Consider the following 57,671-nt stretch of genomic DNA (forward strand, 5'->3'; position numbering starts at 1 on the left):
ATTGATTGTAAGGATGAAAACGGGGGCTTCACGATGCTACGCGAGTGCTCAATTCCCATTTGCACCGGTCGCCAAGGCCGGGTCCGGTCTCCATGTCCATCAGCCCCTCGGGCGGCGCGACCGAGCAGGCGATCGCCGGCTCGTAAATAGTGCGGCCACACCATGCGCATATAGTCGAGCCGAGCCCGCTCGGGCCGGTATTCCAGGGATAATGCGCGGGAGGAGTGGGCCTCCCGCGATCCACCTCAAGCATGTCGCCCCTCTCGATTTTTATTCTGTCCGGAAACAACGCGTCGGCGCGTCAAACGGGCCCAGCACCATCGTAGCCAAAACGGTTCCGACTCTGCCCCGGGTCTCTGGACTTCATCGGCGGCCGATAGGACACGGTGAGCAGCCGTTCACGCATATCGTGAAGGCCTGCAGGGGAGGCATTATGCCGCATATCGAGGGGCGCCAAATCGAGGGTCCGCCCGCGCTCTTGCTGGAGCAGGCCCGGTGAGCGCCACACTGGCACCCGAAGCGCCCCTGTTCGGCTATGCCGACGTCCAGGAGATCCTGCGCGCCGCCGCCGGGGAGAATGGCGGCGTGGGCGCACTCGGCGCTTTCTGGGAATTGCCGCTGCCCGAATTCCTCGGTCTTAGCGTGATGGGTCTCGCGCTGATCGAACCCGCACAGGCTGGCGGGAGCTGCTGCGGCAAAAGCGGTGGCGCCGCTGGGCGTGGCGCGCGGTCGGCGCTGGTGCGTGGCCTGCGCGGTCAATCACCGTTCGACGGTACCCAGTTCCCGCGTCTGCCCTGGGGCGGCACGAAGGTGAGCGATACCGATATCGACCTGATCGAGGCGTGGATCGATGAGGGCTGTCCCGGCGGGCTGCTCGATTCACTGCCGATCGCGGGCGAGATCAGCGTGCCCGGCGAGACTCGCATCGCCGTGACCGGCCTCGCCGGCCCGGTCTTCTCGCCGGCCGACGATCCCGGTGCCTATCGCCACGCCAAGGGCGAGCTGCGCCAGCGCATGGACATTGACGCGATGTCCGAGCCGCAGATCGAACGGCTCCGTTGCGCCTTTCGCGAGCTCTACAATCTCAACAAATGGGTTGGCGACAAGCGCAGCTACAACAACCTCGCGCTGATCCATCAGAATCACTGCCAGCATGGCTGGGAGCGCTTCCTGCCCTGGCACCGCGTCTATCTTTACGAGTTCGAGCAGGCGCTGCAGGACCATTGTCCCGATGTGACCATGCCCTGGTGGGACTTCCCGGCCGAGCGCTATCACCCCGAAGACCCGTCGACCGGCGCGATCCTGCCCGAGGCGTTCAAGGGCTTCCTTACCGAAGCATCGGTGCGCACGCTGCGGGGGCAGGGCTTCCCCGCGAGCATCGCGACGCTGATCGGCAAGCATTACGCCTCGCCGCAATCCTTCTACGCCGCCGTTACCGAGGCGACCAAGGACCCGAAATATGTCACGGGCGACTATCGGAAGCGGCTGATCGACGCGCTGCTCGATGCCAACTCTCTCTGGTATCCGCTTCGCTATCCCGGCGAGTTCGGCAAGGGCAAGACGATCAACACCCGGGTCCATTATCACTACCCGACCCGGGAGGATCTCGACGAGATCCTGGCGCTGCGCACCTTCCGCGATTTCGGCGGCGGCAGCCTCTATGTCGACAGCTTCGGCTTCCTCGACCAGAATCCGCACAATACGATGCATATCTGGACGGGCGGCTATAACACGACCTCGCCCGCCAAGGCCCTGGCGTCCGACGATCCCGCGGACCGCAACAAGATGGTCAGCGTCTCGCGCCGCAAATTCCACCAGCGTGAGGATCTCTATTCCGAGCCGCCGAACGGCGACATGTTCAGCAACCTGACCGCGTCCTATGATCCGATCTTCTGGCCGGTGCATGCCAATATCGATCGGCTGTGGTGGAAATGGCAGCAGGACCATCCCGATGGCCTGCCCGCCGATCTCGATGCGCCCTTGTCGCCATGGAGCTATGCCACCCGCGATACGCTCGACATGTATCGGTTCGGCTATGAATATGTGCGGGGCGGCTGCATCATTCCGGTCGGGCTCTCCAATCCGGTCGGGCGTTTCGTCTCGGCGCCGATTCCGGTGCCGGAGGCAGTGCAGAAGGGTTATCGCTCAGCCGAAGTGCGGCTGCACCGTGTGCCGCAACTGCCGCGCTCCTGCTTCATCCGGGTGTTCCTCAACACCCCCGACGCCGATGCGTCGACGCCGCTGACTGCCGAGGGCTATGCCGGTTATGCTGCGGTGTTCGGACATGGTGATTGCTACGGCGGGCCGGGGCATTGCGACCTGCCGCCGGCGGTGAACCGCAAGTTCGACTTGCGCGAGCGCAGCATGAACACACCGCGCAACCACCGGATCGACGTGACCCGCTGTGTCCGCAAATTGCTTGCGGCCGGAGCGAAGACGCTCACCGTCAGCCTGGTGGTCATCGGCGCCTCCTATGAGGAGGATCGCGAACTGCTGCGGCTGGACGGGGTTTCGCTCAACTTTCTCGATTGAACACAAAGATCGCGTCCGTCGGGCGCGGTAGGGGAGATTCGCATGGCGCCGCCACCGGTTTACCGCATCCATCCGGCGATCGGCATCGCGCGCCTCGGCGACAGCCCGGACGAGTTCTGCATCTCGCCCGAAGGCCCGGCGCAATTGCCGATCGACTGCGATGTGAAGGGCAACCCCTATAAGGGCGACAAGCGCGTCACCAAGTTCAAGGATGGCCAGGGCCGGATCAAGCGCCAGGCAGCGCGCTTCCATATCTATGTCTATGACGACGATCATCCCGACGGCCGCGCGCTGAAGGTCGGCGACCCGATCGAAGGCGGCGGCAATCAGGGCACGCTGGTCGACATCCAATGGCGGGTCCAGCTCGCGAACAAAAAGGCCGCCTGGTACACATTCGATGGGCTGCGCGGCGAGGTCGGCTATCCCGACGATACGCCACTGCGCAATCCGACCATCACGGACGAGGGCGCGCGGCAGAAGCTGATCATCGATCCCGGCCCGCAGGCAGTCGACCTGACCCAGCGCCGGGCGAGCTTCTCGCGCGACGGCAACCCGATGTACGCGGTGAATTTCCCGCCCACCGGCATGCAGCCGCACGACATCGACACGCTCGGCGAGATCATGACCGACGACAAGGGCCGGCTGCTGGTGCTGGGCGGCCATGGCCGCAGCGGCACCTTCAACACCGGCTTCGGCTATCCGCGCATCGAGAGCTACGCCAATACCGATGGCTGGTTCGATGATATCTCCGACGGGCCCGTCATGGCGCGGCTGGTGATGATGGAAAGCCGGGTCAATCAGCTTCGTTATATCGATGTCGAATATCCCGCCTGGGTGCTGGTCGGCTATCCGCGCTACGCGCCCGAAGTGCTCGATATGATCACGCTCGAGGATGTGATCGAGGACATGTCGATCCGCGAATTCGCCTATCGCACCGATATGTACGGCACGCGCGGCACCTTCGCCGAGCCGCAGAAAATCGATCCGCTCGATACGCCGGCTTTGCTGCACTGGAAGGCGGGGCCGGTGCAGTGGAATCCGGATTACCGGCCCTGGTTCTGGCGCGATATCTGGCCGATCCTGTTCCGTGCCGACGAATTCTCCTATTTCAGCAACATCCTCCAGCAGTCGAATTATCCGCACAACCAGTCGGATCGCGGCACCTTCGATCCCAACAAGCTGTCGGTACCGCCCCGGATTGCGCCGCGCTCGCTCGAGCGCAAGCTGCGCCGGGCGGTCGATGAGCATGTCTCCGGGCGTTTGCTCGAAGCAGCGGTCGAGCCGAGCCTGATGCTCCTCGATGCGACACGGGCGCCTGGCGCGGCGGGTGCGATCGATGAGGCGGGCGAGCCGCTAAAGGTCGCCGCAGCCGCCTTCACTGTTGCGGTCTGCCCGCCCGAAGCGGGGGAGGATCCCCAGGCGTATGCGACGCGCTGGCAGCGCCTGTTCGCCGAGAACGAGGAGGTGCCGGTCCCGGACTATGCCGAGGCGAAGGCGGGACTCGATGCTGCAGTCGAGGCGGCGATCGTGGCCATTGCCGCAGCGGTCGCGCCGGAACCGGCGAAGGCGAACCTGCTGATGGCGCGTCGGACCTCGCGGCAGGAGCCGACCGGCCCAGATCGCACCCAGAATCCGGACGAGCCGATTGCCGCCGTGCTGCACCGTCTGGCGTTCGAATATCGCTCGGGCATGCTGCTCGCCCGCGCCTTCGAGACCGCGGCGCGCGATGCGACCACCGATCCCGACCGCGCCGCGCGCCAATATCTATTCGATCTCCTGCGCAAGCCGGGCGAGGAGAATCTGTTCCGGCTCGATGCCAATCCGGCGACCCGCACTTATCTCCAGCCGCTGATGCCGTTGCTCGCGGGCGACAATCCGATCACCAACAAGACGGTCAACAAGTTCCTGCGGCTGACTGACACCCAGCTCTTCCTGCTTCGGCAATGGGCGGCAGGGCATTTCATCAACGAGGTCGGTGCCGGTTTCGCGCCGCAGCCCGACCCGTGGGAGCCCTATAAGGGCTGGACCGCCACCACCGGGCGCGAGCTCGATCGCGGCGTGCTCTCTAACCTGCTCGGTGGCGCCTTCTGCCCCGGCGGTGAGGTCACCTGGATCATCCGCAACCCGGCGATATGGCGCGAGCCCTATCGGCTGAAGGCCGATCCCGCATGGTACACGTTCCAGCTCACCGCCGCGCAGCAGAACCAGAATCGCTGGGGCGCCGATCTCGCCGAGGAGGGCTATATCGCCTATGCCGGCGATCCACTGTCGCTGAAGAGCAATTTCTCGATCGGCCTTCAGCCTGGCGACGTCACCAAGCTTTCGGGGCTGCCCTGGCAGGCCGATTTCAACGAATGCTCGACCCAGACGATCGACATCACCTATGAGGACTGGAACAAGCTCAGCCCCGACAGCGTCGGCGACACGATGATGGTGAAGGAGCAGCAGGTCTGGGAGACTCTGTGGTGGCCCGCGCACCGGCCGATGCAGGTCTATTATGATCTCGGCGACCAGAATTACCAGTTCCGCAACTGGGCACGCGGCATCCCGCAAACCTATGCGGGCGATCTCAAGATGGTGACTGAGTGGTCGAAGCTCGGCTTCGTCGTCCGCAATCCGACAGTGCCCGAGTCGAGCCTCAATGCACCCTCGCCTCAGGTCAAATATGTCTGTGTCGAAGATTCCGGCGTCGACAGCTGATCTCGCCATCGTCGGCGGTGGGCCGGCGGGTGCCGCCGCGGCGCTGACGCTGCGGCGCCATGCGCCGGGGCTTGCGGTGGAGATTCTCGAGGCGGGCGACTATAGTTCGGCTCGGCCCGGCGAGGTCCTCCCCGCCCTGGCGCGCAGCCTGCTCGATCAGCTCGGGGTGCTGCCCGCCTTCGAGGCGGCGGGCTTCGTCGTCGGGCGGTCGGTCGCCGCGGCATGGACCGACGAAGAGCTCGAGGAGCGGCACAGCATCTTCTCTGCGCGAGGCCCGGGCTGGCATCTCGACCGCGCCCGTTTCGACCGTCTGCTCGCCGACGCTGCGATTGCAGCCGGGGCGAGGGTACAGACTGGCAGGGCAGTGCGGTCAGCGGTGCCCGATGGGGAAGGCTGGCGCCTGATACTTGCGAATGGTGACCAGGTGATCGCCCGCGCGGTGATATGGGCGACCGGGCGGAACTGGCGGCTGGCGCGGCCGCTCGATGCGCGGGTGGGCGTCCATGACAACCTTGTGGCGCTTGGCCGTTTCTTCGAAGGGGTGGAGGGCGATAACCGAACCATCATCGAGGCGCGGCCGGAAGGGTGGTGGTACAGCGCCGACCTTCCGGGCGGGCGCCGCATCGTCTGCTGCATGACTGACCCGGAGGTAGCCCGCACGCTCGGCCTGAGGGGCGACGAGGGATGGTGGCATGCGCTCGAAGCCACGCGACATATGAGAGTGCTGGTTCCCGAGACGGCGCGAGCGGGGGTGGTCGCGGTGCGGTCCGCCGGCACCGTCACGCTACAGCCGGCTGCCGGCAGGCGCTGGGTCGCAGCCGGCGATACGCTGTTCGCGGCAGATCCGCTTTCGTCGCGCGGCCTGATCCATGCGCTGCGCTCGGGTATTCTCGCTGCCTATGCGGCGATGGACATGCTCGATGGATGTGAGGCGGAAAGCCGGCGGCGGTTTGCGATGATGAGCGAACATGGCTTTACCGGCTATGCCCGCTCGCTTGCCGACCATTATGCCGCGGCCGCGCGGTGGCCGGATGCGCCATTCTGGCAGCGCCGCACCGGCGATGCCACGGGCAAGGCCCGGATCGGGAACGGGTCGTGACGATCGGCCCAATCCCGTGGCGCCAGATCGGGGTGCTGGCCCCGAGCGCGCTGGCCTGGATAGTGTTGTCCGGCAGCGCCATTCCCGGTCTGCCGGATTTCTGTGGTCCTGGCGGACATTCGGCCGCTGCTGCCCTTGCGGGCGCGGCGATTGCGCTGCGTCTGAACCCGATCGGCCCCCTGCTGATATCGTGGCTGCTGATGCTGTGCGCGATGATGCTGCCGGTGTTGAGCAGGCCGATTGCGGAGGTTGGCGCGCTAGGCAGTTCACGCTTTCGCAGCACCTTGGCGGCCCTGGCGTTCCTGAGTTCCTATGCTGCTGTCTGGCTGGCGGTGCTGATGCTGCTCGCGGCCGCGACAGCTGGTCTTCGCCTTGCAACCGTGGCGGCACCCCTGATCGCGATCGGCATCGCCGTCGCGTGGCAGGCGACGCCCGCCAAGGCGCGGTGCCGCCGTCTGTGTCGCGACGCAACGATCGCCTGGCCCAGTCGCGCTCCAGAGCTCAGGGGCCTTTGCCACGGCGTGGCAACCGCGCGTGCCTGTGCGGGATCGGGCTGGGCGCTGATGGCGTTGCCATTCCTGTTCGAAGCGGGGCATCTCGTCGTAATGGCGGTGGCGACTTTCGCCATGGCTTGGGAGCGCCTCGGCCCAGCGCAGAACCGTGGCAGTTTCGGATTGGGTCGCGCGGCCGTGGGATGATGGGCCTGTCCCGCGCCGAAACGATCAGATACAAAGACACTACCCCGCAGAAGCTTCCGTTTCTTGCGGCCGGCCTAGGCATTGGCGCAAAGAGCCGCATTCGGCTGCACGAGGATCGCAAGTGAGTCTGGGCGACATCAACCTGCTATATTCACTTGCCGGGCTCGCGGTCGGTATCCTGGTCGGCCTAACAGGCGTCGGCGGCGGGTCGCTGATGACGCCGTTGCTCGTCCTTGCGTTCGGTTTTCACCCGGTGACTGCGGTCGGCACCGACCTGCTCTATGCTTCGGCGACCAAGACGGTCGGTGCGGGCGTACATGGCATGCACGGCACCGTGGACTGGAAAGTGGTGCGTCGCCTCGCCCTGGGCAGCGTGCCCGCGACGATCCTGACGCTGCTGGTCCTCGCTTATGCCGGCAGGCGATTTGAAGGGACCGAGCATGTCATCACCGTCATGCTTGGCGTCGGCCTGATCGCAACCGCGATCGCCATGCTGTTCCGTCGCCAGATCCTTGCCTATTTCGCTGACGGTATCGAGGAGATGAGCTCGGGCGGGATCGGGCGGCTGACGACCACGCTGGGCGCCATCCTTGGTGTGCTCGTGTCGCTGTCTTCGGTCGGCGCCGGGGCGGTCGGTATGACCGCCTTGCTGGTGCTGTATCCGAAGCTGCCGGTGAACCGTCTGGTTGGGTCCGACATCGCCCATGCGGTGCCGCTGACGCTGATTGCCGGCACTGGCCATTGGGTGATGGGCTCGGTCGATTTCCATCTGCTGCTGTCGCTGCTCGTCGGCTCGGTTCCGGGCATCATCATCGGCAGCCTCATCTCGACTCGGATCTCAGACCGGTTTCTGCGTCCGATCCTCGCCGGAACGCTCGCGATCGTCGGCGGCAAACTGATTTTCTGAGCGCAGCGCCAGGGGCCGATTGCTGCTCAGAAATTTCTGATTGACGAACTCATAACTCCACGGTTATTGGATTGATCAATAGCCAGCGAGTTATGTGTTCCGATGTCACCCACGCACGAAATGCTCTTCAAGGCGCTTGGCGATCCGACTCGCCGGGCCATTTTCGAGCGGCTCTGCCGTGGGGGCGAGCAGACGGTCGGAGCGCTGACGGCGCAGGCGGGGATATCGCAACCGGCAGTCTCCAAACATCTCGGTGCCCTGAAACAGGCCGGGCTGGTGCTCGACCGCCACGAAGGTCGCCAGACGCATTACAGTGCGCTGCCCCGCGCCCTGGCGCCGCTGGTCGACTGGACCGGCGAGATGACCGGCTTCTGGGAAAGCAGGTTCGACGATCTCGAAAATTTGCTCAAAAGGATGGATCAATGAGCGATACCACTGCCGAAACGCGCACTGTCACTGTCGAGCGCGAGATAGCCTATCCGCCGGAGAAGATCTGGCGCGCGCTCACCCAGCCGCATCTGCTCGCCGAGTGGCTCATGAAGAATGATTTCATGCCGGTCATGGGCCATCGTTTCGAGTTTAGTGGCGACTGGGGCTCGGTCGGCTGCGAGGTCCTGGAACTCGAGCCGAACAGGTCGCTGGCCTATAGCTGGGGTGGCATGGGCCTCGAGAGCGTCGTCACCTGGACGCTCACGCCGTCGGGCACCGGCACTCATCTTCGCATGGAGCAGGCGGGTTTCCGGGCCGATCAGCAACAGGCCTATCACGGCGCCAAGTTCGGCTGGGCGAAGTTCTTCGCCAACCTGGAGCAGGTGCTGGCGCGCGAGGCGTGAGAGGCGGCGCCACATCCAACATCTCTTCGACAAGGAGGTCTCAATGAACATGAACCTTTGGATTCGGCAGACCCATCGCTGGCTGTCGATTATCTTCACAGCGACCGTGATCGCCAATTTCGCCTGCATGGCGGTGGGGACTCCGCCAGCCTATGTCGTCTATTCGCCCCTGCTGCCGCTTTTCCTGCTGCTGTTCAGCGGCCTGTACATGTTCGTGATGCCCTATGCGGCCAAGTGGCGTAGCGCGCAGGAGCAGGTGCAATGAGCGAACTCTCTCCATCCGAAAAGATCGACGAGCGGATCCGGGAGCTGGGTGACTGGCGGGGCGAGATGCTCTCGCGGCTCCGCGGGCTGATCAAGCAGGCCATTCCCGATGTGGTCGAGGAGTGGAAGTGGCGGGGTGTTCCGACCTGGTATCGCGACGGAATGCTCTTCACCGGCGAAACCTACAAGAAGGTCGTGAAGATGACCTTCGCCAAGGGCGCTGCGCTCGACGACCCGTCAGGCCTGTTCAATTCGAGCCTCGACGGCAATGTCAGGCGCGCGATCGATTTCCAGGAGGGCGAGGAGATCGATGAGGCGGCGTTGAAGGCGCTGTTTCGCGCGGCCGCAGCACTCAATTCGGGCAGTTAGCCCGGCTGATCGCTCAGCGCGTAGATGCGTTCCGTCGTCACCCACTTCACCCCCTCGGGGGCGAAGGGCAGGCGGCGCTGGAAGCGGTCCATCAGGCGCTCCCAAGCCTGGATTTCAGGATCAGTCGCGTCGCGCATGGCCTTGGCAGCTGGATCGAAAGCGGGTCCGGTTTCCATCACCATGACCAGTCGGTCGCCTGCCTGCCAGATTTCCATATCCTCGATGCCGCTCTCGCGCAGCGATCGCGTGATGGCCTCGGGCGGGCCGCCGGGACGGTGCCAGTCGCGATAGGCCGCGATAGCATCCGGATCGTCCTGAAGGTCCAGGATCAGTATGTGGCGCATGGCGGCATTCTCGTTCTGGCTCGCGCAGCATCGCGCGGTGTGGCTGGTACGCGAATCGCAGCACTACTCAAGGGCAACCGATGTCGCCGAGCCCGTGGATACCGCCACGTTGGCCCCACTTCATCTCGACAATTTGACTTGAAGTAAGCACTTGTGCAATCTGGCTTTCATAAATGAAATCGATTGCGTGAGGCCGGAGAGGCTGGATGTTTGATACGCCCGTTTCCCTCCTGGGCCGCCGACTGATGGTCGGCGGCCTCTTTTTTGTCCGCAAAACATGTGCTTGCTCGCCTGTTTCGTGGCGATGACCGACAATCCGATTATCTTGGCGATGGGAAAAACAGAAATGGGCAAAGGCCAGCGCTTCACAAGGCGGGCAGTGATGGAAGGGTCGGCCGCGGCGGCTGTCGGGCTCACCGTATCCGGTCCCTTGATCGCCGCCGAGACAGTCGCGCCCCACCGCAACCGCCTCTGGTATCGTCAGCCGGCGCATGAATGGACCGAGGCATTGCCGATCGGCAACGGCCGGCTCGGCGCGATGGTGTTCGGCGGGACTGCGCATGAACGTCTGCAGCTGAACGAGGATACGCTCTGGGCGGGCGGGCCCTATGATCCGGTCAATCCGGAGGCGCATGCGACGCTGCCCGAAGTGCGGCGGCTGATCTTCGCCGGCCGCTATGTCGAGGCGCAGGCGCTGGCCAATGCGAAGGTGATGGCCAAGCCGCTGACTCAGATGCCCTATCAGACGGTCGGCGACCTGCTGATCGATATGCCGAATGTCGATGCCGGATCAGTGACCGGCTATGAGCGGGAGCTCGATATCGACGATGCGATCGCTACGACGCGTTTCGTTTCGAACGGCGTCACGTACCGTCGATCAGTCATCGCATCGCCCATATTGCAGGTCATCGCAGTCCATATCGAGGCTGACCGGCGCGGCGCGATCGATCTGGATCTGGGCCTCACCTCGCCGCAGGATTCCGCGCTCACGATATTGGGCGATACGATGCTGCAGTCCGGCCGCAACCGCGCCGATCATGACGTCGCGGCCGCGCTTCGATTCGAGGCACGCGTCCGTGTCCTGGCGAAGGGCGGCGCGTTGCGCGCTGGTGAAGCCGGGCTTGCCCTGCGCGGCGCCGATGCTGTGACCCTGTTGATCGCCATGGCAACCAGCTATCGCCGATTCGATGATACGGGGGGCGATCCGTCGGCCGTGACGCGCGATCAGATCGCGCGCGCGAGCAAATTCCCGTTCGTCCGCATCGCGGCGGAGACGGCAGCTGAGCACCGTCGCCTGTTCCATGGCGTTTCGTTCGACCTGGGGCGGACGCCGGCCGCCGACCTGCCGACGGACGAGCGCATCCGGACATCCGAGACCTCGGACGATCCGGCGCTCGCGGCGCTCTATTTCCACTATGGCCGCTATCTGCTGATCTGTTCTTCGCGGCCCGGTAGCCAGCCGGCGAACCTTCAGGGCATCTGGAACGAGAGTACCAAACCGCCCTGGGGTTCCAAATACACGATCAACATCAATACCGAGATGAATTACTGGCCGGCTGAGCCGACCGGGCTTGCCGAATGTACCACGCCACTGATCGCGCTGGTCCGCGATTTGGCCGAGACAGGCGCGAGGACAGCGCGTGAGATGTACGGCGCGCGCGGCTGGGTCGCGCATCACAATAGCGATCTCTGGCGTGCCACCGCGCCGATCGATGGCGCGCAATGGGGGCTGTGGCCGATGGGCGGTGCCTGGCTCTGCACCCATTTATGGGAGCGCTATGATTATGGCCGCGACCTGGCCTATCTGCGGTCGGTCTATCCGCTGATCCGCGGGGCTGCCCTGTTCTTCCTCGACGTGCTGCAGCCCGATCCGGAGAGCGGCGAACTCGTCACCAACCCGTCGGTATCGCCCGAGAACATCCATCCCAAAGGCGCCTCGCTGTGCGCCGGGCCGGCAATGGATATGCAGATCCTTCGGGACCTGTTCGATCAGGTCGCCACCGCCGCAGGCCTCCTGAAGGTCGATGCGGAGCTCGCCGCGCAATTGCGGGCGACACGTGCTCGCCTGGCGAAAGACCGGATCGGCGCCCAGGGCCAGTTGCAGGAGTGGCGGGCGGACTGGGACGCGGACGTACCGGAGCCGCATCATCGGCATGTCTCCCATCTCTACGGCCTCTATCCGAGCCATCAGATCAATCTCGACGACACGCCTGATCTCGCGCGTGCGGCGCAGCGGTCGCTCGAGCTGCGGGGTGACGAATCGACCGGATGGGCCACGGCCTGGCGGGTCAATCTATGGGCGCGGCTGCGCGACGGCGAGCACGCGCACCGCATCCTGCGCTTCCTGCTCGGCCCGGGGCGCACCTATCCGAACATGTTCGATGCGCACCCGCCATTCCAGATCGACGGCAATTTCGGCGGGGCGGCGGCGATGGCCGAGATGCTGATGCAGAGCCGTGGCGACGAGATTTTGTTGCTGCCGGCGCTGCCCTCCGCCTGGAAGGCGGGTTCGATCACCGGCCTGCGCGCGCGCGGACAATGCCGGGTGGATCTGTCCTGGAGGGACGGCAAGCTGGCGGCCGTGACATTGACCGGCGGCATCGCCTCGGCGCGTGTCGTGCGGCTGGGCGACCGCCGGATCGAGATCAAGCTCGCGCCTGGGCGCCCGGTCCGGTTGCTGGGGCCGGCATTGTCGCGCTCGACTTAGGAGCGCGATGCGCCGCTGACTGCCATTCGCGAGGGCGTCGTCGCGGGGATGAAATTCCCTGTTATTTGCGCGGAACAGGGAATTTTTTTCTTTTTTTCGGCGCCGTTCGCAGCTGAATTCTAAAATTATCAATATATTACAAGTGATTATTGAATTTTGCGTTCGCCCTGCTCTCGCCGGAACAGGGAATAACAGGGAAATTAACAGGGAATTTGCCGCGCAGGCGCCGTCCTTGGCGCCGCGCGCAGCATTCGAAGAGCCAGACGATAAGAAAGAGCGGTTCAGGCTTCTGAGACGTCCCGTGCGCATCTTATGGCCGATCCGGGGATGCGGTTGAATCATGGCTCCGCTCTGGGCGCGCTGTGATGGTGCCGATTTATCGTCATCGGGCTTAGCCTGGTCGTCATTCCGGACTTGTTCCGGCATCCACGTTGCCGCGCAACCATCGGCACTTTGGCTTGCGGCGCATTGGACCCCGGAACAAGTCCGGGGTGACGATGGGGCGTGGTCGCAACCGATGTCAGGACTCAGCATCCCAGGACAGCGGACTCACCAGCCGAATGTCACACTCGCCGCTTTCCCGGCATAAACGAGCTGCCTTTTGACCGGCACCGCACCCATCAGCGCGAAGTCCAGGCGACGCCGCGTCACCATGCCCGGGAAGGCGCCACGTCGTGCACCGATCGTCAGCGTGTGCGCCTTGTCGTTCCAGACGAGATCATAGGTTGCGCGCTGGCCCTTCTCATAGGCGTAGGTTTCGTTGTCGTCTTCATAGACGGTGAAGCGCGCATCAGCGCCCGGATAGATCCGCACTTCATAAGGCGCGTCGGGCCGCTCGGTCGCATATTGCAGGTCTGGGCCCATCGGCACGATCGACCCGGCACGGGCATAGAGCGGAACCACGTCGAGCGGCGCTTCGCGTGATACGGTCTCGCCGCCCGCAAAGCGTTCGTTGGTCCAGAAATCATACCAGCTACTGCCTTTCGGCAGATAGGTTCGCATGGTCAGGTCGCGCTGCGCATTCACCGCCGCGGTAGCCGAACGCAAGTCCGAGGGCCGGCGCCAGGCGAGGCGCAGAACACGGTTGCCGTCGATCTGGTAATAATCGATGCGGACAGGCAGCCGCTCGCCCTTTTTCAGGACGCGCCTGACGCTGCGATAGCGCTCGGCACCAGCCGCCCAGTCCTCCGTCGCCTTCTCGCCCGCAAGGAACAGACGGAAACCGTCATTGCCGGCGACGCCGATCTCATACTCGCCGTCCTCCGGCGCGATGATCTCGCCCTCCCAGCGCGCAGAAAAATGCCGGAGGCTCGAGAGGCCGCCCGGGATTTCCGCCAAAGGCGGATCAGGCCAGTTGTGATCGACCTTCTGATCGACCAGCTTGGCCTTGGGCGTCTCGAAATTCTCGCCCTCAAAATATTGCAGCGCCAGGCCGGACTGTCCGTCCGGCGTGCGCAAATACTCTGTCGGGATGGTCGCCGCAGGCGGGGGCAAAATATTGTACATTGCGCGCGTGACAGGGTGAACGAGGAGCGCGGGCCCGAACATGAAGCTGTCGTCGATGGTGTCGGTCGCCCGGTCGTCTGGGAAGTCCATCATCAGCGGGCGCATCATCGTGTAGCCCGCCGAGGTCACCTGCCAGCTCAGCCCGTAGATATAGGGCAGCAGGCGATAGCGCAGGGCAACGCTGCCGCGCAGCGAGGCATAGACATCCGGATCGAGCGTCTTGAACCGGTAAGGCTCGCGCTCGACGTCAGTGCCGTGGATGCGCATGATCGGGTTGAATGTGGAGAATTGCAGCCAGCGGGCAAAGAGTTCCCGCCATGCCGGATTTTTCTCGCCGCCGGGGAAGTCAGGGACGAAGAAGCCGCCGGTGTCCTGAGTCCAATAGGGATTGCCGGTCACCGTCACATCCACGCCGCCCGCGACCTGTTGCTTCAGGGTCTTCCAGCTGGAGACGATATCGCCGCTCCACGATGCTGCCGCGGTGCGTTGCGCGCCTGCCCATGCCGAGCGGGTGAGGGTGAGGACCCGTTTGTCCGATGTCGCGCGCTGGCCGTCATAGGTGCCTTGCGTCGTCATCAGCGAATAGGGATTCAGATAGCGGGCGAAATCGCCCAGCGCGTTCGAGCCGAGCGCCTTGGTGTCGCGGATATTGTCCTGCGCGTTCCACATCGCGCTGCTCACCTCGATCTCGGTGCCGTCCATCCACAGCGCATCGACGCCCTTGTCGAGCAGGCCTGATTTGACGTGCTTGAAATAGATCTGGCGCCCGACCGGGCTATAGGCGTCGTAGACGCGCGCATGCTTGGAGATCCAGTGCAGCGGCTCGAACCGCAGACCCTTGGCGTCGAGCTCATGGGCGAGGGCGGTGTCGTTGCCGATCGAGGGCCAGATCGACACCATCAGCTTCATGTTCAGGCCGTGGATATCGCGCGCCATGCCGGCGGGGTCGGGATAGCGGACCGGATCCCAGGTCATCCCGCTCCAGCTGCCGTCCTTGTCCGATCCCCAATATTGCCAATCCTGGACGATGTAATCGAGCGGGAACTGCTCCTTGCGGAAGGTGCGTGCGATATCGACCAGCTGCGCCTGGGTCTTGTAGCGCTCCTTGCTCATGAACAGCCCGAAGGCCTGTTTGGGGTACATCGGCGCCTGGCCGGTCAGCGCGCGATAGGCGCCCACCACGGCGTCAGGCGTGTCGCCGCCCATGAAGTAATAATCCACGCCGCCCGGCGCGCTCTCGGCCCAGAGCGAGGCGCCGTTCGCATCGTCCTTGAAGCGCATCTGGGAATAGGTGTCCCACATCACGCCGTAACGACGCGACGACATGATGACCGGGATGATGATGCCCATATTGGTCTGGACCAGCAGCACCTCCTTGCCGCGCCTGTTGCTGGTGTCGTCCCCGGTGAAGCCGAGGCCGTAGATCGCCTCGTCGGGGCGCAGCGTGAAGCTGTTGCTGGCCTCATAGGTGGGCGCGCCGGAAATGGTCGCGACCTTCAGGGTCTGCGGGTTGGCGGCTTGTTCCTCAGTGTAGAGTTTGCCGCTGCGGTCGAGAAAGCGAAGGGCGCCCGTCGCCTTGTCGATCTCGATGCGCAGCTTCGCGCTCGTCAGGGTGAGAGCGCTGGCCGTTTCGCTGAGCGTGAAGGCCACCGGCCGGGGCCCGGCGGTTACGACGATGCTGCGCGCAGTCCAGTAATTGCGGCCGAGATTGGCATTCACCCGCACCGTATCCGGCGCATAGAAGATCACGTTCTTGGTGACCTCGCCCACGCGCACCTGCACGCCATCGGCCAGCCGGGCATAGGCGAAGCCCTGCGCGGCCGGCAGTGGAACGGCCTTCAGATGCCCGTTCGCATCCAGCCCGGTTGCTGCACGCGCATGCGCGGCGTGAGGCCGCGTTGCGGCAATCGAGGGAGCCATGCCAAGGCTGATCAACCCGATCACCAGCGCGCTTTTGAGTCTCATCTGGTACCCCGGCTTGAACAATGTTCGATTGGTTAGCGTGGCAGCGCAAAAGGTTTCAGGCCAGCTAGATCAAAGCTTGCCGTAGCGGAACCCCTCGATAGGTCACCCCAAGCCCCGCGCCCGGTCGCAGGGGCGTGTCGCCCGGCCCGACGAGGTGGAGGTTGAACCGGCGCCGCGACAGCATGCCTTTGAAGCTACCGCGCGGGCTGCCGATGCTGAGCTCGCGTTTGCGATCGTCCCAATGTATCGGAATGATCGACCAGGCGCCGCGCTCATAAGCGTTGCTCAGCCCGTCATCCTCGTAAAAGTCGAACGCGCCATTGGCTCCGGGGACCACGAACAGGTCGATCGTCTCGCCGGTTGCGTCAGCGGTCGACTGCAGCACCGGGCCCATCGGCAGGATGCTGCCCGCGCGGCCGTGGAGCGGCAGCTGTTCGATCGGAACGGCGACGTCGTGCCGACGACCGCCGTCGCGGTGGTCGCCGGTCCAGAGGTCGGTCCAGCCGCCTTCGGACTGTGGGAGATAGACCGGCCAGGTGGCCGCATCGGCCGCGAGCACGGGTGCGACATGGATCGCGCGCCCGAACATATAGCTGTGCTTCTCCGCGAGCGCGGTGGCGTCGTGGGGAAAGTCGAACACGAAGGGGCGCATCAGCGGCACGCCGGTGCGCATCGTCTCGCCCGCCATGCTGTAGAGATAGGGGAGCATGCGATAGCGGAGTTCGAGATACTGGCGCGCGACCGTTTCCAGCTTCTCGCCATAGCGCCAGAACTCAGTGTCGGTCTGATAGCCATGGACGCGCTGGAGCGGCAGGAAGGTCGCATATTGGAACCAGCGCAGGAAGCGCTCGTGATAGACGGGATCGGTATATTGCCCCTTGCCGGGCCTGAAGAACCCGCCGGCATCGACCGTCCAATAGGCATGGCCTGCGGCGGCCATGTTGAGCCCGGCTGCGATCTGCCGGGCCAGCGTATCCCAGCCATTGCCGATATCGCCTGACCAGGTCGCGGCGCCGTAGCGCTGCTGCCCAAGGAACGCGCAGCGGGTGAGGATCATCGGCCGCACGTTCGGTTCGGCACGGCGGCGCTCTTCATAGACCGCGCGCGCCACCTGGAGCGGATAAGCGAGGCGGACATGTTCGCCCTTGCCGGCAGCCGTCATCCGACCGGTGAGGTCGTCATTCTCCGGCTCGGTCGCGTCCTGCCACCAGGCATCGATGCCCAGCTTGCCGAGCCGCTGGTCATGCTGCGCGCAATAAAAGGCGGTAGCCTCGGGATTGAAGAAGTCGATCCACTCGGTGTCGGGAATATAATAGCCGTGCGCGGCGACCTGTTTGCCGAGCTCGGTATCCTTGCCGACCTTGGACCAGACCGACAGCATGAAGCGTGCTTTGCGCTCGTGCAGCTTCTGAACCAGTCCGGCAGGGTCGGGATAATGCGCCTCGTCGAAGCGCATCGCGTTCCAGCCATATTTGCCCCAATATTGCCAGTCCTGGACCATCACATCGACTGGCAGCTTGCGGCGGCGGAACTCGTCGAGATTTTCGAGAATCTCGTCCGACGAATGGAAGCGCTCGCGGCAATGGATATAGCCATAGGCCCAGCGCGGCAGCATTGCCGTCGGGCCGAGCAGATCGCGATAGCCGGCCATGATCTGGTCGGCGGCTGGGCCGGCAATCACGACATAGTCGATTGCCTCGGCCACCGGCGCGCGCCACACCGTTTGCGCCTCGGCCGGGCCATGATGGAGCACCGGCTTGTCGGCGTCGTTCGCCAGCACCTTCACCTTGTGCTTGCCGGCCGGGAGATCGGCGAAGAAGCTCGTGGTGGGCGGCAGCCATTGATTGGCGAAGTCGACGATCACCTTGCCGTCGATCTCGACATGGTGGATCGAGGCCATCTTCTGGCCGATGTCGAGCAGAAAGGCCTGCCGGCCCGCCCGATCGACCTGGATTTCCCCCTCGAATGGGGTGAGTCGGCGCGACACGCGGGCATTGCCGGTGGTGGTCGTGACGTCGGTCGTTTGCGCTTCGCCCGCCGCGCCTTTTTCGAGCACCAGCTGATGCGCAGGCGGATTGAGCTCGGCCATGCCGCGATTGTGCCAGAGCAGGCCGTAGCCCTTGCTGGAGAGGATGAAAGGCAGGCTGATCTGCGTATTGACCTGAGTCAGGCGGCGCGGAAGGCTGCGCAGATCGAGCGCGCCGTCCTGGAAACAGCCGGTGCCGAAAAGGCGCTCATCCGCTGGCGCCTCGAAAGCCTGCTCAGCGATCTGGACGGTTTCGTCGCCGAGCCGGACTGGCGCGAGCCGCCGGGGGCCTGGCGTTTCAGCCAGCAGCTGCTGGCCCTGTGCGTCGAAGAAGCGGATCGTGGACGCCGCGTCGATCTCGCATTTGATGTGCGGCAAGGTGAGGCGGGTGACATCGCCGCGACGCGTGCGCACGGGCCGCGGGCCCCGGGTTTTGAGCATGATGTCGCTCGGCGGCAGCGAGCGCGGCGCACCCTTCGGCACGAACCTCACGCGGAAAGACCGGTCCGTCAGCGCGATGATCTGCAGCGTGCCTTCAGGCAGGATGGCGGTGAAATCGGGCTCGCGCCCTTTCGCCGCGGCACCCCAGATCGGCGCCGCTGCTGAGGCGGCCAGAGCGGCGCTTCCCAGAAGGAAGGAGCGGCGGCTTGCGTGGGCGATCATTTCGGCAAATCTGCAGCGTCATCGATGCTGAACGGAGCCGACTGAACCGCCACGCCCGTATCCGGCTGGCCCGAGCCGATACTCACCCGGTACCGCCCCTTGAGAACGCGACGCGTGCCGTCGAGCGCGACGGCGCTGAGGTCGCGCGGACTGAGGTCGAAGCTGATTTTCCGCGCTTCGCCGGGCCGGAGGTTTACGCGCTGGAAGCCGCGCAAGGCGATGCGCGGCGTGCCGGGCTCATTGGGGAAGTTGAGGTAGAGCTGCGCGACCTCCTGGCCGGCGCGGCTGCCGGCGTTCCGCACTTCGGTGGTGACGCGAATGCCCTTTTCAGCGCCGCCGCGTGGGCTGTCGACCTTGACCGGCGCATAGGCGAAGCTGGTGTAGCTCAGGCCATAGCCGAACGGATAGACCGGCGTGCCCGTGAAATAGCGATAAGTCCTTCCCTTCATGTCATAATCGCCGAACGGCGGCAGCTCGTCGATGCTGCGATAAAAGGTGAGGGGCAGGCGTCCGCTCGGATTGGTGCGGCCGGACAGCACATTGGCGATGGCGAGCCCGCCCGACTGGCCCGGATACCAGGCTTCGATGACGGCAGCGGCATTGTCCTTCGCCCAGGACAGGTTGATCGGGCTGCCGTTCATCGCGATCACGATGAGCGGCTTGCCGGTGGCTTTCGCCTTTTCGAGCAAGGCGATCTGATCGGCGGGGATGTCGAGCGTGGTCTTGTCGCCGCCCTTGAAGCCGGGGACCTGGACGGGCGATTCCTCGGCCTCGAGATCGGATGTCAGGCCGACGACCGCGACGAGCACATCGGCTTTGGCGGCGGCAGCGGCAAGCGTCGCGTCGGGCGTGTTGGAAACGCGCTTCCAGACCAGGCCCGCGCCGGACGACCCATGGCCGGTCGCCCTGATCTCGATCGGATAGCGATGGCCCTTGACCAGCTCGATCTGCTTCATCGTCGGAAGGCTGTTCCACTGCGATTTGCTGAGATCGACAAAGGGCTTGCCGTTGAGGGTCATCTCGCCATCGGTGCCGTTCATGCCGAGGCGATAGGTGCCGGTTTCCGGCGGCACGATGAAGCCGGTCCAGACCACGCGGTGATATTCGGTGACCTCCTTCAGCGACAATCCACGGCCGCCGACCTCGGCCTCGCGCCGGGTGAGGACCGGCGTCGCGGAATATTTCAGATCGGCCACGCTCTTGCGCGAAGCGCCGGGCAGGAAGAAGCGCGGCGGGGTCGTGGTGGCGTTGTAATAGCGTGCCAGCAGGCCGGGCGATCCGTCGGGTGCGCGGAGCGCCGTGGTCGGGATCCGGTCGCCGTCGGTGAAGCCGGGCGCGGCTGGCGCATAGGTGATGCTGGCGCCGGGCATTGCCTGGCGCAAGCCGTCGAGCACGGACACCGGCGGGGCCGACATCGGCGCTGAGTAATTGCCGCGCAGCACGCGGGTCGCGTCGCCGAGCGGGCCGATTACAGCCACCCGTAGATTGGGGCGCAGCGGAAGGATGCCGTCATTCTTGAGCAGCACAAGGCTCTTCTCGGCCGCGTCGAGGGCGAGCTTGTCATGACCCGGTGCGCCGACAGCCGATGGTGGCACATCGTTGGTGCGGATGCCGGGGAGGTCGCCGTTGCGCAGGCGAGCCGAGAAGAGCCGGGTCAGCGCCCGGTCGATGTCGCCGATCGAGATCAGCCCGCGATCGAGCGCCTCGCGGTAGCGTTCGCCAAGGCCGCCAACGTCGCCCAGCGTCGCGCCGTTGCACTCGCTGTCGACGCCCGCGCGCATCGCCGCGGCTACCGCCGAAGCAGCGTCGGGGGCGTATTTGTGATTCTCGTTGATGTCCTTCACGGCATCGCAGTCGGACACGACATAGCCCTTGAAGCCCCAGGCGCCGCGCAGATGCTCCTTGAGCAACAGGTCACTCGCACAGGCCGGCTGACCGTCGATCCGGTTATAGGCACACATGATTGATCCGGCCTTCGCGTCGACCACGGCCGCGCGGAAGGCAGGGAGATAGGTGTCCTCGAGATCATGGGCTGAGACGAACACATTCGCCCCGTGGCGCGTGGATTCGGGGCCGCTATGGACGGCGAAATGCTTGGGCGTGGCAATCACGTCGGGCAGATCCGGGTTCGGTCCCTGCATGCCCTGGACGAAGGCGACGCCGAGCCGCGCGGCGAGATAGGGATCCTCGCCATAGGTTTCCTGGCCGCGGCCCCAGCGCGGATCGCGGAAGATGTTGATGTTGGGGGACCAGGTGTCGAGGCCGGTGCCGATGCGGCCGGTCTTGCCGGTCTGGCGTGCCAATGTGTGCAGGCCGCGCACTTCAGTGCTGATCACGCCGGCGACATCATGGACCAGCGGCGCATCGAAAGTCGCGGCCAGCGCGATCGGTTCCGGGAAGTTGGTCGTGGGCACTGATCCGAGCGCCCCGTGGAGCGATTCAGTCCACCAATTATAATCCGGGACATTCAGGCGCGGGATGGCGGGGGCGACGTTGACGAGCTGGTCGAGCTTCTCGTCCAGGCTCAGCCCGGCGACAAGCTTTGCGGCCATGCGATCGGCGCTGGCGCGCGGGTCGCTCTGGCTCGACTGCGACGCGGCGGGCGCGGCCGCAAGAACCAAACCGGCGAGCAACACACCGCGCAATTTTCCGAACCGCCTTGTCGTCACGTATCTTCTCCTGTTTCTATTTATTACCGCCCAAAGGCAGGTCGTAGAATTCCGCCGCCGCACCCGCGAAGAGGCGCGTTTTCGCTGCACCGCTGAGCCCGATCAGCCGCTCTGCGGTCGTGACCCAGTCGCTGTAGCTGTCGCCCGAAAGCCGCAGCACCGGCCAGTCGCTGCCCCACATGAGCCGCTCGCCAAAACTCTCCAGCAGATGTTCGACATAGGGGGCCAGGACCGATGCCGGCTGTCCCTCGGCCTGTTCGGTGCGCAGGCCCGAAAGCTTGCACCATAGGCCGCGCGCGGCGAGCGCCGCGATTTCGGCTCGCCACGGGTCGAGCTGGCTGGTTGCGATGAAAGGCTTGGCCGCGTGATCGATGACGATCGGCAGATCGGGCCAGCGATCGGCAAAGCGCGCGAGCATCGGCAGGTGGCGTGGCTGGATCAGCGCGTCGAACCTCAGGCCGTGATCGAGCATCGCGGCAATGGCGGGGGCGACGTTATCCTGAAGCAGCCAGTCGGTATCGTCGATCGACTGCAGCATGGGACGGAGGCCGCGCAATTTCGGTGCACCGGCCAGCGCTGAAATCCGTGTGGGCGCGTCCGGTGCGGCGAGATCCACCCAGCCAACCACCGCGCCGACCAAAGGCGTGCACGCCGCGAGCTCCAACAGCCAGTCGGTATCCACATCGCTGGGCTGGGACTGCACCAGCACGGTGCTTTCGAGCGCGAGCCCGCTCGCCTCCGCCGTCAGATCCGCCGGACCGAAATCGCGGTGGATCGCCGCCTCGGCCGGCGTCGGCCATTCATGGCCCGGGTTGGTCAGGGACCAGAAATGCTGATGCGCGTCGATCATTGGTCGCGTAGCCCAAGCTTTACAGCAGGGGCCTGTGCGATGCATCTGGCGACACAGACGCGCGAAAGAGGTCCATGGTCCGTACCACCCCCAAAGGCTCCTATTCGGCGCCGGCGATCGAGAAGACGTTCGAAATCATCGAGCTGCTGGCCGATCGGCCCGACGGCGCACTGGTGAGCGAGATGGCGAGCGAACTCGGCCGCTCGATCGGCGAGCTGTTCCGGATCGTGATCGTGCTCGAGCGGCTCGGCTATCTCCGCAAATCGGCGCGGTCGGATCGCTACACCGTTGCCTATAAGCTGCTCGAAATGGCCTTTCGCGCGACCCCGGCGCAGGATTTGGTGCGCGCGGCGCTGCCGGAAATGCAGAGCCTTGCGCTGGAAACGGGCCAATCCTGTCACCTCGTCGTGCCCAATGGCGGGCGGGGGCTGGTGATCGCGCGCGAGGAGCAGCCGGGCATGCGCGGCTTCTCGCTCAAGGTCGGCAGCAACGTCGATATCATCCGCAGCTGCTCCGGGCAGGTCATCCTTGGCTTCTCGACGCCGCAGCGTGCCGAGTCGATCATCGCGGCGGCCAGGGACGAGCATGATGCGGTCTTCGATGCGGACGATCTCGCTGCGCATCTGGCGGTGATCCGCGAGCGTGGATTCGACCGTAAGCAAAGCCCGATCACGCACGGCGTCACCGACATCAGCTGCCCGGTATTCGGCTTCGACGGCAGCGTCATGGCCGCGCTGACCATCCCGTTTCTCGAGCTGATCGACGGCTCGCAAAAGGTCGGCCTCGACGCGGCGCGCGAAATGTTGGGCCGGGCCGCGACCCGGATTTCCGACACTCTGGGGCATAATCCGGAGCACGCGCTGCCCTCCGCCGCCTAAAGCTGATCGCCGGCCTTGCGCACCCGTTGCGCATAGGCCGCGATCACGACGAAACACCCCAGCGGCAACGCCAATGCCAGGGGCAAGCTGCCCATATACACTGAGACCAGCCCCATCAGTGGCGGGAAGATCGCCCCGCCGATGATCGACATGATGATCAGGGACGAACCGAGCGGCCGCGCCGTCTCCAGCCCGTCAACCCCGAGCGCGAAAATGGTCGGGAACATGATCGACATGAAGAAGCTCGTCAGCATGAGAGCGCCGAGCGCGGCCCAGCCGACTCCGGTCATGGCGATCGCGCAGAGCAGAATGTTGGCGATCGCATAGACGCCAAGCAGCGTTGCCGGACGTATCCACGTCATGACCAGGGCGCCGCTGAAACGGCCGACCATGAACATGAAAAGGCTGGTCGAGAGCAGGTTGGCCGCGTTGCGCTCGCTGATCTGGGGCAGCACGTCCTTCACGAAATCGATGAAGAAGCTCCAGATGCCGACCTGCGCGCCCACATAGAAGAACTGGGCGATGACCGCGCCGACCAGTGCGCGGCGGCGCAGCAAACCGGCGAACTGGGTTCGAAGCGGCGCATCCACGCCCAGACGGCCCTCCGGCATCCGCGCCAGTGCAACCGCTGTCGCGACCGTCAGAGCGGCGGCGGCGAGGAGGAAATAGGGAAGCTGAACCGTCGTCGCCTCGCTCGCGCGATAGGCCGCGAGCTGGGCCGGAGTCATCGCGGCGATCACCGCTTTGGAGTGTTCGACGCCCGAAAAGATCAGAAGGCCGCCGATATACGGTGTTATACAGCCCCCCAGCCCGTTGAAGGCCTGGGCCAGGTTGAGCCGCTGCACTGCGGTTTTGGCGTCCCCGAATGTTCCGATATAGGGGTTGGCCGTGGTCTCCAGGAACGCGGCGCCGGCCGCGATGACGAACAGGGCGAACAGGAACATCCCGAAATTGAGCATCAGGGACGCGGGAAAGAAGAGCAGCGCGCCCACTGCATAAAGGCCGAGCCCGACCAGGATGCCGGCTCTGTAGCCGAAGCGCCGCATGAACAGCCCAGCGGGCAAGGCCACCACGAAGTAACCGATATAGAAGGCGAACTGGATCAACCCGGCTTCGGCGCGGTTGAGGCCAAGCGATTTCTGGAATTGTCGGATGAGGATGTCGTTGAAATTATTGGCCATTGCCCACAGAAAAAAGAGGCTGACCACCAGGACGAACCCCCAGCGATAGCCAGGCGTGACGAACGCGCGTCGTTCTCCGTCGGCCGCTGCATCCTGCGGCGCTGCACTCGCGATTATCCCCAACTCCTGCTCCCTCTCTTTTTTATCGTGGTCCCGAATGGCGTGTTGTCAGGCGAAGGCGTGTATCTCCGCCGGGATCAATCCGGCGCACCGTAGCGCATTCCAAAGCTCGGGCGGAACCTCATGCTGCGCTGAATCCGCTGCGGCCTCAACCTCCGCGACATTGCTGACGCCGACGATCGGTAATGTGACACCGGGATGGCTCGCTGCGAACTGCAACGCGACGGTCGGTAGCGCCACGCCGAACTCGCGGCATATCGCCTCGATCGCAGCGGTCTTCGCACGCACCGCGTCGGACGCCGGTGCATAGTCGTGATAGGCGTTCGCGCCTGAGGGGCCGGCTGCGAGAATGCCCGAGCTGAACACACCTGCCGCCACGATGCCGATACCGCGCTGGTGGCAGCTATCGAAGAATTCGGCCGCGCTATGGTCGAGAAGGGTGAAGCGGCCGGCGATCAGGAACAGGTCGAAATCGGCATGTGCCATGCTTTCAGTACAAATTTCGACTTCGTTGACGCCAAGGCCAATCGCCCCAACGGCGCCTTGCTCGCGCAAGGCGTTCAGTGCTCGGAAGCCCCCGCCAATGGCCTGCTGAAACATATATTGGTGATTGGCGCCGTGCGTGGCGCTGCCGAGATCGTGCAGATACAGAATGTCGACGCGGGCCAGTCCAAGCCGGTGGAGGCTCGCCTCGAACGATCGCATCACGCCGTCATAGCTATAGTCGAATACCGCGCTGAACGGCATCGGCGAGCGGAAGCCATCCCGATCGCGCGCGTCCGCGGGAAAAAGCAGGCGACCCGCCTTGGTCGACAGCAGATAGTCATCCGGATCATGTCCGCGCAGCGCGTCGCCGAGCCGGCACTCGCTGAGGCCCGAGCCGTAAAAAGGTGCCGTATCGAAGTAGCGGACACCGCGATTCCAGGCTGCATTTACCGTCGCATGCGCGTCGTCGTCGCTGATTTCGCGATACAGGTTTCCGAGCGACGAGGCGCCGAATCCGAACGGCCCGGATTCCGCAAGCCGGGTCAGCAACGCGGGGCGGGTGCTGGCGTCAGAAGTGGGCAATAGCCTTAAGGACATTGTCAGCCTCCGCGATCAACAGGGGGATTTGTTGCGGCAGGTCCTCCGCCTCGACACTATGGGTTTGTAGCGCGGCGGAAGGGATCTGTCCGCTGCGCATCGCGCCGATGACACGCTCGAAATCGGCCGCGAGCGCGTTGCGGCTGGCGAGCAGGGTCGTCTCGCGCTTGTGGAATTCAGGGTCGTCGAACACGAGATCGCCTTTCGTGACGCCGACGAGAATCAGCGAACCGCCATTGGCGACGAAGGACAGGCTCTGCGCCATTGCCGAGAGCACGCCGGTCGCGTCGAACACCGCGTCGAACATCTCACCGTCGGTCCGTTCCGCCAGCGTCGCAGCCAAATCCGGCCCCGCCAGCACCGTCCGGCCCAGCCCGAGATTGCTGCGTGCATAGTCCAGCCGTGCCTGCCGCCTGTCGACCAATGTCACCGTCGCGCCGTCCAATTGGGCAAAGAGGGCGGTGGCGATACCGATCGGTCCGGCGCCGACCACGAGCACCCGGTCACCCGCTCTCAGCCGCGCTCGCGATACAGCGTGCGCGCCGATTGCCAGGAACTCGAGCATCGCCGCCTGGTCGAGCGTCAGCCCGGTCGCGTCGATTACAGCGCGTTCCGGCACGGCGATCATCTCGCACATACCGCCATCGACATGCACGCCCAGCACGCGGATATTGGCGCAGGCGTTGGGCTTGCCACGGCGGCAGGCGATACATGTACCGCAGTTGAGATAGGGGTTGATCGCGACGACCTGCCCCTTGCGGAAAGTCGACCCTTCAGGAGCGCTCTCGATCTCCCCGGCCAGTTCATGGCCCATCACGCGCGGGTAGGTCAGGAAGGGCTGGCGCCCCGCAAAGATATGATAGTCGGTGCCGCACAGCCCGACCCGACGGATGCGTACCAGCACTTCGCCTTCGCTCGCGACCGGCTCAGGAGCGGTGGCGATTCCGACGTCGAACGGCGCGTGACATACAATGATTCTCATGCGCTAACGCATACCGACTGATCGCATATATGCAATCCTGATTGCATATATGCGATCATGTGCAAGTCTGCTGTGGGGGACGGTCCGCTCCCCACTATTTTCCCTGAAGCAACTCGACGCCGTACGGCGCGAGATCGATCGTCCCATTATAGATTTTGTGACTGAGGACCCCGGTCCGCATGCCGGCGAAATCAACCGTCACGGGCGCATTGTTCGTGTTCACCAGCATCAGCCGCCCTTCGACAGTCCGCGCGACGACGCCTGCCGGTGTGATCGGCCCGCGTTCGATGCCCACGCTACCATAAAGCGAGCGGATGAGTGGCGCGATGAACGACGGCTGGGCGGCTGTGGCAAGGTAGATTGCGCGCCCTTTGCCGAACATGTTGATTGTGATCGCCGGGCTCTTTTGTGGCGTGTTGTCGAACGTCGCCAGCGCCTTGGCCGTGCTCGGCTCGAGCACCTCATAATAGGTATCGGTGCCGGTGCGCATCTCGCCATTGAACATGAACTTGAGCGGCTGTTCGGATCGGTAGAACTGGTTGGTGCGCAGCCCGAACACATCCGACAGCCGGCCCGGCAGCGACGATTCGAACCATTTTCCGGTCTCGTCGACCTTCGCTGAATAGCCGGTCATGATCACCGTGCCGCCGTTCGCGACATAGTTGCGGACAGCGTCGGCGGTTGCCTTGTCCATGAGATAGGCGCTCGAGAGGACGACCAGCTTATAGGCGCTGATCGGATCATGCCCCACGTCGATCACCGCAGCATCGACATTGTCCTGGAACAGCGGCTCGAAAGCGGTCTTCACCAGGTTGGAATAATTGGCTTTGAAATATTCCTGCATCGTGTTGGGGCCTGACGGAGGGCTCGTCAGCCAGTTGGTGTCGAACGAGAAATGGATGGCCACCTTCGGCTTCTCGTAGCGCGGGAAGCCCATGGTGCGGAGCGCCCTGAACTCCCTCGCGATCTGGCCGAACTCATCGACTTTCCAGGACGGGCGGCCATCATGATCGACCAGGCCGAACAGCGCCTGCTCCTCGCCGCCGATATGGGAATTGAAGGTCCAGGCCAGGAAGGTCTGCGAATAATGGAGCAGCCCGAAATAGGCCCACATCCGCGAGCGTCCCGGCGTGCCGTAATAGCCCCCACCGCCGGCGGTGAACTCATTGAACCAGACCGGCGTTTCATGCGCCGCCCTGTTCATCATGACTTCGAAGCCCGCACCCGTCGCGTCGCCAGGGTAGAAGCCCTGGGCACCATAGGTCGAAATCTCGTCCCATGAGCGGAGATAGTCGAAGCCCTTGGTCGACGCGGTCGGCCAGAAATTGGAGGCGACCGGGAGGTTCGGTGCATAGTGCTTGCGCACCGCTTCCAGATCCTTGAGCGCGCCGATCGTGTCGTCGGACCAATAGCGGCGCAGGTCCAGGTTGCGTTCGTTCGGCCCGGGACCATAGAAATAGGGCAGGTCGACCTGATCCCAGTTGTTGATCCGCCGCGACCAGCGCTGCGTCGCCCACGCCTTGTTGAGCGCTTCGATCGAGCCGTACTTCTTCTGCAGCCACGCGACGAAGCGCGTGCGGTCAGCGGGGGAATAGGAGACCTGGCCGTTGCCGATCTCGTTATCGTAGCCGATCGCGATCACCGCCGGGTTTTTGGCGTAGCGCTGCAGCATCTTTTCGGCGAGCCGCCGGGCGAGGCGCCGGTATTCGGGGTCGCTGATATTGTCCCAATAGCGTGATGCCTGGTTCTTGCGGACGCCGTCCTGTGTGACGATGTCGACCCCGGGATATTCCTTGTGCAGCCAGATCGGTGCGGGCAGGCCGGGGATGTCGACGATCACCCTGATTCCGGCGGCGTGCATCTGCTCCAGCACGTCGTCGAACCATTCGAAGGTGAAGCGGCCATTCTCGGGCTCGAACGAGTCCCAGGAGAGATCTCCCATCCGCACCATGTTGAAGCCGGCGGACTTCATGATCGCGATGTCCTGCCGGATCTGCTCCGGACTGCGATCGACCGGTTGATAGCAGGCGCCGACGAAGAGCTGCCCCTTGCCTGGCCACTCCGGATGCCCGGCAGCGCTCTGCGCACGGGCTTCGGATAGCGACGCGATACCTGTGAATCCGATGCCGAGCATCAGCGCCAGGGCAAGACCGGATGCCCGAATAATGCGGTCGTTCATGCGTTCAAATCCCTGTCCCCGTAAAAGCTAAACCACCACCCTTGCCCGGCGCCATGCGCTGTTGCGGACGGGGCCGGGCAGTACGTTCAGCCAAACAGGATCTTGAATGCGCTGGCGTGTCGCGTCGGCATGTTCGCGGGCAGGTCGATCACCAGCGCCTGGTCGGTTTGCCGAAAGCGGATCTTGTCCCGGTGGCCGAGCAGCCGGACCTCGCGAACGCGCCGCCGCTCATGCGGACTTTGCAGACCAAGCGATTCGATCGCGGTGGTGCCCCGCGGTTCCGCCAGCGTGATCGCATACAGCGCCTCGCCTTTCGTCGTGAAGCGAATGTCGCGCGCGCTATATCCGGTCGCCTCGCTAAAGGCGCCCGGCGCTGTCTTGGTCGGCCCCTCGCCGAAGATCTTCCACGGACGGGTGCCGTGGATCGCCTCGGCATTGACCTTCATCCACGGCGCGAGCTCGGCCAGCAAGAGTTCGGACTCCGGCGGAAGGCTGCCATCGGCGTAGAGAACGATATTGAGCAGCAAATTGCCGTTCTTGCTGACGATATCGGCCATCATGGACACGACGTCGTCGGTGGTCTTGTAACGATAATTGTCGCTGTAGAACCAGTCGCCGTTCGATGTGTCGGTCTGCCAGGGCAAAGGATTGATTCCGTCGAGCACGCCCCGCTCGACATCCTGCACCGCCCATTCTTTATGGAACTCGCCCGAGCCCAGAGCCTTGCAATTATAGACCGCCTCGAGCTTGCCGCTGCGCGCAATGCTGCTGTTGTACAGGTGCGCAACCAGCGTCCGCCCGATTTCGCCGAACGGCAATCCGCCATCCGAATAGAGCAGATCCGGCTGATAGGAATCGACGAGATCGGAAATGCGGTCGAACCAGTGGCGCTGGAATTTGGGATTGTTGGTGTACCAGGTGCCGGGCTTGTTCAGGAACGGCTCGTCGCGATTGTCATGGTAGAGGTCGGCGTAGCGCGGGTTCGCGCCGTCATAGTCGATGCCAAGCTTGGGCCAGAACTGATCGTAGAGATGGTTCGGATACCACCAGCAATAGCTGGCGCCGAGATGCTCCGACACGCCGAAGCGCAGGCCTCGCCGCTTCGCCGCCACCTTCCAGGAACCGACGATATCGCGCTTCGGCCCGATGGCGGCCGCGTTCCAGCGGTGGTGCTTCGAATTCCACAGATCGAAATTGTCGTGATGCACGCCCATCGAAACGAAATATTTGGCGCCCGCCGCGGCATATTTGTCCATCAGCGCTTCGGGATCGAACTTCTCGCCCTTCCAGAGCGGGATGAGGTCCTTGTATCCGAATTCGGAGGGATGGCCGTAGGTCTTCAAATGATGGTCATAGTGCGGGTGGCCCGGCACATACATGAAGCGCGCGTACCAGTCGCCCTGACGCGGCACCGCCTGCACGCCCCAGTGCGCCCAGATGCCGAACTTCGCGTCCCGGAACCAATCGGGCGCGCGGTAGGTCTTGAGCGATTCAACGCTTGAATTGAAGGGGCCCGAAGCCGCGTCGAGCTCCCGGCCAGCTTTCGCAGGCTCTATCGCCCGTGCCGCGGATGGGAGGCCGAGCGCGGCTGCGACTGGCGCGAGCAGTATCTCGCGCTTGCTGAAGTTAACCATGTACCTCTCCCTTGAATCCTGATCCTGCTTTCGTCAGCGCCCGATCCGGTCGAGCCGAACCAGCAGGACATCGTTCGTTTGCATGCGCGCATCGACTTTCAGGACGCCGCTCTTCGGAACGGTCACCACCTCGTTGCGCTCGGGCAAGTCGCCGGTCAGCCCTTGTAGCTGATCCACCTGCGCGGCGGAAAGCGTACGGGGCAGCTTCATGTCGATATAGGCCGAATAGGCATCATTATGCCGGTAGCCGGTGCGATAGGTGCGCAGGCGATAACGCCCCGGCTGGACATGGGCGAAGCGCGCGCTGACCGGAGCGGCCACGGGCGCTTCCACCAATTGCCTGTAAAAGGGGCGATTGCTCACCTTCTGCTCAGGCTGATGCCAGTCCCACACCAGCAGCGCGAGGCTGGATCGGTCGATCGCTGCCATGCTGTACTGGTCTTTGACGTGGATCGCCTTGCCCTGCAGCGCATGCAGATATTTGTACGCGAACCAGGCCGGCTTGCGGATGCCCTGTGGGTTCATCAGCCCGAAGCCGCCTTCAAAGGCTGCCGTGGGCGGACCCGGCTCCTCGAACAGGTCGCTATAGGTCCAGTAGCTCATGCCCTGGACTGAACCCTGGACCGCCCTCAGCTTGGTGAGGATATAGGGAGCGCTCACATAGCTGTCGTGCACGGCGTCGCGCGGGGTGTAGCTGGTGCTCCACTCAGTGAAATAGAGCGGCAGATTGGGGAATTTGGACGCCTGGATCTGCGCCCGCACTCTGAGCACGTCGCCAATGATCGCATCGGGCGACGGCGAGAGCTTGGTGTCTCCCTTGCCCTCCTCATCGAGGAAACCACCGTCCACACCATAAGTATGGGTGGTGACGAAATCGACCGGGACGCCGCGCGCCGCGACATGATCGAGGAATTCGGGCACCCAGGCCGCGCCGGCCGTCGACGGACCGCCAACGCGCAACGCCGGATCAACCGCCTTCAGCGCGCGCGCGGTTACGTCGTAGAGCTCGAAATAGGCGTCGCGATCGGCCTTTTCCCAGAAGCCGTCGAGATTGGGCTCGTTCCAGACCTCGAAATACCAGCTCCGCACTTCCTCGGCGCCGTAGCGTTGTTGAATGTGCCGGGCAAAGGCATCGATCAGTTTCGCCCATCCATCGAGCTTCGGATGCGACGTGTTGCCCTTCCAATAGAAGATCGAGCTGTCCGACGTCTTGAACGCCTCGGGGGTGAAGCCGAGCTCGACGAAGGGCTTGATGTTGCGCGCGAGCAACTTGTCATAGAGCTCGTCGAGTTTGGTCCAGTCATAGACGATTTGGCCGTCCTTCACCTGCACCGTCTTCAGCACATCGTGAAAGATTGCGTGGAAGCGGATGTAGCGGAATCCCAGCTCGCCCGTCGTGGTCTTGAGTTGCGCCATGCTGTCATCGCGGATCAGCGTTCCGGGATAATCCGATCCCACCGAGAGGTCGAAGAACCGATCGACCGGCGTTGCCGCTGTCGTCGCATCCACCTGCACAACGCGCACCGGCGCCGTCGCGGGCTGGGCAAGCGCCACTGAAGGCGCAATTCCGGCAAGAATCAGTCCCGAAACGAGCGGTACGACCAGGCATTTTCTCACGGCATTCCCCTCCGAGGGTGGCTTGTCATCTCTGCCGGCGCTTCGTGGCGGCGCCGTGCGTTATGCACCGAACGCTGCTTCCCGTCCTTACCGCAGCTGCAGTTTTGTGGGCCTCGACCCGCTACAGGCAAAAAAGGGGCCGGGAACATTGTCCCGGCCTAGGGAGGCTCGTGGGAACTGGAACAATTCGTCCAGCTCAATATCGCGGATCAACATTCACGTTCGACTGCAGGATCCGAGTACGGGACCACAAGCTTCTGGAGCTTTTGTTCCTGTACAAACATATTGTTCAACATGGTCTGTGAAACCGTTGACAGTAAACCTGGCGCGCTGGTCACGAATATTGATCAAGGCACTTGTTGCAGGAAACTATAGCGAGCCAAATCCCGCTGTGTAAGAATTGTTCCGGACCGGCAAATCGGCGCGGTGAGGCGGTCGAGGCGGCGATGAGCCGGAATCCAGGCCCCTGAGGGCTAGCGAATCGGGGTGTTTCGGACGCTGCTGTCAGGCGCTATGTCGCGAAAGCGGAAACCCGCTGGTCAGAGCGATTGCCCAAGCATGTTTTCAACCTCCGCGCGATAGCTCCGGCTGAGCATCAGCCGTGTGCCGTCCTTCAGCACCACCTCGAACTCGCCGTGAGAGCGGCGCTCGAGGAATGCGATCGATCTGAGGTTTACGACGCTCGAGCGATGGATACGTACGAACTTGAAAGGGTCCAGCCGGCTTGCCACGGTGGCGAGGCCGGCGCGGTACAGGAATTCCTCGTCGCCGGCATGCAGCGTGACATATACCCCGGCGGCTTCGATCCAGTCGATGTCCTGAGTCATCAGGAAGTGGGTGGCGTCCTTCTTCTTGACGACCATCCAGTTCCAGATTTCACCCGGCTTGGCACGACTCGCGGCCAGCTTGAGCAGTTCCGGACCAAAGGCATTCGCGTCGCCCTCGCTGTCAGGATGGATCTCCTCCAGACGCTTTTTGACCCGCTCCATCATCTTTTCGTAGCGAGAGTCGCCAAAGGGCTTGAGCAGATAATCGACCGCCTCCGCCTCGAAAGCCTTGAGGGCGAAGCTGTCATAGGCAGTTACGAACACCGTCAGCGGCATGTTTTCGGCGCCCAGGGCATCGATCACGCCAAAGCCATCCACGCCAGGCATCTGCACGTCGAGGAACACAATATCGGGATTCGCCTCCTGGATCAGCGCAACCGCATCGACGCCGTTCCTTGCCTCGAGGATCTGGCCGACATCACGATCCTGGGAGAGCAGGTCCATCAGACGCTTGCGGGCCGGAGCCTCGTCGTCGACCACCAGCACACGGAGCGGTTCGGGCGCCGCTTTCATGCTTCGTCACTTTCGACGCGGTATACGGGCACGCTCATTGCCACTTCGGTGCCGCCTCCGTCGCGGCGGCGGATCACGAAACCATGCTCGCCCAAATCAGGGTAGAGCGCCGCCAGCCGTTCCCGCGCGAGGCGCACGCCGAGTCCAGTCGATGCATCCATGCGCCAGTTCGGCGGCAGGCCGACGCCATCGTCAAGCACGCGGATCTGCAATTCGTCGCCCGCACGCCACGCGGAAATCATGACCTTTCCGCCTGCCAGCCGACCCTCGATTCCATGGCGGATCGCGTTTTCCACGATCGGCTGCAGCAGCATCGAAGGCACCAGGATAGACAGCGTCTCGGGCTCGATATCGATGCCGATTTCCATCCTGTCCCCGAAGCGAATGCGCTGGATGGAGAGATAATGCTCGAGAAGCGACAGCTCCTGCGCCAGCGTTATTTCAGTCCTGTCCTTGCAGTCGAGCGACTGCCGCAGCAACGCGCCAAGGTCCCCGATCATGTCGCGTGCAAGATTGGGGTTGGCTGTGACTTCAGACGAAATCGTATTGAGCGCATTGAAGAGGAAATGCGGCTCAAGCTGGAGGCGCAGCGCGTTCAGCCGCGACGCGAGCAAGCTCTTTTCCACACGCTCCAGCTGAAGTCGGCTGGTCAGGAAACGGTTATAATATTTGAACGCATATACGATGCCGACCAATGCGGAAAATGTCTGCCAGCCACCCAGGAAATAGTAGACGGCGAAATCGGGTCTCAGCAACGGATTCCACCATAGCTGAGGGATCGCTAGCAGCAGCAGACCGCACAAATAGGTATGGATGAGACTGAAAGGGACGCTCAGGAAAAGGAACAGAAGCGCCAGGCGGCCGATGCTCTGCTCGGTCGACGCGAATTTGCGGTCGATCAGCAGCAGGGCTGGCGTCAACATAGCCCATGCCCAGGAATCAACGAGCTTGTCGATGAGGTTGAGCCAACGGAAGCCCGTGAACGTCTCCGGCACTGCAAGGAACAGGCCGAGACACGTCCAGGCGAGGAAAATGAGAATCGCCGGGCGGAGCCGGCCGAACAAGGTGGTGTCCGAACGACTGCCCGCGTCGCTGGCCTCGGCGCCCGCTCGAACATCGCTCGCTAAAATGATGGCATCGGAACTCATGGTTGGCTGCAGTCCATACCCGATTTCGGGCCAGAATGCTTGCCTCTTCCAATCAGTGGCGCTCACGCCCCGTCCGGCACCCCGAACAAGGCCCAGACGGGCGATTGCCGCTGCCGAGCGACGGACGAGCTTCATGATCTCTCCTGCACTTCCCGCTCGTTGAACAAAGGGTCGACTGGCCACGCGACGACGAGCCGGAGCTCGGGGTGATTCGGGACAGTCCGCCCATGGGCAGCTTCTCCGCCCTGTTATGGTCAAGCTATGGGCTCGCCCCAAGGCCTGGCAGGACGCGATTTACCAAAAATGTTGCGAAACGGACTCTCGTTTAGCTTTCCGGCCTCTCAATTCGCAGCACGGATTATCCGCACAATATTCGTTCCGTTTTTGGCCGATTTTGACGGGTCCAGTACAGGTGCCGCGTGGACGAGCTCAATGATTTATGTGATTAAAGCGACCTGCCGCTGAAGTAGGTCTGGCCGCTGAGGCCGATGAGAAATAGACTTTAGGGAGAGATTGTGTCGGTGACGGCAAATACCCTCCCTTTGCTATTAAAATGGAGGGTTTGCCGTGATCATTGGCCGCGACATGCTTGAGTGCGATGCGGAGTTACTGCCGGAAGCGGCTCCAGGGTCGCCCGGTTGCAGCCGGTCGAGGTTCGGCCTCGACGGACGGCAATCCTTCCAGCGGAAATGACAACGATGGACCAACGGCAATGCTCATATGGGGCCGAGCCGGGCCCATCGCAACCCGTGTCAATACCTCGGGCGCTGGCCGGTCGGCAGAGAGGTATAAATAATTTGCGCTCGGTTTGAACTCACGTATAAAAACGCAACGCACATATAAAAAATAGTGCATCAAAATTGGGGGAGTAGAAATGAAGACGCGAAATTTGATGTTGAGTGCCAGTGCTTCGGCGCTGATCCTTGCAACCCTGAGCATGGCAACGCCGGCATGGGCGCAGGACGATGCGCCCGCCAAGGCGAAAGATACGAGCGACGACGTCGCGGTTGACATCATCGTCACCGCCCGGCGGAAGGCGCTGGCGGATGCGATCTCCCTCAAAAAGAACGCCGACACGATCGTCGACTCGGTGACCGCGGACGAGGCCGGCAAACTGCCGGACAATTCGATCACCGAAGTTCTTCAGCGCGTGCCGGGCGTGTCGATCTCGCGTTTCAATGGAGCCAACGGTGGCAGCACCGCGTTCCAGATCGAAGGCACGGGCATCACCGTGCGCGGTCTTCCCTTCAATTCGAGCATGCTCAACGGCCGGCAGGTGTTCAGCGCCAACGGTGCAAGCGCCATCAGCTGGAACGAAGTCACGCCCGAGCTGATGTCCGGGGTCGATGTTTACAAAGCGACCCGCGCCGACATCATCGAAGGGGGTGCCTCCGCGATCAACCTTCGCACGCATGTGCCCTTCGATTTCAAGGATACGCAGTTCAACGTCAGCGCGGGCGGCACCTACGGCACCATGGCGAAAAAGGCTTCGCCCCGCATTTCCGCCATGTTCTCCAAGCGTTTCGATACCGGCATCGGCGAAATCGGCGTGTTGTGGGATTTCGCCTATAGCGGTCTATACCAGCAGAGCAGCGACCTTCAGGTTGGCGCCATGTTCGCCCAATATGTGCCCACCTCCAAACGCGCCGATCATCTGGCTTTTGTTCCCAGCTCGTTCAACTGGAACAATAACCAGACCAAGCGCGACAGATACGGTGCCTATCAGGCCATTCAGTGGAAGCCGGCTTCGAACCTGACGCTGACCAACACCATATTCTTCTCGCAATATATCGAGCATAGTCAGGGGACCAGCGGTAGCTTGGGGCTGAACCCATCTGCAACGTCCGCGGTTATGCCCAAGGTCGGCAGTCCGGTCGAATATGATGCCGACGGCGCCTTCAAGAAGGGAACGCTCACAATCGGATCTACCGGCAATGCGGTGGAGTTTACGAATACTACCACCCACACCGGTTGGCTGCCCTCCTACTACCAGCTCGATTGCGGTGCCAGCTATGGCAGCCCACCGTCGTCGATTCAGTGGGACTGGTCGGCTGATGCAGGTATCAACCCGTCGAATCCCCCTGCGAATTGGAATCACAAGATTCTTGCGCAGTGCACCCCCCCCAGCTCCTCGCTGAACCCCGGTGGCGGCGCCACGGCATCCCACAGCAAGAACTCCACGCTGGATATTTCGCAGAGCTTCGTCTGGACCCCTGGGGACCGCGTGGCGGTGCGGGGAAGCGCGCAATATGTTTCGTCCAGCTCGACCGGGCAGCAGTTCTATGTCGGCACCAATCAAAGCAGCCCGCTGGTTAATTCGTTGGATGTCGACCTGTCGGGCTCGCTGCCGGTCGTGTCTGGCATCAACACCGCCGGGGTGGTCGATCCGAGGACGGCGTCCTTTGGCCAGTTAGGCTATCACGAACCCAAAAATAAGGGGACGATGCTGGCCGGACATCTCGACCTTGAATACAGGGTCAGCGACGGCGGATTCCTGCGCAGCATCACTGTTGGTGCCCGTGCCGCCAGGCGAACCGAAAACGACAATTTCGTGGGGACATATTGGGCTCCGCTGAGTCAGCCCTGGATGGGGCACAACTTCGGGGATCACCCCGGTGACCCGAACTTCGGGCCGGGAAATGTTCAGTATTTCAGTAACCCCAATGTCTGGCCGGCGGATTATCAGGTTGCCACCTTCCCGAATTTCTTCGGCGGCAAAGTGGCTGTGCCGGCACAGCTTCTCGTCGCTAGCCAGCATCTCATGCAGAGCTATGACTGGTACCATTTGCTCCAGACTTATAACGGCGATATCCCCAACGGGACCAAGGATCAGTATTGGAAGAACAATATCGATCAGGGCCTGAACAAGACCGAGAGTCGCATCACCAACTGGGCTGGCTATGTCCAGGCCAGGTTCGCGCATGATCGTATCGGGTTCATCCCGGCATTCTCGGGTAATATCGGCGTTCGTGTATTCCACGATTCTCTGAAGTCGAGCGGTCTGCTCGGAACGCCGAACGCTTCGAACCTCGCTCTGACCGAAGCGGACAGCACGGCCTACTTCAACAAGCAGCAGAACCTGCCGGGTGCGCCGGCGACGTACCCGACAGTCTATGGGTTTACTCTAGCGTATTTCCCGCAAACCCGCGACTATAGTTACACGCGCGCTCTGCCTTCGTTCAACATCAAGTTCGATGCATCCGACAAGTTCAAGATTCGTGGTGCGGCATCGATGTCGTCTTCTCCGCCGAATCTCAATGACATTCGCGCGGGCGGTTCGATCAGAACCAGGTCACTTAAAAACCCCATTAATGGTGACAATTCACCTCAGATTATCAAAGGTGTTCTCGTCGACATCGGCGGCGCAGCTCTCAAGCCGACCATGATCACCAGCGAAGACCTGACATTCGAATACTATCCGTCGTCGTCAAGCTTCTTCTACATCGATCTGTTTGCCAAGCAGATTAAGGATGCGCCGGAGTTCTATTCGTACGTCGTCAAGGACATTGCTACTCCGGTCAAGGCATACGCCAATGGTGCGACCCCGCCCGCGGTGGGAAATACGACTCCGAACCCGGATATTACGGATACAACCCTGACTCTTCCGTGGGTCTATCTGCAGAACAGGTCGTCGACGCAGAAGGCCTATATCAAGGGCTTTGAGATCGGTGGCCGCAAGTTCTTCGACAAATTGCCGGGCTTGCTCAGGGGACTGGGTATCGAGGGTAACCTGACCTACATCGACAGCCGTAACCCTGCGCAGACGGCCAACAGCGTGTTAACCACCCCCCCGCCCGGCGGCCTCCTCTCTGGCCTCAATCCGGACGGTACGGTGCCGCAGACCTACCCGAACCTTCCTTACGCAGGATTGTCGAAATGGGCTTACAACGTCCAGTTGCTGTACAGCCGCGGCAAGATCAATTTCCGTCTGGCGTACAACTGGCGCGACAAGGCGTTGCTGTCGACCAACGTCAATCCGCTGTCCTATGCGACGAGCGGCGGCAATCCCTACATTCTCAACACCAGCCCGACCAACTTTGACGCGACCCATTCCTATCCGGTGTACAACATGGTTCCGGCGTATATGGCAGCGGCCGGTTACCTGGATGCGGGTTTCGACTTCAAATTGAACGAGAAGCTTTCCGTTTCGTTCAACGCGAACAACCTTCTCAACACGATTTCGCGGACCCTTCAGGAGCCTATCCCTGGGGTATTCCAGCCGTACGATTATAACGTCAGCGATCGGCGCTACGAGGTCACCGCGCGGGTGCGCTTCTGACGGTCTGAACGGGGAAGGGTGCTTCATCGAGGAGCGCCCTTCCCATTTTTCGAATAGAGTATTGCGGCCGGTTCGTGCCTGGTCGCATGTCACAGACACAGCTGGTTGGCGCGTGCCTTGACCGACATTCAACCACCGCATACGCCTGAAACCCCGTTCGGCAGGCACAGCACCGGGTACGTTCATGGCGAGGCATGTTTATGAACAGCGGCCATCAACAGGATATCGTCATTCTGGGTGGCGGCGCGGCGGGGTGGATCGCGGCCGCGCTGCTGGCCAAGAAGCTTAATCCTCAACAAACGCGCATCACTCTGGTCGAATCCGAGGAGATCGGCATCATCGGCGTCGGCGAGGCGACGATCCCGATATTGGCGCAGTGCAACGCCTTGCTCGGCATCGATGAATTCGACTTTGTTCGCAGCACGCAGGGCACGTTCAAGCTGGGCATTGAATTCTGCGACTGGGGAACCGCCGGAAACCGGCACTTCCACGCCTTTAGCGACTATGGCCATCAGGTCGAAGGGGTGTCGACCCACCATTACTGGCTGAGAATGCGGCAATCGGGCGACGACCGTCCGATAGACGATTATTCATTCGCCTATGCCGTTGCGAAAAATAACAATTTCGCCCCGACCGATCCGCAGAATGCGCGCTATCACCATGCCTATCATTTCGATGCCGGACTTTACGCCCGCTATCTGCGGGACGTGGCGATCGGGCTCGGCGTGCAGCGTATCGAAGGAAAGATGACGCACTTCGATCTGGACGGCGAATCCGGCAATATTACCGCTATCCATCTTGCCAATGGCCTTAAGGTTCCCGGCGATTTCTTCGTGGATTGTTCCGGTTTCGCGTCCGCGTTGCTGGGAAGGGCGTTGGACACGCCGTTTGTCGACTGGTCGCGCTGGTTGCTTTGCAACAGCGCCATCGCGGTGCCATCGAAACGCACCGGCCCGCCGACGCCGTTTACCCGGTCAACCGCGCACGCCGGGGGCTGGCGCTGGACCATCCCGCTGCAACATCGCAGCGGCAATGGCATGGTCTATAATTCGGATCTGTGGAGCGACGATGCGGCGCGAGACGCCTTGCTGGGTGCCATCGACGGTGAACCGATTGCCGAGCCGCGGCTGTTCCGCTTTACCTCCGGCCATCGCAAGCAGTTCTGGAACCGCAATTGCGTGGGGATCGGTTTTGCCTCCAGTTTTCTCGAACCTTTGGAGTCAACCGGAATACAGCTGATCGTCATGGGGGTCCTGAAGCTGCTTAAATTTTTCCCCGAACGGACCATCGACCCCGTTCTGCGCGACCAATATAACCGGCTCTCCACCCGCGAGATCGACCGCATCCGCGACTTCATCATTGCCCATTATTACCTCTCGCGCCGTCCCGAGCCGTTATGGGCTGCGTGCCGCGACATGGAGATACCGGACAGCCTTCGGCACAAGCTGGAGGTCTGGAACGCCAGCGGGGAAATCGCGCTGGAAGATTCCGAATCCTATATGGAGCCGAGCTGGCTCGCCATCCTGCTGGGCAATGGTGCCGTTCCAGCGCGCTACAACATATCGGCTGATCTCTATCCGTTGGAGCAGATCCGCAACGGCATGGAATTGCGCCGCGAAGAGATCCTGCGTTCGGCGCAGGCGGTCCCTTCGCATCAGGATTTCATCGATCGTAACTGCAAGGCGCCTCAAACGGTACCGGCCGACTAAGGTGCCTCACCGCGATGTGGCTGAGAGCGGGGGCGGTCCGATTGAGAACGCCCCCACGAGTTTATGGTGGCAGCGTCCTGTTTTTTGTTGGTCCGTGACGGGCCTGGAGTGTGAGGACCGTGCAGAAGAAAGTCATCATCGTCGGAGGCGGCACGGCAGGATGGACGACAGCCGCCTATCTGGCGAAAATGCTGTCTCATGGGCTGCCTGGCGGGTTGGACATCACCCTGGTGGAGTCGCCCGAGATCGGCATCATCGGTGTTGGCGAAGGCACTTTCCCCAGCATCAGAAAGACCTTCAGCCGTATAGAACTCGATGAAGACAGCCTGGTCCGTGAAGCCAGCGCAACCTTCAAGCAAGGCATTCGCTTTGTCGACTGGCGTGGCGTCGCGGACAAGCAGGGCAATGATTCCTACCTCCATCCCTTTCAGACTTCCGCCCAGCACTCCGATTTCGATCTTCTGCCCTATTGGCTGCTGGGCGTGGCCGGTGACGCCAGTTGGGCGAGCGCCAGCACCGTGCAGCCGCGGGTCATTGACGCAAGACATGCGCCGAAACTGATCAGCCACGCTGGACACAATGGGCCGCTGAGCTACGCCTATCATTTCGACGCAGTGGAGCTGGCCGCGCTGCTGCGTCGCCGCGCGCTCGCGCTGGGTGTCAGGCGGATCGAGGATCTGGTCCAGCAGGTCACCGTCCGCGAGGACGGCCATATCCAGAGCCTGACCACGCGAACCCATGGTGACCTCGAGGCCGACCTCTATATCGACTGCACAGGCTTTCGCGCGGAACTGATCGGCAAGGCCCTGGGGGTGGATTTTCGGTGCCTTCGCGACCAGCTGTTCGTCAATCGAGCCGTGGCGCTGCAAGTTCCCTATGACCGGCCGGACGCGCCCATCGAGTCCCAGACGATCTCCACTGCGCAGGAGGCCGGCTGGACATGGGACATCGGGCTGAGCGGCCGGCGCGGCGTCGGCTATGTCTATTCGACCGACCATACTTCCGACGCCCGCGCCGAGCAGGTGCTGCGCGACTATATCGGGCCCGCCGCGGCATCGGTTGAATCCCGGGTGCTGAATTTCGAACCGGGCTACCGTCAAATCCAATGGAAGAACAACTGTGTCGCCATCGGGCTGTCGGCCGGCTTCATCGAGCCTTTGGAGGCGACGGGCATAGGATTTGTCGAGATCGCAGCTCTGCTGATCTCCAATCTTTTCCCCTGGAACGGCAACTACGAAGCTTGCGCCAGACAATTCAACCCATTGATGACCAGGCGATATGAAAATGTAGCGGATTTCATCAAGCTGCATTACTGCCTCACCCGCCGTGAGGACAGTGAGTTCTGGCGCGATAACGTCAGGTCCGAGACTGTCGGCGATGGCCTAAAGGAACGGCTCGAGCGCTGGCAGTTCCGCCCGCCTTCGTTCCTCGACATGGATCCAAATCATGACATATTCACCGACGCGAACTGGCAATATGTTCTTTATGGTCTCGGCTACAAGACGGACCTGAGCGCTCAGGCGGGAGCGTTCCGCTACTATGACGAAGCCAGGGACCGGTTCGCCGAAATCCGGCGTCAAGGCGACAATGCGCTGTCGGCCTTGCCCACGCACCGCGCGCTGATCGAACAGGTCCGGAAAAGCGGTTTTGTGCGGCCCGGATAAGCGATTCAACCGCATTGCTGGATCGGTCATAGGATAGGCACGGGACGTCTCAGAAGCCCGAACTGCTCTTTCTAATGGTCTGGCTTTCTGAATGCCGCGCGGCGCCACGGATGGCGCTTGCGCGCCGAATTTCCCTGTTAATTCCCTGTTATTTCCCTGTTCCGAGCTGGCTGAACCAATAACAGATTCTATTAAGGTGTTGTAATTAATTTCTAATATTGAAAATCCGAGTGAGAGCAGCGCCGAAAAAAAGAAAAAATTCCCTGTTCCGCGCAAATAACAGGGAATTCCATCACCGCGACAACGCGCGAGCGGGCTGGCGGTCAGCGGTGGTTCCTGTGCCACTGACTATTGAGCGAACGATCGGATTTGACGTTCGCCGCCCTGCCAGTTCGTCACACCTCAATAGGCCGCCCCGTGTCGCTATTTCCCTGCTCGCAACAATTCCCGCGCCCAGGCGTGGACAGCGATTGCTCTGGCGAAATCGTCCGATATGGTGGCGTCCTAATTGCCGGGGCATGCGACCCTTTCGCGCGCATCCGGCCGTCAAGCGGGGTTCTCATTCATCCGGAGTTCTTCGGCCCATTGCTGCCGAAGGTGCGGCCGGATGCGTTCGCCGTTTGCAACGAAAACATGAGGCAGGTTGAGGATGGCATGACGCTGGATTCAAGGACGGACCGCCGCAGATCTCTGCTGGTGGCAGGCATGCGTGGGGCGAAGGCGATGCTCCGGCACCTCAAGCCGGCACGGATCGCGTTCGCGCTGACCACCGCGTTCCTCACGGCTGCGATGCCCGCGGCAGCGGAAGAGCAGCGCTTGTCTCAGGGCTGGCTCTTCAGTCGGGGCGATGTCGGCGGCGGCGCCGAGGCGCCGGCGCTCGACGATCACAACTGGAAACCAGTGGCCGTCCCCCACGACTGGTCGATAATGGATCGGCCGGACGGCACCGGTCCGTTCGATCCGCATGCAATTGCCGGGCAGGATTCCGGTTATCTGTCGGGCGGCGTCGGCTGGTATCGCCGCCATCTGAAGCTTGATGCGTCGGCAACGCAAAAGATCGTCCGGCTCAAGTTCGAAGCCGTCTACATGGACGCCACGATCTGGCTGAACGGCCGCCAGCTAGCCGCCCATCGCTATGGCTACACCGCCTTCACCGTCGACCTCACGGGCAAGCTCCAGCCGGGCGACAATGTGATCGCTATCCGCATCAACCACCCGGACCCATCATCGCGCTGGTATGCGGGATCGGGCATCATCCGGCCGGTCACGCTCCAGATCCTCGACTGCGTGCACATCGATCCGGACACGGTCTTCGTGACCACGCCCCAGGCGACACCGGCCATGGGCAGCGTCGCGATCCGGACGTCCGCCAGCAACTGCGCGACGCGCGCACAACCCGTCGAGCTGGTGTCGAAGGTCGTCAACCCCGATGGTGAAGTGGTGGCACAGACGAGCCAGCGTCGGACCGTTGCCGCCGGGGCGAGCATCGAATGGAGCCAATCGCTCACGATACCGCGCCCGGCTTTGTGGTCGCCGGAGTCGCCCAATCTCTACACACTGATACAGGAGACGCGGGTCAACGGCGCCACTACCGACACGCGCCGCACCCGTTTCGGCATACGCACCATCACCGTCGACGCAGTGAACGGGCTGCGCGTCAACGGCCAGCAAATGGTGCTGCGCGGCGGGAACATCCATCACGACAACTACATGATTGGCGGCGCGGGAGCCCCGGACGCCGATGCGCGCAAGGTCTCGCTGATGAAGGCGGCCGGCTACAACGCCATCCGCAACGCCCATAATCCGGCGAGCCAGGCGACGCTCGACGCTGCGGACGAACTTGGCATGCTGGTGATCGACGAGGCGTTCGACGCTTGGAACAAGAACAAGCGAGCCCAGGATTATAGCCGCTTTTTCGCTGACAACTGGGCGTCCGATATCGACAGTCTGGTGATCAGCGGCCGGAATCACCCAAGCGTGGTGTTCTGGAGCATCGGCAACGAAATCCCCGAGGACGGCACGCCACTGGGCGTCGAAACCGGCCGCAAGCTGGCCGCGCGGGTTCGCAGCCTGGATCGGACGCGTCCGATTACCCAGGCAATCAATGCGGATCCGCCCAAGCTTTCCGACCAGGCCGCGCTGCTCGATGTCGCGGGGCTCAATTACCACGCGCATGATTTCGAGGGGGAGCATCAAAAATTCCCGGCGCGGATTTTCTACACTTCCGAGTCTCTTTCGAAGGATGCCTTTCCCTATTGGCGGTTTGTCGAAAGCAAGCCGTGGGTAATCGGAGATTTCGTATGGACCGCTGTCGACTATATCGGCGAAAGCGGCATCGGCTGGATGGGCTATAGCCAGGACTGGCAGAAGCTCGGTCCTTATCCCTGGCATCTCGCCTATAGCGGTGAGATCGATGCGACAGGCCGCAAGCGTCCCGCCGCCTATTATCGCGAGGTCCTGTGGAAGACTGGGATCGATCCGATCTCGGCCTTTGTACGGCAGCCGAAAGGGACCGAGGATCTTCCCGACCGGCATCTCTTCCCGATCACGGGGCCGCATCTCGACTGGGCGCTCGACGATGTCCATCAGAGCTGGACATGGCCGGGCCAGGAAGGAAAGCCGCTCGAAGTCGAGGTTTATTCCGAGCTTCCGGAGGTCGAGCTGCTCCTCAACGGGGCCAGCCTTGGCCGCAAGCGGGTGGGCATGGAGAATGAGTACAAGGCATTGTTCGAGGTGCCCTACTCGCCTGGCGCCCTGACGGCTGTCGGCTACCACGATGGTCGCGAGGCCGCACGCTGGGAGCTCCGCACCGCTGGTGCGCCAGCCAGGGCACGTGTGGCTGCTGATCGCGATCACCTGACCGCCAATTGCGAGGATCTCGCTTATGTGACCGTGGAGCTCGTCGACGCCGTCGGGACGCCTGTCTATGCGCAGGCCGCAGACCGCCGCGTCACCGTGCGCGTCCTCGGCGCCGCAACGCTGGCGGGCGTCGGCAACGGCAATCCGCAGGATGCCGCAAGCTTCCAGTCGGGCGCGCGCAAGAGTTTCCACGGACGTGTCGTCGCGGCCGTGCGCGCCGGGACCCGCGCTGGCCCCGTCATGATTGAGATCGAAGCCGATGGTTTGCCGGTCGAGCGCCTGCGGCTCGACAGCGTCTCGAGATAGAGCCTGTCGGTGATCGCGGAGCAAAGACCGCCTGAGGTTTCGGGCGAGACAAAGGGAATTGAATGATCCGAAATCTGAGCCTGGCCTTAGGGCTGCTGACATCGAGCACCGCAGCGCTGGCCCAGACCGCCACGCCGTTGCCGCACCTCGAAAGCAGGAACGGGCGGCACGCGCTGATCGTCGACGGCGCGCCGTTCTTCATGCTGGGCGCGCAGGTCAACAATTCGAGCAATTATGCGCCGCCGTTGGCGACTGCGTGGCCAGTGCTCGATCGCATCCACGCGAACACGATCGAGGTGCCGATCGCCTGGCAGCAGATCGAGCCGGAGGAAGGTAAGTTCGACTTTTCGTTTCTGCAGACATTGCTCGACGAAGCGCGCACGCACGACAAGCGGGTCGTGCTGCTCTGGTTCGGGACATGGAAGAATACCGGGCCCGCCTATGTGCCCGACTGGGTCAAGCTCGATAACCGCCGCTTCCCGCGCATGAAGACGCGCGACGGCAAGGATCACTATGCGCTGACCGCACACGGCACGGGCACGCTGGAGGCGGATAAGCGCGCCTTTACGCGCCTGATGACCTATCTGCGCGATCACGATCCGCAGAACACCGTGATCCTCGTTCAGGTCGAGAACGAGACGGGCAGCTATGGCAATGTCCGCGACTTCTCGGCTTCCGCCAACACGCAGTTCGCCAGGGCGATTCCGCCTGACCTGGCGAAGCGGACGGGCAAGCACGGCACCTGGGCCGAGGCTTTCGGGCCGCAGGCCGACCGCGCCTTCTACACCTGGCACCTCGCATCTTACGTCAATGCGGTCGCCGCGGCCGGCAAGGCGGTGAAACCGCTGCCCATGTACGTCAACGCTGCCCTTGCCGGCACCGGTGTGGCTGACCCTAACGGCGTCTCGAGCGGTGGTCCGCAGCACGATGTGCTCGACATCTGGAAGGTGGCCGCGCCAGCGATCGATTTCGGCGCGCCAGACATTTATGACGGCAACCCCGCCAATGTTGAACAATATCTCGAAAAATATGCGCGCGCCGACAATGCGCTGATGGTGCCCGAGATCGGCAACAGCCGGTCCTTCGCACGCTTCTTCTGGCCGGCGATCGGGCGGGGAGCGATCGGGTTCTCCCCGTTCGGCATGGATGGCACTGGCTATTTCAACTATCCGCTGGGTTCGAAGGATCTCTCGCCCGAGGCGCTCGACGCGTTTGCTTTGCCCTATACGGCTGTCGGATCGATGATGCGCGATTGGGCGCGGATCGCTTTCGAAAAGCCGACATGGGGCGTGGCCAAGCCCGATGACGGGACTCCGCGGTCGACACGAATGGGCGACTGGATGATCAATGCCTCCTGGGGCGAGTGGCAGTTCGGCTCCAGGCAAAGAAACTCGCCCAAGGACGATGCGCCGCCCTGGGCCAAAGAGCCGGTCGGCGGCATCGCCGTCGCGCAGCTCTCAGCGAACGAGTTCCTGATCATGGGGGACCATGTCCGCTTTTCGATCGATCCGGCGCCTGGCACGGCACCGAACGCGATGATGCTCCGCGCTGAGGAAGGTCGTTTGGAGAATGGCCGCTGGATTGTGCAGCGGGTCTGGAACGGCGACCAGACCGACTATGGCTTGAACCTTATCGACAGGCCGCAGGTGCTGAAGGTGACGATGGGCCGCTATCGCTGATCAGGGGCGATCCGCTGCAAGAAGGAACTACTCGAATGGACGCCACACGACGCCAAACTCTGGGCTTGGCGCTGGCTTCGGCCGGCGCGCTTGCATTGCCCGCTCGCACGGAGAGCCGCTCGCGTCCCGCAATAGCAGGCGCTTGCGGAAGTCGGGAGGTGGCGTGGGCGACCGGAATCGAAGGGCAACGCAAGGCGGATCTCGGCAATGGGCGCTATCTCAACCCGGTGATCGCCGGCGATCACCCGGATCCCAACGTGCTGAAGGATGGCGAGGACTATTACGCCACCTTCTCGTCCTTCTCTTATTATCCGGGGGTTCCGATCTGGCATTCGCGCGACCTGGTCAACTGGACCCCGCTCGCGGCTGCGCTGACGAAGAATATCGGTATAGTCTGGGCGCTCGACATCGCGAAGCATGACGGTCGCTACTTCATCTATGTACCGGCGCTCGATCCGGCGGACTCGAGCCGGCCGCTCAAGACCTGGGTGATTCACGCGGACAGCATGCGCGGTCCGTGGAGCGACCCGATCGACATGAAGCTCGATGGCCATATCGATCCCGGCCACATCGTGGGAGAGGACGGCAAGCGCTACCTGTTCTTCAACGGCGGCAGCCGCGTCCGCCTCAGCGATGACGGACTGTCAGCCACGGGTTCGGTGGAGCATGTCTATAATGGCTGGCCGATCCCGGAGGACTGGATCATTGAAGGCTTCGCGCTCGAAGGCCCGAAGCTCCTCCACAAGGACGGCTGGTTCTACATGTTCTCGGGGCAGGGCGGCACGGCGGGGCCGCCCACCAGCCACATGGTGGTGGTCGCGCGCTCGCGGTCGATCCACGGTCCCTGGGAGAATTGCCCGCAGAACCCCATCGTCCGCACAAGGAGCGCCCATGAACCCTGGTGGTCGCGCGGACATGCCACGCCGGTTCAGGGGCCGGCGGGGGACTGGTGGCTTGTCTATCACGGCTATGAGAACGGCTTCCGCACGCTCGGCCGCCAGATGTTGCTCGAGCCAATCGAATGGACGGCCGATGGATGGCCGCGCGCGCTCGGCGGCGATCTGTCGCAGTCGTTGGTCAAGCCGAAGGGCGCGCCGTCGGGAGCGCATGGTGTCGCCCTGTCGGGCTTCGGAGCGGACGCCCTCACGACCAAGCTCGCCTTTTACTCTCCGCGACCGGATTCGGATCGGGCGCAGTTGAGTTCAGGCACATTGCGTCTTTCGGGGCAGGGGGCAGGCCCGGCCGATTCATCACCGCTGCTCTTCGTCGCGGGTGACCGATCCTATGAGGTGACGGTCGAAGTCGAGATCGAAGGCACTGCTCACGGCGGGCTGCTGCTTTTCTATAACGAGAAGATGTTCTGCGGCATTGGCCTCAGCGAGGGTAGGTTGCACGCCTATCGGATCGGGCAGGAAGAACGATGGCCGCCGGGTGGCCCGACCTCGTCCCGGCGATTGTATCTGCGCGTCCGCAACGAGGAGAATATCGCGACCTTCTTCTACAGCGCCGACGGAGCGCGCTGGACCAAGGAGCGATCCTTCGAGGTTTCGGGTTATAACCACAATGTCGCGGACGGCTTCCTCAGCCTGCGCCCCGGTATGTTCGCCGCTGGTGATGGGAAGGTGGCGTTCCGGCGATTATCTTATCGTGCGCTAACGGCGGGCGGGGGTGGCTGATCCAAGGTTTTACAACGGGGGAAGAGCGGTTGTGGATTGATGGCGCTAGCTGCCTGTCGAGATGCTCATCTCGGTTCTCCCCGTCGTCGAGGGCTTCCACAGCGCATTGGGCTTGGGAAGGAGGAAGTGGCTGAACGGCAGGATCGCCGCACCGACCGCAGGCGCATCCTCCGCAAGCATCGCACGTCGCACCGGCGCCAGCGCGGGTACGTTGACCGCGCGCTCCCGCAGCACCTGATTCAGTTGTTCGGCCATGCGGTTCACATAAGTCTTCGGCAGCCTGCCGCCGATGAAGACCGCTGCCGGGTTTATCAGGCAGTTGATCGAGATAAGGGGCTCGACCAGCTGCTCGACAGCGCCGTCGATCCAGCGGTTGATCAGCGCGCTCAACCGTGAGTCTACGACCTCGTGCAGCATGTCAGTGACCTGATAGCCTTCCTCGTGCAGCAAGATCGACAAGCCAGACAACGAAACCAGACGCTGCACGGGTTCGCGTGCTTTCTTGCCCGCATCGGCGGGCAGGAAACCGATTTCGCCGCTTCTGCCATTGGCACCGCGATAATAGGCGCCGTCGATGACGAGACCACCGCCGAGCCCCCATGAGATAAGAATGTAGAAGAAGCTCGAGGCTTGCTGCCCAAGGCCCAGTTGAAGCTCTCCCATGGCGGCCGCCGCGGCATCATTCTCGACGAACACCGGAAGGCCGAGGGGATCCGCGAACAGACTGACAAGGTCGACATTGTTCCATTCGACATAGGCGTCGGGCCGATCGGACAGATCGACCGAGCCGAGATCGTCAGGGCGCGCGACGCCTACGCCGACGATCCGCTCGGGGTCGATCTTCGCGATCTCGATGAGGCGCGCGATCTCGCTCTTATAGAATGCTTTCACATCGGCCGGCAGCGCGAACTCCACCTCGCGGCTGATCCGGGCGACAGTCTCGCCGAGAAAATTGACGATGACCACCGTGATATGGTCGCGGTCGACATTGATGCCCACCGCGTAGCAGGCAGTCGCGTTGATCACGAGCTTGGTCGGCGGCTGGCCGCGGCCGCCCCTCCGGCGACCTGCTTCGGCAATCAATCCGTCAGCGAGCAGGCGTTTGGTGATGTTCGCGATCGCCGGCGGCGTCAGCCCCGTGATGTTCGCGAGATCGATGCGGGTCAATGAACCGGTCACGCGGATCGCATGCAGGGTCACCCGCTGATTGTGATCGGCTGCACGTTCCAGGTTGGTGCCGGACAGCCGGATCGGTCCAGCCGGTCGGTTCATGGGTTCGGGCCCGGCGGCATGGTCGTCATTCTGGCACTGTCCCAGCTCCGGTTTGGGCAAGTGGTTTTGCCTGGCGCGAACTCTTGGTCGGGCGCGCGTCGCGTTGCAAGCCCAGGCGTCCGCGGCACGCTCCACATCCGCGCCCGACCAATTCATAAATTTGTTGTATTTATTTTCGTGTGCTGCTTTTCTCGCCCGACATGGCGACGGACCATCAAGGTATGCGCCCCCCGGGGAGAGACGAAATGCGCAGGCTCGTACTGGGGCTATTGCTGGCCGCCGCCCCGATGTTTCCAGCGATGGCGAGGATCCCGGACAAAGCCGGTCCCTTCAACGCCGCCTTCCTGCAGGGCGGTATCGGAATCGAACGCGAGATCAGCGGCGCCGATGCGCTGGTGCAGGCCGGTGCGCCCTATACAGTGTCGACATGGGTGCGAACCGACGCGATACAATCCGGGCGGGTGCTCCTGGTCGCGCTCGGCGACATCGCTGCACAGTACCGTGCCCTCGCGCTGAATGACGGAAAGCTTGAGCTGGTGGACGGTTCGCACCGGTTCACCGACACCAGAGCGCTCGCGCGCAACCGGTGGACCCATGTCACCGCTGTCTATGACGGGTCAGTGCTCAGGCTGTACGTGGACGGCCAGCTTCGCGGCAAACCGATAGCGATGGAGCGTTCGACAGCGGTGAGGCCGCGCATAAGCATCGCGCCCGCGCTTGCGGGAGCGCCTCATTTCGGCGGATCGCTCGTATACGCTGCAATCGATGACGCCGCCTGGTCCGGCGAAGACGTCCGCGCAGCTGCCCACAAGCCACCGAACTTCGATCTCGTCCAGATGTGGCGGGTCGGCGTTGGATGGGAATGGCAAAAGCATGCGAACACCGGCATGTGGCGCCAGCAGGATCCCTGGACCCTGCCGCAGGCAAAGGGGCCGGGCACGTCCCCCCGCGCCATTCCGGTTAAGCCGATACCGGTGCTCCAGCCGATCGAGCCCGGGCGCTGGCAGGTTAATGGCTGGCGGCTCGCAGGCGCGCCGGACGTCACGCGAGGCGGGGCGGCGCTGTCGCGACCCGATTACGATGCGAGCGGCTGGCGCGTAGCGACGGTGCCGGGCACTGTGCTGACGACGCTTGTCGATCGAGGTGTCTATCCCGATCCCTATTATGGCCTCAACAACATGGCGATTCCCGAGCGCCTGGCGCGACAGGACTGGTGGTACCGTACCAGCTTCGACGTTCCATCCGAAGCCGCGGGGCGCACGCTCACCCTTGTCTTCAACGGGATCAACTATGCGTCCGAGATATGGGTAAACGGTACGAAGCTCGGCAATACCACCGGGGCGTTCATCCGCGGCCGCTTCGATATCGTGCCGGTCGCCGGTCCGAATGTGGTCGCCGTCCGCGTTTCTCCGCCACCGCACCCGGGAATCCCGCATGAGCAATCGATCAAGGGCGGGGTGGGTGAAAATGGCGGCCAGCTCGCGATCGACGGGCCGACCTTTGTGGCTACCGAAGGTTGGGACTGGATTCCGGGGATTCGGGATCGCAACACCGGAATCTGGCTGCCGGTGGAGCTCGAGGCGCATGGGCCGATCCGCCTTCTGGATCCGCATATCGTCACTGACCTGCCGCTGCCGCGCATCGACAGCGCGGACGTGCATGTCTCCGTACCGGTGGAGAATATCGGGCCGTCTCCCGTCCAGGTGACGGTGCAGGCCAGCTTCGACACATACAGGCTCGAGAAGGTCGTTACGGTCGCCCCCGGGGTGACCACCATATCGTTCGACCCGGTCACTGTGCAAAATCCCAGGCTGTGGTGGCCGAACGGCTATGGCGAGCAGGCGCTGCACGACATGCGGTTCACGGTCGTCGCTGGCGGCCGGCCCTCGGACGCGAAGACGGTGCGCTTCGGCATTCGCGAAATAAGCTATGACCTCTCGCTCTTCGACAGCAAGGGTGCTCTGCGCCGGGTCAACGTCCAGACCACCGATGGCGGCCTGAAGGGCGAGAAGCTCATCGCGGTCGGCCACGAAGCGATCAAGGAAAGCCCTCGCGGCTTCGCCGAGTCTCTGACCCTCGCGGGCGAACGGTCGCCAGCGGTCACCGCGATTGACGAGGCCATTCCCGAGCCGCATCTCGCGATCCGGGTCAACGGCGTCAGGATCGCGGCGCGGGGCGGCAGCTGGGGCATGGACGATGCGATGAAACGCATCGATCGCGACCGGCTCGAGCCCTATTTCCGGCTTGAGAAGGAAGCGCACATGAACGTGGTGCGCAACTGGATGGGCACCAATACCGAGCCGCAATTCTACGATCTCGCCGATGAATATGGCCTGATGGTGCTCAACGATTTCTGGCAATCCACCCAGAATTTTCAGGTCGAGCCGCAGGATCCGCAGCTGTTCCTCGCCAATGCCCGCGACACGATCGCGCGCTATCGCAACCACCCCTCGATCGTCCTGTGGTTCGGTCGCAATGAGGGCGTGCCCTATCCGATGCTGAACGAGGGGCTGGATGATGCGGTCAGTCAGCTCGACGGAACGCGCTGGTATACCGGCAGCTCCAATGTGGTGAACCTGCAGGGTTCGGGGCCCTATAATTATCGCCCTCCGGTCGGCTATTTCACTGATCTCGCGACCGGCTTTTCGGTCGAGACCGGGACGCCTTCGCTCTCCACGCTCGAATCGATCCGGTCCTATGTGCCGCAGGCCGATCGTTGGCCGCTCAGCGATACCCTCGCCTATCATGACTGGCATTTCGCCGGGAACGGCGACACGAAGACGTTCATGCAGGCGCTGGAGACGATGTTCGGTCCGGCGACCAGTCTGGAGGATTTCGAGCGCAAGGCGCAGATGATGAACCTCGAGACGCACAAGGCGATGTATGAGGGGTTCCTCGGGCATCTGTGGACCAAGAATACGGGCCGGCTGCTGTGGATGACTCACCCGTCCTGGTCGTCCAACGCGTGGCAGATCTACAGCTGGGACTATGACACGCACGCAGCATATTATGGCGCGAAGAAAGCGACCGAGCCGCTCCACGTCCAGCTCAACCTGCCCGGCAACGAGCTGGTCGTGCTCAACACCACCCGCGAGGACCGCAAGGGAATGCGCGCGGTCACCCGCGTTGTCAGCCTCGACAATCGCGTGCTGTTCACGCGCGACGATGCCGTCGATGCGCTCGCCAACCGCGCCACCGCGCTTGCCCCCGTGCCGCTGGACGCTCTGTTCAATGGCAATGGCGTGGTGCTGGTTTCGCTCAAACTGTTCGACGGCGCGGGCGCGCCGGTGTCGGAGAATTTCTACTGGCGTGGTCGCGACGCGGCGGCTTACCGCGCTCTCAATGACCTGCAGAAGGTTGTACTCGACGCCTCTGTCGAGCCGGGTGTGACGGATGGCAAGGACAAGACGGTGGGCGTGGTGCTGAGCAACCCGGGGACGGTTGCGGCGCTCAACGTCAAGCTGACGCTGCAGAACGCGGCCGGCGAACGAATCCTGCCTGCCTTTTACAGCGATAATTACGTCGCATTGCTGCCGGGCGAGCGCCGGAGGATCGAAGTGCGGTACCCGGCGACGATCACCAGCGCGCCGTCGTTCATGGTCCGGGGCTGGAATGTCGATCCGGCACCAGTGCGATGATTCTCGCAGCACTTGCGTTGCTCGCCGCGCCAGCGGAAGCTGGTCCGCGCGTTGCGGTGACTGGAGGCGAAATCTCGGGCAGCAGCGCGGGGCTAGGAACGCCGTTGCTGTTTCGCGGTATCCCCTTTGCCGCGCCGCCGCTGGCGGATCGCCGTTGGCGGGCGCCCCGGCCGGTGATCGCGTGGCAGGGTACCCGACCGGACAATCCCGACGCGCCGGCCTGCCCACAGAATGACTATGGCTGGAATCATGCTGACCATGTGCACGGGTCAGAGGACTGCCTGACGCTCGACGTCGCGACTCCAGCACTTCGCGGCAAGCATCCGGTGATGGTGTGGATTCACGGCGGCTCGAACCGCGCCGGCTCGGCACGCGGAACCGTCACCTCCTCGATCGTGTCGGGCGGCGTGGTGCTCGTCGCAATCCAGTACCGGCTGGGCATCCTCGGCTTTCTCGCGCATCGTGGCGGCGCCCTGGAAGCCGCCGGGCACGCGGGCAATTATGGGCTGATGGACCAGATCGCGGCGCTTCGCTGGGTCAGGGCGAACATCGCCCGCTTTGGCGGCGATCCGGACAAGATAACCATCTTCGGCGAGTCAGCCGGGTCTCAGGACGTTTCGCTGATGCTCGCCGCGCCCGACGCGCGCGGCCTGTTCGCGCATGCGATCATGGAGAGCGGCACGCCGGGATTCGGCATGCCGTCCCGGCCGCTCAAGGACGCGCTCGCGCTCGGTGACCAGGCGGACATCCTGCTTGCGTCCGGCGGCTCACTTTCGGTTCTGCGGACACGCTCAGTGGCCGAACTGCTGGCTGCCGATCTCCGCCTTGCCGACACGACGCTGCGTACCAACGACTATCTCTGGCTGCGCACCACGATCGATGGCGCCGTGCTGCCGGAGCCGCTGCCGTCGCTCCTCGCCAAGGCGCCGCCCATACCCGTGATCATAGGCAGCAACCGCGCGGAATTTGGCCCCGGGCCAGGTGAGCTGCGCTGGGATGAGGCGTTGCGCGCCACGTTCGGCGATCGCGCCATGCGGGCGCGGGCGCTTTACCGCCTCGATGACCCGCACAGGCAGGATGATCCTCGCCTCGGTCATGTCGAGCTGGAATATGAAACGGACCGGCTGTTTCGCTGCCCCTCTGGGCGGCTCGCCGACCTGCTTGCCGCTCGTGGCGCGCCGGTCTGGCGCTACGAATTCGATATCGGAGTCGATGGCGGGCGCACCAGCCACGGTGCCGAAATCGCCTTTGTGCTTGGGGAGAAGCGCTTTGCCGCGGGCCTGTCGTTGCGGCCCTATTGGCTCAACTTCGCGCGGACCGGCGATCCCAACACCACAGGCCTGCCGACGTGGCCGCGCTACGACAGGGCCGCGCAGCGTTACGCACGGTTCGTCACGGAAGGGGTGAAAACCGGTACCCGCCTTCGGTCGCCGCTGTGTTCGCTGCTGGCCGCCCTCTGACCGATGGCGCGCAGTGCGCTCCTTGTTATGATAAGGCTCAATCCATGATCACCGCACGCGCGCTCCTTTTCGCCCTCGCGGCGTTCTACTGCTGCGCTCCCGCTCGGGCTGAGCCCGATACGGATCGCAGCGCCGCACCCGTGGCGGCGCCAGCGCCACGGGAACGGATCAACATCGACGCCGATTGGCGTTTCGCGCTTGGTCATGCCACCGATCCGGCGCGCGATTTCGGACATGGCACGGCCGATTTCTTTTTCGCCAAGGCCGGTTATGGCGACGGCCCGGCAAGCCCGAAGTTCGATGATCGTGCCTGGCGTCGGATCGATCTGCCGCACGATTGGGGCGTGGAGGTGCCGTTCGATTCGCGCGCTCACACCGCACACGGGTCGCGCAGTATCGGGCCGGGCTTTCCCGAGCATGATATCGGCTGGTATCGCAAATCCCTGACGATTTCGAAGGCTGATCGCGGCAAGCGCGTCGCGGTTGAGTTCGATGGCGTATTCCGCAACGCCACCGTGTGGCTCAACGGCCATTATATCGGCCAGGAGCATAGCGGCTATTCGAGCTTCCGCTACGATCTGACCGACTATCTCGACTATGATGGCACGAACGAGCTGGTCGTGCGGGTCGATGCGTCGACCTTCGAGGGCTGGTTCTACGAGGGCGCGGGGATCTACCGCCACGTCTGGCTCACCAAGACCGATCCGCTGCATGTGGCGCATTGGGGCAGCTTCGTCACAAGCGAGGTGAAAGGCCGTGATGCCGAGATCACGGCACGTGCGACGATTGCCAACGAAGATGTCCGTGACCGCCGCTTCACCGTTGAGCAGGAGATTCTCTCGCCCCAGGGCAAGCGGCTGGCCCTTGTCACACTCCCCGAGCAACGCGTGGCACAGGGCACTAGCCTGGAGACCGTTGCGACGATACCCCTCGCCAATGCGGAACTCTGGTCGATCGAGACACCGGTGCTGCATCGTCTCGTCACCACAGTGCGCGAAGGCGGGGCGATCCGCGATCGCTACGTCACCAACTTCGGCGTGCGCACGATCCGCTGGGATGCGAACAGCGGCTTCTGGCTCAACGGCCGGAACATCAAGCTCAAGGGCACCAACAATCATCAGGACCATGCTGGTCTTGGTGTGGCGTTGCCCGACGAGATTCAGGTCTATCGGCTTGAACGGCTCAAGGCGATGGGCAGCAATGCCTATCGCGCGTCACACAACCCGCCGACGCCCGAGTTGCTCGACGCGGCGGACCGGCTGGGCATGCTGGTGATCGACGAGCACCGTATGATGGGCACCACACCCGAATTGCGGGACCAGCTCGATCGCATGGTGCTGCGCGATCGCAATCACCCTTCCGTCATTCTCTGGTCGGTGGGCAATGAGGAATGGGCGATAGAGGGCAGGGAGATCGGCGCACGGCTGACCCGGCTGATGCAGGCGCGCGTCCGCGAGCTCGATCCTACGCGGCCGGCGACGGTGGCTACCTCCAATAATGACAAGAGCGGCAATGCTACCGTGACCGAGGTTGCGGGCTTCAACTACCGCTCGCAGCACGATGCCGACGCCTATCACCGCGCGCGTCCCGAAACGCCGATCGCAATGACCGAGGAAGGCGCGACGACCGCCACGCGCGGCATCTATTTCGATGATCGCGATGCAGTCCATCTGGCGGCCTTCGACCGCCCGCAGCGGCCCACCGAGTCGAGCAGCATCCAGCAAGGCTGGCAGGCAGTGGCCGAACGTCCATGGATGGCCGGCATGTTCGTCTGGACCGGCTTCGACTATCGCGGCGAGACGACGCCGTTCGGCTGGCCGGCGATCAGCTCGCAGTTCGGCATGCTCGACACCACAGGTGCGTTCAAGGACAGCGGTTGGTATCTCAAGAGCCAGTGGAGCGACACGCCGATGGCGCATATCGTCGGTCACTGGACCTGGAGCGGGCGCGAAGGCACGCCGATACCTCTTTGGGTCTATGCCAATGGCGACGAGGCCGAGTTGATCGTGAATGGGCGCAGCCAGGGTCGAAAGGCGATCCCGGCCAATGGCCATGCCGAATGGCTGGTTCCTTATGTGCCAGGCAAGGTCGAGGCGGTGAGCTATCGCAGGGGCAAGCCGGTCGCGCGCGACGCGGTGGAGACTGCGGGTCTGCCCCGGAGCCTTTCACAATCGGTGGAATATCCTGCCGGTCTTTACGGCCGAGGCAGGATAGCGGTCGTAAATGTGACAGCGCGTGACCCTAAGGGCAGGATCGTGCCCGTGGCGCAGGACGATGTCAGTTTCACGGTTGAGGGCGATGCGGAGATCATGGGTGTCGGCAACGGCGATCCCGGCAGCCATGAAGCCGATCGGTTCATCCCAGACGTTGCGGTGCTCCGCTTTCGGAATTGGGAAATGGCCGACGTGTCGCCGAACCAGTCGACCATGCCGGAGGTCGAGAAGCTCACATGGCGCGATCCGTTCCGTTGGTATCCGCCGGGCACCGGCCCAAAGACGCCGCAGACCTTTGCGCTTCGGGGCCGTCTCGATGCCGCATCGCTGACGCCKGGCGCGCAACGCATCTTGTTTGTCCCCCTTCTTGCAAGTCGGCAGCGCCTGTTCGTGAACGGCATCGACCTGACCGACCAGGCGCGGAAGGATGGAGAGGGTTGGTCCGTCAAGATCAAGGACGATGGTGTTCCGGAGGTCGTTCTGGTGGTGCCGGAGGGTGAACAGGCGCTTGGCACGCTCCAGGCTTTGGGCGACCACGGCAACAATGTCGCGTATCTCCAGATCGTCACACCTGCCGCGGCCTGGCACAGGCGACTGTTTAATGGTCACGCCCAGGCGATCG

The 57,671-nt window shown here is 63.2% G+C and carries 34 protein-coding genes (1 of these 34 only partly in view); 20 read left to right on the plus strand and 14 right to left on the minus strand.

Features of this window, described 5'->3' with window-relative positions; translation table 11 throughout:
* Window positions 1-495 precede the first annotated feature (495 nt).
* The 9 genes from AC1DVS_RS11560 to AC1DVS_RS11600 all read left to right on the plus strand — a co-directional run bounded on the left by AC1DVS_RS11560 (window position 496) and on the right by AC1DVS_RS11600 (window position 9,402).
* On the plus strand, window positions 496-2,532 hold the full coding sequence (locus tag AC1DVS_RS11560; protein WP_478023111.1) for a tyrosinase family protein: 2,037 nt from the start codon (window positions 496-498) through the stop codon (window positions 2,530-2,532).
* Window positions 2,533-2,574: 42 nt separating this feature from the next.
* Window positions 2,575-5,232, plus strand: a complete 2,658-nt coding sequence (locus AC1DVS_RS11565) for a LodA/GoxA family CTQ-dependent oxidase (protein ID WP_478023113.1) — start codon at window positions 2,575-2,577, stop codon at window positions 5,230-5,232.
* Window positions 5,198-6,331 (plus strand): FAD-dependent monooxygenase, encoded by a 1,134-nt coding sequence (locus AC1DVS_RS11570; RefSeq protein ID WP_478023114.1) that lies wholly within the window; start codon window positions 5,198-5,200, stop codon window positions 6,329-6,331. Before AC1DVS_RS11565 ends, AC1DVS_RS11570 begins: the two co-directional genes overlap by 35 nt.
* On the plus strand, window positions 6,328-7,029 hold the full coding sequence (locus tag AC1DVS_RS11575) for a copper chaperone (RefSeq protein WP_478023116.1): 702 nt from the start codon (window positions 6,328-6,330) through the stop codon (window positions 7,027-7,029). The genes AC1DVS_RS11570 and AC1DVS_RS11575 overlap by 4 nt, the downstream gene beginning before the upstream one ends.
* Window positions 7,030-7,150: 121 nt before the next feature.
* The gene (locus tag AC1DVS_RS11580) at window positions 7,151-7,936 is read left to right on the plus strand and encodes a sulfite exporter TauE/SafE family protein (RefSeq protein ID WP_478023118.1); all 786 of its coding nucleotides are present in this window, start codon (window positions 7,151-7,153) and stop codon (window positions 7,934-7,936) included.
* Window positions 7,937-8,038: 102 nt separating this feature from the next.
* Complete coding sequence (locus AC1DVS_RS11585; RefSeq protein WP_478023120.1) at window positions 8,039-8,362, plus strand: ArsR/SmtB family transcription factor; 324 nt, start codon at window positions 8,039-8,041, stop codon at window positions 8,360-8,362.
* On the plus strand, window positions 8,359-8,769 hold the full coding sequence (locus AC1DVS_RS11590) for an SRPBCC family protein (protein WP_478023122.1): 411 nt from the start codon (window positions 8,359-8,361) through the stop codon (window positions 8,767-8,769). Before AC1DVS_RS11585 ends, AC1DVS_RS11590 begins: the two co-directional genes overlap by 4 nt.
* A gap of 43 nt (window positions 8,770-8,812) precedes the next feature.
* A complete protein-coding gene (locus AC1DVS_RS11595) occupies window positions 8,813-9,034 on the plus strand; it encodes a hypothetical protein (protein WP_478023123.1) in 222 nt (73 codons plus the stop codon).
* Entirely contained in the window at window positions 9,031-9,402 is a 372-nt protein-coding gene (locus AC1DVS_RS11600) for a DUF1801 domain-containing protein (protein ID WP_478023125.1), read from the plus strand. The genes AC1DVS_RS11595 and AC1DVS_RS11600 overlap by 4 nt, the downstream gene beginning before the upstream one ends.
* On the opposite strand, the gene AC1DVS_RS11605 is transcribed toward AC1DVS_RS11600, so the two are convergent.
* Complete coding sequence (locus tag AC1DVS_RS11605; RefSeq protein ID WP_478023127.1) at window positions 9,399-9,746, minus strand: L-rhamnose mutarotase; 348 nt, start codon at window positions 9,744-9,746, stop codon at window positions 9,399-9,401. The genes AC1DVS_RS11600 and AC1DVS_RS11605 overlap by 4 nt on opposite strands.
* A 346-nt stretch (window positions 9,747-10,092) precedes the next feature.
* Here AC1DVS_RS11605 and AC1DVS_RS11610 point away from each other — a divergent pair, with 346 nt between their 5' ends.
* Window positions 10,093-12,453 carry a glycoside hydrolase family 95 protein gene (locus tag AC1DVS_RS11610; RefSeq protein ID WP_478023129.1) on the plus strand — a complete coding sequence of 787 codons (2,361 nt, stop codon included), beginning with the start codon at window positions 10,093-10,095 and terminating at the stop codon, window positions 12,451-12,453.
* A gap of 549 nt (window positions 12,454-13,002) precedes the next feature.
* Here AC1DVS_RS11610 and AC1DVS_RS11615 read toward each other — a convergent pair.
* The 4 genes from AC1DVS_RS11615 to AC1DVS_RS11630 form a co-directional block, all read right to left on the minus strand.
* Window positions 13,003-15,924, minus strand: a complete 2,922-nt coding sequence (locus AC1DVS_RS11615) for a glycoside hydrolase family 31 protein (RefSeq protein WP_478023130.1) — start codon at window positions 15,922-15,924, stop codon at window positions 13,003-13,005.
* Between the two features lie 64 nt (window positions 15,925-15,988).
* Window positions 15,989-18,613 (minus strand): glycoside hydrolase family 31 protein, encoded by a 2,625-nt coding sequence (locus AC1DVS_RS11620; RefSeq protein ID WP_478023132.1) that lies wholly within the window; start codon window positions 18,611-18,613, stop codon window positions 15,989-15,991.
* The gene (locus tag AC1DVS_RS11625) at window positions 18,610-21,282 is read right to left on the minus strand and encodes a glycoside hydrolase family 3 C-terminal domain-containing protein (protein ID WP_478023133.1); all 2,673 of its coding nucleotides are present in this window, start codon (window positions 21,280-21,282) and stop codon (window positions 18,610-18,612) included. The genes AC1DVS_RS11620 and AC1DVS_RS11625 overlap by 4 nt, the downstream gene beginning before the upstream one ends.
* 16 nt (window positions 21,283-21,298) lie before the next feature.
* Window positions 21,299-22,132: an amidohydrolase family protein gene (locus tag AC1DVS_RS11630; protein WP_478023135.1), complete on the minus strand. Its 834-nt coding sequence runs from the start codon at window positions 22,130-22,132 to the stop codon at window positions 21,299-21,301.
* A gap of 74 nt (window positions 22,133-22,206) precedes the next feature.
* On the opposite strand from AC1DVS_RS11630, the gene AC1DVS_RS11635 reads away from it, so the two are divergent.
* Window positions 22,207-23,010 (plus strand): IclR family transcriptional regulator, encoded by an 804-nt coding sequence (locus tag AC1DVS_RS11635; RefSeq protein WP_478023137.1) that lies wholly within the window; start codon window positions 22,207-22,209, stop codon window positions 23,008-23,010.
* Here AC1DVS_RS11635 and fucP read toward each other — a convergent pair.
* The 8 genes from fucP to AC1DVS_RS11675 form a co-directional block, all read right to left on the minus strand.
* Complete coding sequence (fucP, locus tag AC1DVS_RS11640) at window positions 23,007-24,314, minus strand: L-fucose:H+ symporter permease (RefSeq protein WP_478023139.1); 1,308 nt, start codon at window positions 24,312-24,314, stop codon at window positions 23,007-23,009. The genes AC1DVS_RS11635 and fucP overlap by 4 nt on opposite strands.
* Before the next feature lie 45 nt (window positions 24,315-24,359).
* The gene (locus tag AC1DVS_RS11645) at window positions 24,360-25,379 is read right to left on the minus strand and encodes an aldo/keto reductase (protein WP_478023140.1); all 1,020 of its coding nucleotides are present in this window, start codon (window positions 25,377-25,379) and stop codon (window positions 24,360-24,362) included.
* The gene (locus AC1DVS_RS11650; protein WP_478023142.1) at window positions 25,366-26,376 is read right to left on the minus strand and encodes a zinc-binding alcohol dehydrogenase family protein; all 1,011 of its coding nucleotides are present in this window, start codon (window positions 26,374-26,376) and stop codon (window positions 25,366-25,368) included. The genes AC1DVS_RS11645 and AC1DVS_RS11650 overlap by 14 nt, the downstream gene beginning before the upstream one ends.
* Window positions 26,377-26,470: 94 nt before the next feature.
* Window positions 26,471-28,555 carry a beta-galactosidase gene (locus tag AC1DVS_RS11655; RefSeq protein WP_478023143.1) on the minus strand — a complete coding sequence of 695 codons (2,085 nt, stop codon included), beginning with the start codon at window positions 28,553-28,555 and terminating at the stop codon, window positions 26,471-26,473.
* Between the two features lie 86 nt (window positions 28,556-28,641).
* Window positions 28,642-30,189, minus strand: a complete 1,548-nt coding sequence (locus AC1DVS_RS11660; protein WP_478023145.1) for an alpha-L-fucosidase — start codon at window positions 30,187-30,189, stop codon at window positions 28,642-28,644.
* Between the two features lie 33 nt (window positions 30,190-30,222).
* Entirely contained in the window at window positions 30,223-31,806 is a 1,584-nt protein-coding gene (locus AC1DVS_RS11665; protein ID WP_478023146.1) for a GH39 family glycosyl hydrolase, read from the minus strand.
* A 539-nt stretch (window positions 31,807-32,345) separates the two neighbouring features.
* A complete protein-coding gene (locus AC1DVS_RS11670) occupies window positions 32,346-33,146 on the minus strand; it encodes a LytR/AlgR family response regulator transcription factor (protein ID WP_478023147.1) in 801 nt (266 codons plus the stop codon).
* Window positions 33,143-34,429, minus strand: a complete 1,287-nt coding sequence (locus AC1DVS_RS11675; RefSeq protein ID WP_478023149.1) for a sensor histidine kinase — start codon at window positions 34,427-34,429, stop codon at window positions 33,143-33,145. The genes AC1DVS_RS11670 and AC1DVS_RS11675 overlap by 4 nt, the downstream gene beginning before the upstream one ends.
* 739 nt (window positions 34,430-35,168) lie before the next feature.
* Between AC1DVS_RS11675 and AC1DVS_RS11680 the strand changes: the two genes are divergently transcribed.
* The 6 genes from AC1DVS_RS11680 (at window position 35,169) to AC1DVS_RS11705 (ending at window position 48,466) form a co-directional block, all read left to right on the plus strand.
* Complete coding sequence (locus AC1DVS_RS11680) at window positions 35,169-38,573, plus strand: TonB-dependent receptor (RefSeq protein ID WP_478023151.1); 3,405 nt, start codon at window positions 35,169-35,171, stop codon at window positions 38,571-38,573.
* Between the two features lie 200 nt (window positions 38,574-38,773).
* Window positions 38,774-40,282 (plus strand): tryptophan halogenase family protein, encoded by a 1,509-nt coding sequence (locus AC1DVS_RS11685; protein WP_478023152.1) that lies wholly within the window; start codon window positions 38,774-38,776, stop codon window positions 40,280-40,282.
* A 119-nt stretch (window positions 40,283-40,401) separates the two neighbouring features.
* Entirely contained in the window at window positions 40,402-41,946 is a 1,545-nt protein-coding gene (locus AC1DVS_RS11690; RefSeq protein WP_478023154.1) for a tryptophan halogenase family protein, read from the plus strand.
* A 654-nt stretch (window positions 41,947-42,600) separates the two neighbouring features.
* Window positions 42,601-45,111, plus strand: coding sequence for a glycoside hydrolase family 2 TIM barrel-domain containing protein (locus tag AC1DVS_RS11695; protein ID WP_478023156.1), 2,511 nt, complete (start codon window positions 42,601-42,603; stop codon window positions 45,109-45,111).
* Between the two features lie 62 nt (window positions 45,112-45,173).
* Window positions 45,174-46,790, plus strand: coding sequence for a DUF5597 domain-containing protein (locus AC1DVS_RS11700; protein ID WP_478023158.1), 1,617 nt, complete (start codon window positions 45,174-45,176; stop codon window positions 46,788-46,790).
* Between the two features lie 35 nt (window positions 46,791-46,825).
* Window positions 46,826-48,466, plus strand: coding sequence for a family 43 glycosylhydrolase (locus AC1DVS_RS11705; protein WP_478023160.1), 1,641 nt, complete (start codon window positions 46,826-46,828; stop codon window positions 48,464-48,466).
* Window positions 48,467-48,511: 45 nt separating this feature from the next.
* On the opposite strand, the gene AC1DVS_RS11710 is transcribed toward AC1DVS_RS11705, so the two are convergent.
* Window positions 48,512-49,738, minus strand: coding sequence for an ROK family transcriptional regulator (locus AC1DVS_RS11710; protein ID WP_478023162.1), 1,227 nt, complete (start codon window positions 49,736-49,738; stop codon window positions 48,512-48,514).
* 245 nt (window positions 49,739-49,983) lie between these two features.
* Here AC1DVS_RS11710 and AC1DVS_RS11715 point away from each other — a divergent pair, with 245 nt between their 5' ends.
* The 3 genes in view from AC1DVS_RS11715 to galA are tightly spaced (at most 44 nt apart) and all read left to right on the plus strand, a layout consistent with a single transcriptional unit that may run on beyond the window.
* The gene (locus AC1DVS_RS11715) at window positions 49,984-53,376 is read left to right on the plus strand and encodes a glycosyl hydrolase 2 galactose-binding domain-containing protein (protein ID WP_478023164.1); all 3,393 of its coding nucleotides are present in this window, start codon (window positions 49,984-49,986) and stop codon (window positions 53,374-53,376) included.
* Window positions 53,373-54,836 carry a carboxylesterase/lipase family protein gene (locus AC1DVS_RS11720; protein WP_478023166.1) on the plus strand — a complete coding sequence of 488 codons (1,464 nt, stop codon included), beginning with the start codon at window positions 53,373-53,375 and terminating at the stop codon, window positions 54,834-54,836. The genes AC1DVS_RS11715 and AC1DVS_RS11720 overlap by 4 nt, the downstream gene beginning before the upstream one ends.
* Window positions 54,837-54,880: 44 nt before the next feature.
* Window positions 54,881-57,671, plus strand: partial view of a beta-galactosidase GalA gene (gene galA / locus AC1DVS_RS11725; RefSeq protein WP_478023168.1) — the 5' portion only. Its footprint extends 110 nt past the window's final position; only the first 2,791 of its 2,901 coding nucleotides appear in the window; its start codon is at window positions 54,881-54,883; the stop codon falls past the right edge of the window.

The organism is Sphingomonas sp. P3_C5 (assembly GCF_056402635.1).

Coding starts and splice junctions, on each gene's coding strand:
- AC1DVS_RS11565 (WP_478023113.1), top strand. CDS start 2,575: ATGGCGCCGCCACCGGTTTACCGCATCCATCCGGCGATCGGCATCGCG.
- AC1DVS_RS11570 (WP_478023114.1), top strand. CDS start 5,198: ATGTCTGTGTCGAAGATTCCGGCGTCGACAGCTGATCTCGCCATCGTC.
- AC1DVS_RS11585 (WP_478023120.1), top strand. CDS start 8,039: ATGTCACCCACGCACGAAATGCTCTTCAAGGCGCTTGGCGATCCGACT.
- AC1DVS_RS11590 (WP_478023122.1), top strand. CDS start 8,359: ATGAGCGATACCACTGCCGAAACGCGCACTGTCACTGTCGAGCGCGAG.
- AC1DVS_RS11595 (WP_478023123.1), top strand. CDS start 8,813: ATGAACATGAACCTTTGGATTCGGCAGACCCATCGCTGGCTGTCGATT.
- AC1DVS_RS11600 (WP_478023125.1), top strand. CDS start 9,031: ATGAGCGAACTCTCTCCATCCGAAAAGATCGACGAGCGGATCCGGGAG.
- AC1DVS_RS11605 (WP_478023127.1), bottom strand. CDS start 9,746: ATGCGCCACATACTGATCCTGGACCTTCAGGACGATCCGGATGCTATC.
- AC1DVS_RS11610 (WP_478023129.1), top strand. CDS start 10,093: ATGGGCAAAGGCCAGCGCTTCACAAGGCGGGCAGTGATGGAAGGGTCG.
- AC1DVS_RS11615 (WP_478023130.1), bottom strand. CDS start 15,924: ATGAGACTCAAAAGCGCGCTGGTGATCGGGTTGATCAGCCTTGGCATG.
- AC1DVS_RS11620 (WP_478023132.1), bottom strand. CDS start 18,613: ATGATCGCCCACGCAAGCCGCCGCTCCTTCCTTCTGGGAAGCGCCGCT.
- AC1DVS_RS11630 (WP_478023135.1), bottom strand. CDS start 22,132: ATGATCGACGCGCATCAGCATTTCTGGTCCCTGACCAACCCGGGCCAT.
- AC1DVS_RS11635 (WP_478023137.1), top strand. CDS start 22,207: ATGGTCCGTACCACCCCCAAAGGCTCCTATTCGGCGCCGGCGATCGAG.
- AC1DVS_RS11650 (WP_478023142.1), bottom strand. CDS start 26,376: ATGAGAATCATTGTATGTCACGCGCCGTTCGACGTCGGAATCGCCACC.
- AC1DVS_RS11655 (WP_478023143.1), bottom strand. CDS start 28,555: ATGAACGACCGCATTATTCGGGCATCCGGTCTTGCCCTGGCGCTGATG.
- AC1DVS_RS11660 (WP_478023145.1), bottom strand. CDS start 30,189: ATGGTTAACTTCAGCAAGCGCGAGATACTGCTCGCGCCAGTCGCAGCC.
- AC1DVS_RS11670 (WP_478023147.1), bottom strand. CDS start 33,146: ATGAAAGCGGCGCCCGAACCGCTCCGTGTGCTGGTGGTCGACGACGAG.
- AC1DVS_RS11675 (WP_478023149.1), bottom strand. CDS start 34,429: ATGAAGCTCGTCCGTCGCTCGGCAGCGGCAATCGCCCGTCTGGGCCTT.
- AC1DVS_RS11680 (WP_478023151.1), top strand. CDS start 35,169: ATGAAGACGCGAAATTTGATGTTGAGTGCCAGTGCTTCGGCGCTGATC.
- AC1DVS_RS11685 (WP_478023152.1), top strand. CDS start 38,774: ATGAACAGCGGCCATCAACAGGATATCGTCATTCTGGGTGGCGGCGCG.
- AC1DVS_RS11695 (WP_478023156.1), top strand. CDS start 42,601: ATGACGCTGGATTCAAGGACGGACCGCCGCAGATCTCTGCTGGTGGCA.
- AC1DVS_RS11700 (WP_478023158.1), top strand. CDS start 45,174: ATGATCCGAAATCTGAGCCTGGCCTTAGGGCTGCTGACATCGAGCACC.
- AC1DVS_RS11705 (WP_478023160.1), top strand. CDS start 46,826: ATGGACGCCACACGACGCCAAACTCTGGGCTTGGCGCTGGCTTCGGCC.
- AC1DVS_RS11710 (WP_478023162.1), bottom strand. CDS start 49,738: ATGAACCGACCGGCTGGACCGATCCGGCTGTCCGGCACCAACCTGGAA.
- AC1DVS_RS11715 (WP_478023164.1), top strand. CDS start 49,984: ATGCGCAGGCTCGTACTGGGGCTATTGCTGGCCGCCGCCCCGATGTTT.
- AC1DVS_RS11720 (WP_478023166.1), top strand. CDS start 53,373: ATGATTCTCGCAGCACTTGCGTTGCTCGCCGCGCCAGCGGAAGCTGGT.